58 protein-coding genes (2 of these 58 running past the window's edge) are annotated in these 57,671 nt (G+C 33.3%); 37 read left to right on the top strand and 21 right to left on the bottom strand.

Going from position 1 to position 57,671, the window contains the following annotated elements:
- The 16 genes from AAYQ19_RS01890 to AAYQ19_RS01815 form a co-directional block, all read left to right on the top strand.
- Positions 1 to 390: the 3' portion of a DUF6913 domain-containing protein gene (locus AAYQ19_RS01890; protein WP_343533261.1), read on the top strand. The gene continues 126 nt to the left of window position 1, outside the view; 390 of the gene's 516 nt are visible here — the last part of the coding sequence; its start codon lies beyond the left edge, outside the window; its stop codon occupies positions 388 to 390.
- A 13-nt stretch (positions 391 to 403) separates the two neighbouring features.
- Complete coding sequence (gene dapA / locus AAYQ19_RS01885; RefSeq protein WP_343533259.1) at positions 404 to 1,291, top strand: 4-hydroxy-tetrahydrodipicolinate synthase; 888 nt, start codon at positions 404 to 406, stop codon at positions 1,289 to 1,291.
- 131 nt (positions 1,292 to 1,422) lie between these two features.
- Positions 1,423 to 2,217: an outer membrane protein assembly factor BamD gene (locus tag AAYQ19_RS01880; protein ID WP_343533257.1), complete on the top strand. Its 795-nt coding sequence runs from the start codon at positions 1,423 to 1,425 to the stop codon at positions 2,215 to 2,217.
- Positions 2,218 to 2,226: 9 nt separating this feature from the next.
- Positions 2,227 to 2,544, top strand: coding sequence for a DNA-directed RNA polymerase subunit omega (locus tag AAYQ19_RS01875; RefSeq protein WP_008463064.1), 318 nt, complete (start codon positions 2,227 to 2,229; stop codon positions 2,542 to 2,544).
- Positions 2,545 to 2,553: 9 nt separating this feature from the next.
- Positions 2,554 to 3,765, top strand: a complete 1,212-nt coding sequence (gene coaBC / locus AAYQ19_RS01870) for a bifunctional phosphopantothenoylcysteine decarboxylase/phosphopantothenate--cysteine ligase CoaBC (protein ID WP_343533255.1) — start codon at positions 2,554 to 2,556, stop codon at positions 3,763 to 3,765.
- A 65-nt stretch (positions 3,766 to 3,830) separates the two neighbouring features.
- Positions 3,831 to 4,715: a type IX secretion system protein PorD gene (gene porD, locus AAYQ19_RS01865; protein WP_343533253.1), complete on the top strand. Its 885-nt coding sequence runs from the start codon at positions 3,831 to 3,833 to the stop codon at positions 4,713 to 4,715.
- Positions 4,716 to 4,773: 58 nt separating this feature from the next.
- Complete coding sequence (recN, locus tag AAYQ19_RS01860; RefSeq protein WP_343533251.1) at positions 4,774 to 6,426, top strand: DNA repair protein RecN; 1,653 nt, start codon at positions 4,774 to 4,776, stop codon at positions 6,424 to 6,426.
- A gap of 105 nt (positions 6,427 to 6,531) precedes the next feature.
- A complete protein-coding gene (gene fabV / locus AAYQ19_RS01855) occupies positions 6,532 to 7,722 on the top strand; it encodes an enoyl-ACP reductase FabV (protein ID WP_343533249.1) in 1,191 nt (396 codons plus the stop codon).
- 127 nt (positions 7,723 to 7,849) lie between these two features.
- On the top strand, positions 7,850 to 8,848 hold the full coding sequence (locus AAYQ19_RS01850) for a glycosyltransferase family 2 protein (protein WP_343533247.1): 999 nt from the start codon (positions 7,850 to 7,852) through the stop codon (positions 8,846 to 8,848).
- Between the two features lies 1 nt (position 8,849).
- The gene (gene coaE, locus AAYQ19_RS01845) at positions 8,850 to 9,446 is read left to right on the top strand and encodes a dephospho-CoA kinase (RefSeq protein ID WP_343533245.1); all 597 of its coding nucleotides are present in this window, start codon (positions 8,850 to 8,852) and stop codon (positions 9,444 to 9,446) included.
- Between the two features lie 59 nt (positions 9,447 to 9,505).
- Positions 9,506 to 11,092 (top strand): sensor histidine kinase, encoded by a 1,587-nt coding sequence (locus tag AAYQ19_RS01840; protein ID WP_343533243.1) that lies wholly within the window; start codon positions 9,506 to 9,508, stop codon positions 11,090 to 11,092.
- 3 nt (positions 11,093 to 11,095) lie between these two features.
- Entirely contained in the window at positions 11,096 to 11,812 is a 717-nt protein-coding gene (locus AAYQ19_RS01835; protein WP_144338577.1) for a response regulator transcription factor, read from the top strand.
- Positions 11,813 to 12,313: 501 nt separating this feature from the next.
- Positions 12,314 to 13,060, top strand: coding sequence for a hypothetical protein (locus AAYQ19_RS01830; protein ID WP_343533239.1), 747 nt, complete (start codon positions 12,314 to 12,316; stop codon positions 13,058 to 13,060).
- Positions 13,061 to 13,064: 4 nt separating this feature from the next.
- Entirely contained in the window at positions 13,065 to 14,456 is a 1,392-nt protein-coding gene (locus AAYQ19_RS01825) for an RtcB family protein (RefSeq protein WP_343533237.1), read from the top strand.
- Positions 14,457 to 14,469: 13 nt separating this feature from the next.
- Positions 14,470 to 15,162, top strand: coding sequence for a peptide chain release factor H (gene prfH, locus AAYQ19_RS01820; protein ID WP_343533235.1), 693 nt, complete (start codon positions 14,470 to 14,472; stop codon positions 15,160 to 15,162).
- Positions 15,146 to 15,679 carry a tetratricopeptide repeat protein gene (locus AAYQ19_RS01815; protein ID WP_343533233.1) on the top strand — a complete coding sequence of 178 codons (534 nt, stop codon included), beginning with the start codon at positions 15,146 to 15,148 and terminating at the stop codon, positions 15,677 to 15,679. The genes prfH and AAYQ19_RS01815 overlap by 17 nt, the downstream gene beginning before the upstream one ends.
- Positions 15,680 to 15,891: 212 nt before the next feature.
- Here the strand turns inward: AAYQ19_RS01815 and AAYQ19_RS01810 are convergent, their stop codons facing one another.
- From AAYQ19_RS01810 to AAYQ19_RS01765, 10 genes are all read right to left on the bottom strand, one after another.
- Positions 15,892 to 16,638: an acyl-[acyl-carrier-protein] thioesterase gene (locus tag AAYQ19_RS01810; RefSeq protein ID WP_343533231.1), complete on the bottom strand. Its 747-nt coding sequence runs from the start codon at positions 16,636 to 16,638 to the stop codon at positions 15,892 to 15,894.
- A gap of 43 nt (positions 16,639 to 16,681) precedes the next feature.
- Positions 16,682 to 17,275 carry an outer membrane beta-barrel protein gene (locus AAYQ19_RS01805; RefSeq protein ID WP_343533229.1) on the bottom strand — a complete coding sequence of 198 codons (594 nt, stop codon included), beginning with the start codon at positions 17,273 to 17,275 and terminating at the stop codon, positions 16,682 to 16,684.
- A 2-nt stretch (positions 17,276 to 17,277) separates the two neighbouring features.
- Positions 17,278 to 17,970, bottom strand: a complete 693-nt coding sequence (locus AAYQ19_RS01800) for a hypothetical protein (RefSeq protein WP_343533227.1) — start codon at positions 17,968 to 17,970, stop codon at positions 17,278 to 17,280.
- Positions 17,971 to 18,020: 50 nt separating this feature from the next.
- A complete protein-coding gene (gene miaA, locus AAYQ19_RS01795) occupies positions 18,021 to 18,944 on the bottom strand; it encodes a tRNA (adenosine(37)-N6)-dimethylallyltransferase MiaA (RefSeq protein WP_343533225.1) in 924 nt (307 codons plus the stop codon).
- A 153-nt stretch (positions 18,945 to 19,097) separates the two neighbouring features.
- Positions 19,098 to 19,934, bottom strand: coding sequence for an ion transporter (locus AAYQ19_RS01790; protein WP_343533223.1), 837 nt, complete (start codon positions 19,932 to 19,934; stop codon positions 19,098 to 19,100).
- A 28-nt stretch (positions 19,935 to 19,962) separates the two neighbouring features.
- Positions 19,963 to 21,324: an exonuclease domain-containing protein gene (locus tag AAYQ19_RS01785; protein ID WP_343533222.1), complete on the bottom strand. Its 1,362-nt coding sequence runs from the start codon at positions 21,322 to 21,324 to the stop codon at positions 19,963 to 19,965.
- 51 nt (positions 21,325 to 21,375) lie between these two features.
- Positions 21,376 to 22,029: a YggS family pyridoxal phosphate-dependent enzyme gene (locus AAYQ19_RS01780; RefSeq protein ID WP_343533219.1), complete on the bottom strand. Its 654-nt coding sequence runs from the start codon at positions 22,027 to 22,029 to the stop codon at positions 21,376 to 21,378.
- A gap of 12 nt (positions 22,030 to 22,041) precedes the next feature.
- Complete coding sequence (locus AAYQ19_RS01775) at positions 22,042 to 22,935, bottom strand: 3-hydroxyacyl-CoA dehydrogenase family protein (protein ID WP_343533217.1); 894 nt, start codon at positions 22,933 to 22,935, stop codon at positions 22,042 to 22,044.
- 94 nt (positions 22,936 to 23,029) lie between these two features.
- Positions 23,030 to 23,995 carry a Gfo/Idh/MocA family protein gene (locus AAYQ19_RS01770; RefSeq protein WP_343533215.1) on the bottom strand — a complete coding sequence of 322 codons (966 nt, stop codon included), beginning with the start codon at positions 23,993 to 23,995 and terminating at the stop codon, positions 23,030 to 23,032.
- 122 nt (positions 23,996 to 24,117) lie between these two features.
- Positions 24,118 to 24,642 (bottom strand): RDD family protein, encoded by a 525-nt coding sequence (locus AAYQ19_RS01765; protein ID WP_343533214.1) that lies wholly within the window; start codon positions 24,640 to 24,642, stop codon positions 24,118 to 24,120.
- Positions 24,643 to 25,223: 581 nt separating this feature from the next.
- On the opposite strand from AAYQ19_RS01765, the gene AAYQ19_RS01760 reads away from it, so the two are divergent.
- Positions 25,224 to 25,865: a protein-L-isoaspartate(D-aspartate) O-methyltransferase gene (locus tag AAYQ19_RS01760; RefSeq protein ID WP_343533212.1), complete on the top strand. Its 642-nt coding sequence runs from the start codon at positions 25,224 to 25,226 to the stop codon at positions 25,863 to 25,865.
- A gap of 28 nt (positions 25,866 to 25,893) precedes the next feature.
- On the opposite strand, the gene AAYQ19_RS01755 is transcribed toward AAYQ19_RS01760, so the two are convergent.
- The 3 genes from AAYQ19_RS01755 to smpB form a co-directional block, all read right to left on the bottom strand.
- Positions 25,894 to 26,901: a helix-turn-helix domain-containing protein gene (locus AAYQ19_RS01755; protein WP_343533209.1), complete on the bottom strand. Its 1,008-nt coding sequence runs from the start codon at positions 26,899 to 26,901 to the stop codon at positions 25,894 to 25,896.
- A gap of 85 nt (positions 26,902 to 26,986) precedes the next feature.
- A complete protein-coding gene (locus tag AAYQ19_RS01750; protein ID WP_343533207.1) occupies positions 26,987 to 27,625 on the bottom strand; it encodes a hypothetical protein in 639 nt (212 codons plus the stop codon).
- Positions 27,626 to 27,705: 80 nt separating this feature from the next.
- Positions 27,706 to 28,161 (bottom strand): SsrA-binding protein SmpB, encoded by a 456-nt coding sequence (smpB, locus tag AAYQ19_RS01745; protein WP_026729458.1) that lies wholly within the window; start codon positions 28,159 to 28,161, stop codon positions 27,706 to 27,708.
- Between the two features lie 140 nt (positions 28,162 to 28,301).
- Here smpB and AAYQ19_RS01740 point away from each other — a divergent pair, with 140 nt between their 5' ends.
- Both AAYQ19_RS01740 and AAYQ19_RS01735 read left to right on the top strand, forming a co-directional pair.
- On the top strand, positions 28,302 to 28,940 hold the full coding sequence (locus AAYQ19_RS01740) for a hypothetical protein (RefSeq protein ID WP_343533203.1): 639 nt from the start codon (positions 28,302 to 28,304) through the stop codon (positions 28,938 to 28,940).
- Between the two features lie 104 nt (positions 28,941 to 29,044).
- On the top strand, positions 29,045 to 29,272 hold the full coding sequence (locus AAYQ19_RS01735) for a VF530 family protein (protein ID WP_343533201.1): 228 nt from the start codon (positions 29,045 to 29,047) through the stop codon (positions 29,270 to 29,272).
- Positions 29,273 to 29,277: 5 nt separating this feature from the next.
- Here the strand turns inward: AAYQ19_RS01735 and AAYQ19_RS01730 are convergent, their stop codons facing one another.
- From AAYQ19_RS01730 to AAYQ19_RS01720, 3 genes are all read right to left on the bottom strand, one after another.
- The gene (locus AAYQ19_RS01730) at positions 29,278 to 29,832 is read right to left on the bottom strand and encodes a DUF3575 domain-containing protein (RefSeq protein ID WP_343533199.1); all 555 of its coding nucleotides are present in this window, start codon (positions 29,830 to 29,832) and stop codon (positions 29,278 to 29,280) included.
- Between the two features lie 132 nt (positions 29,833 to 29,964).
- Positions 29,965 to 30,513, bottom strand: a complete 549-nt coding sequence (locus AAYQ19_RS01725) for a GNAT family N-acetyltransferase (RefSeq protein WP_343533197.1) — start codon at positions 30,511 to 30,513, stop codon at positions 29,965 to 29,967.
- Between the two features lie 2 nt (positions 30,514 to 30,515).
- On the bottom strand, positions 30,516 to 31,367 hold the full coding sequence (locus AAYQ19_RS01720; RefSeq protein WP_343533194.1) for an aldose 1-epimerase family protein: 852 nt from the start codon (positions 31,365 to 31,367) through the stop codon (positions 30,516 to 30,518).
- Positions 31,368 to 31,553: 186 nt separating this feature from the next.
- Here AAYQ19_RS01720 and AAYQ19_RS01715 point away from each other — a divergent pair, with 186 nt between their 5' ends.
- On the top strand, positions 31,554 to 33,821 hold the full coding sequence (locus tag AAYQ19_RS01715; RefSeq protein ID WP_343533192.1) for a M1 family metallopeptidase: 2,268 nt from the start codon (positions 31,554 to 31,556) through the stop codon (positions 33,819 to 33,821).
- Here AAYQ19_RS01715 and AAYQ19_RS01710 read toward each other — a convergent pair.
- Positions 33,818 to 34,090: a hypothetical protein gene (locus AAYQ19_RS01710; RefSeq protein WP_343533190.1), complete on the bottom strand. Its 273-nt coding sequence runs from the start codon at positions 34,088 to 34,090 to the stop codon at positions 33,818 to 33,820. The two genes, AAYQ19_RS01715 and AAYQ19_RS01710, sit on opposite strands and share 4 nt — an antisense overlap.
- Positions 34,091 to 34,291: 201 nt before the next feature.
- On the opposite strand from AAYQ19_RS01710, the gene AAYQ19_RS01705 reads away from it, so the two are divergent.
- From AAYQ19_RS01705 to argH, 10 genes are all read left to right on the top strand, one after another.
- Positions 34,292 to 34,939, top strand: coding sequence for a GNAT family N-acetyltransferase (locus AAYQ19_RS01705; protein WP_343533188.1), 648 nt, complete (start codon positions 34,292 to 34,294; stop codon positions 34,937 to 34,939).
- A 55-nt stretch (positions 34,940 to 34,994) separates the two neighbouring features.
- Complete coding sequence (locus AAYQ19_RS01700) at positions 34,995 to 36,188, top strand: argininosuccinate synthase (RefSeq protein WP_343533186.1); 1,194 nt, start codon at positions 34,995 to 34,997, stop codon at positions 36,186 to 36,188.
- Positions 36,181 to 37,158 (top strand): N-acetyl-gamma-glutamyl-phosphate reductase, encoded by a 978-nt coding sequence (gene argC, locus AAYQ19_RS01695; RefSeq protein ID WP_343533184.1) that lies wholly within the window; start codon positions 36,181 to 36,183, stop codon positions 37,156 to 37,158. Before AAYQ19_RS01700 ends, argC begins: the two co-directional genes overlap by 8 nt.
- 83 nt (positions 37,159 to 37,241) lie before the next feature.
- Positions 37,242 to 38,381, top strand: a complete 1,140-nt coding sequence (locus AAYQ19_RS01690; protein WP_343533182.1) for an aspartate aminotransferase family protein — start codon at positions 37,242 to 37,244, stop codon at positions 38,379 to 38,381.
- 100 nt (positions 38,382 to 38,481) lie between these two features.
- The gene (locus AAYQ19_RS01685; RefSeq protein WP_445709684.1) at positions 38,482 to 39,675 is read left to right on the top strand and encodes a glutamate-5-semialdehyde dehydrogenase; all 1,194 of its coding nucleotides are present in this window, start codon (positions 38,482 to 38,484) and stop codon (positions 39,673 to 39,675) included.
- Positions 39,676 to 39,893: 218 nt separating this feature from the next.
- Positions 39,894 to 40,655, top strand: coding sequence for a glutamate 5-kinase (gene proB / locus AAYQ19_RS01680; RefSeq protein ID WP_343533180.1), 762 nt, complete (start codon positions 39,894 to 39,896; stop codon positions 40,653 to 40,655).
- 78 nt (positions 40,656 to 40,733) lie between these two features.
- Positions 40,734 to 41,687 (top strand): N-acetylornithine carbamoyltransferase, encoded by a 954-nt coding sequence (locus tag AAYQ19_RS01675; protein WP_343533179.1) that lies wholly within the window; start codon positions 40,734 to 40,736, stop codon positions 41,685 to 41,687.
- Positions 41,688 to 41,786: 99 nt separating this feature from the next.
- Positions 41,787 to 42,560 carry an acetylglutamate kinase gene (gene argB, locus AAYQ19_RS01670; protein WP_343533178.1) on the top strand — a complete coding sequence of 258 codons (774 nt, stop codon included), beginning with the start codon at positions 41,787 to 41,789 and terminating at the stop codon, positions 42,558 to 42,560.
- 245 nt (positions 42,561 to 42,805) lie between these two features.
- Positions 42,806 to 43,876 (top strand): M20 family metallo-hydrolase, encoded by a 1,071-nt coding sequence (locus AAYQ19_RS01665; protein WP_343533176.1) that lies wholly within the window; start codon positions 42,806 to 42,808, stop codon positions 43,874 to 43,876.
- A gap of 61 nt (positions 43,877 to 43,937) precedes the next feature.
- Positions 43,938 to 45,218 carry an argininosuccinate lyase gene (gene argH / locus AAYQ19_RS01660; RefSeq protein ID WP_207296660.1) on the top strand — a complete coding sequence of 427 codons (1,281 nt, stop codon included), beginning with the start codon at positions 43,938 to 43,940 and terminating at the stop codon, positions 45,216 to 45,218.
- A 67-nt stretch (positions 45,219 to 45,285) separates the two neighbouring features.
- Here the strand turns inward: argH and AAYQ19_RS01655 are convergent, their stop codons facing one another.
- Positions 45,286 to 46,599: a pectate lyase family protein gene (locus AAYQ19_RS01655; protein ID WP_343533170.1), complete on the bottom strand. Its 1,314-nt coding sequence runs from the start codon at positions 46,597 to 46,599 to the stop codon at positions 45,286 to 45,288.
- Positions 46,600 to 46,829: 230 nt separating this feature from the next.
- Here AAYQ19_RS01655 and AAYQ19_RS01650 point away from each other — a divergent pair, with 230 nt between their 5' ends.
- Both AAYQ19_RS01650 and AAYQ19_RS01645 read left to right on the top strand, forming a co-directional pair.
- Positions 46,830 to 47,828, top strand: coding sequence for a DUF2157 domain-containing protein (locus tag AAYQ19_RS01650; protein WP_343533168.1), 999 nt, complete (start codon positions 46,830 to 46,832; stop codon positions 47,826 to 47,828).
- Positions 47,825 to 48,991: a hypothetical protein gene (locus AAYQ19_RS01645; protein WP_343533166.1), complete on the top strand. Its 1,167-nt coding sequence runs from the start codon at positions 47,825 to 47,827 to the stop codon at positions 48,989 to 48,991. Before AAYQ19_RS01650 ends, AAYQ19_RS01645 begins: the two co-directional genes overlap by 4 nt.
- A 113-nt stretch (positions 48,992 to 49,104) precedes the next feature.
- On the opposite strand, the gene ytxJ is transcribed toward AAYQ19_RS01645, so the two are convergent.
- Positions 49,105 to 49,494 (bottom strand): bacillithiol system redox-active protein YtxJ, encoded by a 390-nt coding sequence (gene ytxJ / locus AAYQ19_RS01640; RefSeq protein WP_343533164.1) that lies wholly within the window; start codon positions 49,492 to 49,494, stop codon positions 49,105 to 49,107.
- Between the two features lie 204 nt (positions 49,495 to 49,698).
- On the opposite strand from ytxJ, the gene clpB reads away from it, so the two are divergent.
- The 5 genes from clpB to AAYQ19_RS01615 all read left to right on the top strand — a co-directional run bounded on the left by clpB (position 49,699) and on the right by AAYQ19_RS01615 (position 56,043).
- On the top strand, positions 49,699 to 52,296 hold the full coding sequence (gene clpB, locus AAYQ19_RS01635) for an ATP-dependent chaperone ClpB (RefSeq protein WP_343533163.1): 2,598 nt from the start codon (positions 49,699 to 49,701) through the stop codon (positions 52,294 to 52,296).
- Between the two features lie 356 nt (positions 52,297 to 52,652).
- Complete coding sequence (locus tag AAYQ19_RS01630; protein WP_343533162.1) at positions 52,653 to 53,537, top strand: DUF808 domain-containing protein; 885 nt, start codon at positions 52,653 to 52,655, stop codon at positions 53,535 to 53,537.
- Between the two features lie 330 nt (positions 53,538 to 53,867).
- A complete protein-coding gene (locus AAYQ19_RS01625) occupies positions 53,868 to 54,281 on the top strand; it encodes a hypothetical protein (protein WP_343533161.1) in 414 nt (137 codons plus the stop codon).
- Between the two features lie 317 nt (positions 54,282 to 54,598).
- On the top strand, positions 54,599 to 55,072 hold the full coding sequence (locus AAYQ19_RS01620; protein ID WP_343533160.1) for a DUF6169 family protein: 474 nt from the start codon (positions 54,599 to 54,601) through the stop codon (positions 55,070 to 55,072).
- A gap of 80 nt (positions 55,073 to 55,152) precedes the next feature.
- Positions 55,153 to 56,043 (top strand): carbon-nitrogen hydrolase, encoded by an 891-nt coding sequence (locus AAYQ19_RS01615; RefSeq protein WP_026729496.1) that lies wholly within the window; start codon positions 55,153 to 55,155, stop codon positions 56,041 to 56,043.
- Between the two features lie 73 nt (positions 56,044 to 56,116).
- Here AAYQ19_RS01615 and AAYQ19_RS01610 read toward each other — a convergent pair whose 3' ends face one another.
- Together AAYQ19_RS01610 and AAYQ19_RS01605 are read right to left on the bottom strand one after the other, a co-directional pair.
- Positions 56,117 to 57,382: an OmpA family protein gene (locus AAYQ19_RS01610; RefSeq protein WP_343533157.1), complete on the bottom strand. Its 1,266-nt coding sequence runs from the start codon at positions 57,380 to 57,382 to the stop codon at positions 56,117 to 56,119.
- A gap of 203 nt (positions 57,383 to 57,585) precedes the next feature.
- Positions 57,586 to 57,671: the final stretch of a choice-of-anchor I family protein gene (locus AAYQ19_RS01605; protein ID WP_343533155.1), read on the bottom strand. It continues 1,429 nt past the right edge of the window; the window shows 86 of its 1,515 coding nt (coding positions 1,430-1,515); the start codon falls outside the window, past its right edge — the gene reads right to left on this strand; the stop codon is at positions 57,586 to 57,588.

The raw sequence follows: 57,671 nt of genomic DNA, 5'->3' as shown, positions 1-57,671 counted from the left end.
AAGTTTGACAAATCGGAAGAATTGATAAATGAGCTAGTTCAGAACGGAATTGCTGTCAAAAACATAAAAGTTGTCGTTTATAAAGATAAATTTGAGAAGAAAAAAACGTATTCGAAACCTACTTTTGGTGAAAAACAAATCAATTGGAGGGGAGAATTTTCAGAATCTTTTTTAATTGAATTTATAGAAACAAAATTTGATCTCTTGATTAGTTATTACGAAATTGAAAAAACGATTTTGATGATGATGACCAGCAGATCAAAAGCAAAATTTAAAATCGGATTTTCATCGGTGGATCAAAAATTAAATCGATGGATGATAAATACAGGAATTGAAAATTACAAAGTGTTTGTTTCCGAGTTGTTTAGGTATTTAAAAAGTATAAAATAAATTTAATCAAAATATGCAATCATTAATAGGAACTGGTGTTGCGCTTGTAACTCCATTTAAAAAAGACTTTTCAGTTGATATCGAAGCTTTGCAGCGTATCGTTAATTTTTCGATTGACGGAGGAGTTGAATATCTTGTAGTTATGGGTACAACAGCAGAAAATGCTACTTTGACTCAAGACGAAAAGGAGTTGGTTATCAATACAGTAATCGACGTAAATAAAGGGAGATTACCTCTAGTTCTGGGAGTAGGAGGAAACAATACAATGCAGATTGTTGAAGAATTGAAAACAAGAGATTTTTCAGCTTTTGAAGCTATTCTTTCTGTCTCACCTTATTATAATAAACCAACTCAAGAAGGAATTTATCAGCATTTTAAAGCAATTGCTGAAGCTTCGCCAATTCCTGTAATCCTATATAATGTGCCAGGAAGAACTTCAAGCAATATGTTGCCTTCAACTGTGGTGCGCTTGGCAAACGATTTTAAAAATGTTGTTGCAATAAAAGAAGCTGCTGGAGATATGGCTCAAGCCATGCAGATTATTAAAAATGCTCCTAAAGATTTCTTAGTGATTTCAGGAGATGATATGTTGGCGCTTCCAATTGTTTTAGCTGGTGGAGCAGGAGTAATTTCGGTAATTGGACAAGGTTTTCCTAAAGAATTCTCAGAAATGATTCGTTTAGGACTGAATAAAAAAGCTGTCGACGCGTTTAAAACACATTATTTTTTGTCAGACAGTATTGATATGATTTTCGAACAAGGAAATCCTGCAGGAATCAAACAAATCTTCCAAGCTCTTGGAATTGCTGACAATACGGTGCGTTTGCCTTTAGTTCCAGTTGATGAATCATTGGCGACAAGATTGAATAATTTTGTAAAAAGCAGTATTAAAGCAGAGTAAGTCTGACGGTATTTTATTATACAAAAAAAATATTTTGCAGTAGCTAAATTAATAACTAAATTTGCCACCGGAACTTCGGTGCGATTTTGCTTTGGCACAATGTCTAAGAAATCATAATATAAAGTAAGAAAATGAAAAAAATCGTATCTCTATTAATTGTTGTTGCTCTTTTTTGTTCATGTAGTGATTACCAAAAGGTATTAAAAAATGAGGATGTTGCGGCAAAATTTGAAATGGCGACAAAAATGTATGATGCGGGCAAATATTCAAAAGCGATTCGTCTTTTTGAACAATTAGCACCTTCGTATAGAGGAAAACCTCAGGCTGAAAAATTGTTTTATATGTTTTCACAATCTTACTATAAAACACATCAGTATTATTTAGCTGGATATCAATTTGAAAGCTTTGTTTCAGGTTATCCACGAAGTGAAAAAGTACAAGAAGCGGCATTTTTGGGTGCATACAGTTATTCAAAATTAGCTCCGGTTTATAGTTTAGATCAGGCAGATACGGTAAAAGCTTTGGAAAAATTACAAGCTTTTATTGATAATTATCCTAATTCTGAATACATTGCTCAGGCTAATGAAGCTGTGAAGATTTTAAATGGAAAATTAGAGAAAAAAGCATACGAAAACGCTAAAGGATACAATACGATTTCTGATTATAAATCAGCTTTAGTGGCATTTGATAATTTTATTGCTGATTTTCCTGGAACATCTCTTAAAGAAGATGCTTTGTTCTACAAATACGATTCAGCATATCAATTGGCGATAAACAGTATTCCTCAAAAAATGGAAGAGCGTTTAAATGTTGCAAAAGTGGCGTATAATAACTTGATTAAGTTTAAAAGCGATACAAAATATAAAAAACAGGCAGACGAAATGTATGCCCGAGTGGAAACAGATTTACAAAAATTTATTAAATAAAATAAAGTCATGGATTTAAAAAAGACGAATGCTCCTGTAAACACAATAACTTACAATAAAACAGTTATTGAAGAGCCAACAGGAAATGTGTATGAAGCAATTACCATTATGGCTAAAAGAGCAAATCAGATTAATTCTGAAATCAAAAAAGAATTAACTGAGAAATTAGAAGAGTTTGCGACTTACAATGACAGTCTTGAAGAAGTTTTTGAAAATAAAGAGCAAATTGAAGTTTCTAAATTTTACGAAAAATTACCAAAACCACACGCTTTAGCTGTTCAAGAATGGTTAGACGGTAAAACTTACCACAGAAGTTCAAACAAATAATATAGTATAATGTCAGTTTTAAACGGGAAAAAAATTCTGCTAGGAGTTTCTGGTGGAATTGCAGCCTATAAAACAGCCTCATTAGTACGACTTTTTATAAAAGCAGGTGCACATGTCCAAGTGATCATGACACCTGCTTCTAAGGATTTTGTAACTCCATTAACGTTATCTACGTTATCAAAAAATCCTGTACACTCAAGTTTCTTTAATGAAGATGATCAAGACGCGGTCTGGAACAACCATGTTGATTTGGCGCTTTGGGCTGATTTCATGTTGATTGCTCCGGCGACAGCTAACACGTTGTCTAAAATGGCAACAGGAAATTGTGATAATCTTTTAATTGCTACTTATTTATCGGCTAAATGTCCTGTTTATTTTGCTCCGGCAATGGATCTGGATATGTATAAACACCCTTCGACTTTATCTAGTTTTGCTGCTTTAAAGCAATTCGGGAATATTATGATTCCTGCCGAAAGTGGCGAATTAGCTAGTGGATTGTCTGGAGAAGGCCGAATGGCTGAACCTGAGAACATTATAACTTTTCTTGAAGCCGATTTAGAAAGCAAACTTCCATTAGTAGGAAAAAAAATACTAATAACTGCTGGTCCCACATACGAAGCGATAGACCCTGTACGTTTTATAGGAAATCATTCATCTGGAAAGATGGGTTTTGATATCGCAAATGAAGCAGCAAAATTAGGTGCACAAGTAATTCTAATTGCTGGTCCAACTCATTTTAAGGCAAAAAACAGTTCGATTGAGGTTGTAAATGTAGTTTCAGCACAAGACATGTATGATGCTTGTCATTTGCATTATAATGATGTAGATGTGGCAATCGCGGCGGCGGCGGTGGCAGATTACAGGCCGAAAGTTGTGGCTACGCAGAAAATCAAAAAAGAAGCTGAAGAATTTTCAATTGAACTTGAAAAAACAAAAGATATTTTAGCATCGTTGGGGGCTATAAAAAAAGACCAGTTTTTAATTGGATTTGCTTTAGAGACTCAAAATGAAATTGAAAATGCTAAGCTGAAAATTCAGAAAAAAAACTTAGATTTGATTGTTCTTAATTCCTTGCAGGATGAAGGTGCAGGTTTTAAAAAAGAAACCAATAAAGTTACTTTTATTGATAAAAATTTTAAAATCGAACCAATGGAATTAAAATCAAAAGAGTCTGTTGCTGTTGATATTTTAAGCAAAGTGATTTTGCATTTTTCGAAATAATAACTTTTTTAAAGTTTAAAATAGAGTATCAACATCAATTTTACATCAACACAAATCTTTTCTTTATGAATAAAGCAGTTACATTTTTAATGTTTTTATTTTTTGGCTTTACTCAGGCGCAACAATTAAACTGTATTGTTACTATTAATACAGAAAGATTGCCAAATCCCAATCAGCAAGTTTTTAAAACGCTTCAGGCTTCATTGTCTGAATTTGTAAATAAAACAGATTGGACTGGGTCAGTTTTAAAGCACAATGAACGAATTAACTGCTCAATGTACATTACATTGTCTTCAAACAGTTCTGACCAGTTTTCAGGAACAATTCAAGTGCAATCATCACGATTGATATTCAATTCAACATATTCTTCTCCTGTCTTAAATTATAATGATAAAGATTTTAATTTCAAGTACACAGAGTATGAACCTTTGCTGTTTAATCCAACCACTTTTGAATCAAATCTAGTTTCTGTTATTTCGTTTTATTGTTATATGATTTTAGGAATGGATGCCGATACGTTTCAAGTAGGGGCTGGAAATCAATATCTTCAAATGGCGCAGAATATTGCAAATGTTGCACAGCAAGGCGGTTCAAAAGGATGGAGCCAGGCAGACGGTATTCAAAATCGTTACTATTTGATTACAGATATGATTTCGCCAATGTATAGTGATCTTCGCCAAGTAACTTATATGTATCATACAGGTCTGGATAAAATGAGTGACGATTTGAAAGGTTCTAAGGAAAGAATTAAAGCGGCATTGCTGTTGATAGGGAAATTTAATACGGTCAAGCCTAATGCTTTTTTAACGCGAGTCTTTTTTGATGCAAAATCAGATGAGATAACTTCGATTTTTTCTGGCGGTCCAAGTGTTTCTGTTTCAGACTTAACTGATGTGCTGAATAAAGTTTCGCCATTGAATAGTACAAAATGGGCGCAAATTAAGTTCTAGTTGATTTTTTAGTCTTATTTTTACGTTCGCCATTAACTAATATCCTCAAATTTATTTTATGATTACTTCGCTGTCGATTAAAAATTATGCTTTGATTGAAAAACTTTCTATTGATTTTTCAAAAGGATTTTCAATAATTACAGGTGAAACTGGAGCTGGTAAATCGATTATTTTAGGCGCTTTAGGATTAGTTTTAGGGAAAAGAGCCGATTTGACTTCTCTAAAAAATAAAGAAGAAAAATGCGTGATCGAAGCGCAGTTTGAAATTGGAAAATATAACTTAAAAGAGTTTTTTGAAGCAAATGATTTGGATTATGAGGATGAAACCATTATCCGAAGAGAAATTTTGCCTTCAGGAAAATCACGTGCTTTTATAAACGACAGTCCAGTAAATCTGCAGGAATTGCAGGATTTAAGTTTGTTTTTGATTGATATTCATTCGCAGCAACAAACTCAGGAATTGTCTGATGAAAGCGTTCAGTTTAAGATAATTGATGCTATTGCAAATAATGGAGAAGTTATTTTAGGCTATCAAAAGTTATTAAAGACATATAAATCAGATAAGTCGAAACTTAATGCTTTGCTGAAAAAACAGAGCGATTCAGGAAAAGAACAAGAATACAATACATTTTTATTGAATGAATTGGTTTCGGCAAAATTAAAATCGGGAGAACAAGAAGAGCTTGAGTCTGATTTTGAAAAACTGAATAATATTGAAACGATAAAAGAATCGTTAGATAAATCTTTGACAATTGCCAATGAAGAGCAATTTGGGGTTTTGCATAGTTTAAATGAAGTGAAAACGGCGCTTCAAAAAATTGCTCCTTTTTCTGCAGAATATCAAGCTTTGTCTGAAAGAATTGTTAGTTTGACAATTGAATTTGATGATGTTTCGAAAGAACTTCAAAATTGTTCAGAAAAACTGCTGAATGATCCTGCACAATTGGAAATGATCAGCCAAAAATTACAACTGATTTATAATCTTCAAAAGAAACACCAGGTTTCTACAGTTGACGAATTGATCCAAATTGAAGCTGAATTGAGTAATACAGTTTTAGAATTAGGAAATATTGAAGAAGAAATCGCTTCATTGAACAAAGTTATTGATCAGAAAATAATTGAATTGGATGCATTTTCTGCATCTATTCATCAAAATCGTTTGAATGCAATTCCTGTTTTATCTAATAAACTAATAACGATTTTAGAAACTTTGGGAATGCCAAATGTGCGTTTCAATATCGAACTTTTACCATCTGAAACCTATTTTTCAAATGGAAAAGACGAATTGCAATTTTTGTTTTCGGCAAATAAAGGAACCGACTTTGGGTTGCTTAAAAAAGTAGCGTCAGGTGGAGAAATGTCTCGTATTATGTTGGCTGTAAAAGCTATTTTGGCGCAATATTCAAAACTTCCAACTTTGATTTTTGATGAAATCGACACCGGTGTTTCTGGTGAAATTGCCATAAGAATGGGCGAAATCATGAAAGAAATGAGTACAGCAATGCAAATTTTTGCTATTACACATTTACCGCAGATTGCGGCAAAAGGAGATTCGCACTTTAAAGTTTTCAAATCAACAATTGATGACGATACGCAATCAGAATTAAAGCTTTTGTCTCAGGACGAAAGAGTTATCGAAATCGCTCAAATGTTATCTGGAGCCGTGGTCTCTGATTCGGCTTTAAATCATGCTAAAGCCTTGTTGAACTAAAGAAATACTTTATATTTGTCATCTAAAAACGAATTAAACAAAGCTAAATAAGTTAATTAATCGTCTGAATTGAGGATTGCTATATTAACGAATAAACAAGAAAATATGATTATAGAACCTAGAATGAGAGGCTTTATTTGCTTGACAGCCCACCCAAGGGGAGCCGAGCAAAATGTTAAAAATCAAATAGAATATGTAAAATCAAAAGGAGCAATTGCTGGTGCTAAAAAAGTATTGGTTATTGGAGCTTCAACAGGTTTTGGATTGGCTTCAAGAATTACAAGTGCTTTTGGATCTGATGCATCAACAATTGGAGTGTTTTTTGAAAAACCACCAGTTGAAGGAAAAACAGCTTCTCCAGGATGGTATAATTCTGCTGCTTTTGAAACAGAAGCTCATAAAGCGGGTCTATATGCAAAAAGCATCAACGGAGATGCGTTTTCAAATGAAATTAAAAGAGAAACTCTTGATTTGATCAAAGCCGATTTAGGTCAAGTAGATCTTGTAATTTACAGCTTGGCTTCTCCAGTGCGCACAAATCCTAATACAGGCGTAACGCATCGTTCGGTTTTGAAACCAATCGGGCAAACTTTTACCAATAAAACAGTTGATTTCCATACAGGAAAAGTTTCTGAGGTTTCAATCGCACCAGCAAATGAAGAAGATATTGAGAACACAGTCGCTGTTATGGGCGGTGAAGACTGGGCAATGTGGATTGACGCTTTAAAAGCTGAAAATTTATTAGCTGAAGGCGCTGTTACAGTTGCTTATTCATATATCGGGCCTGGATTGACGGAAGCAGTTTACCGTAAAGGTACAATTGGCCGTGCAAAAGATCACTTAGAAGCTACAGCGTTTACTATTTCTGATAGTTTGCAGTCTATTGGTGGAAAAGCTTATGTTTCGGTAAACAAAGCATTGGTAACTCAAGCAAGTTCTGCAATTCCAGTAATTCCGTTGTATATTTCTCTTCTTTACAAAATCATGAAAGAAGAAGGAATCCACGAAGGTTGTATCGAGCAAATTCAACGTTTATTCCAAGACAGATTATACAATGGTTCTGAAGTTCCTGTTGATGAAAAAGGAAGAATCAGAATTGATGATTGGGAAATGAGAGATGATGTTCAAGATAAAGTGGCTAAACTTTGGCTAGAAGCGACAACTGAAAGCTTGCCAGAAATTGGAGATTTAGCTGGATACAGAAATGATTTCTTAAACTTATTCGGATTTGAATTTGCTGGAGTTGATTATCAAGCTGAGGCAAACGAAATGGTTGATATTGAAAGTATCAAATAAGAATATTGAAAAATATAAAATGAAAAACCATCAACCAAAAGTTGATGGTTTTTTTATGAATATAGTCTATCTTTGTTAAAATTTTGAATTATAAAAAAATTGCCATTCTAATACCGCATATCCTGTTATGATTTTTTCTTTAATTATACCCGTGTATAATCGTCCAGATGAAGTTGATGAACTTTTAGAAAGTCTTGCAAAATCTGATTATAATGAACCTTTTGAAATTGTGCTTGTTGAAGACGGCTCTTCGATTCCGTGCAAGGATGTAGTGATGACGTATGAAGGAAAACTGAATATTTCCTATTATTTTAAAGAAAATTCAGGGCCGGGAGATTCAAGAAATTTTGGAATGCAGAAAGCTAGAGGCGACTATTTCATCATTTTTGATTCCGATTGTATTATTCCGCCAAATTATTTGACGGAGGTTAGAAAAGCATTAAACGAAAAATATGTAGATTGTTTTGGGGGTCCAGATAAGGCTTTGGACAGCTTTTCGAGCATTCAGAAAGCGATTAATTTTGCCATGACATCATTTTTGACAACTGGCGGTATTCGTGGCGGTTCTGAAAAAATCAGCAAATTTCAGCCAAGAAGCTTCAATATGGGAATTTCAAAAAAAGCATTTCTGGTATCAAAAGGTTTTGGCAATATTCATCCAGGAGAAGATCCTGATTTGTCAATTCGTTTATGGAATTTAGGTTTTGAAACCAGATTGTTTTCAGAAGCATACGTATATCACAAACGCCGAATTGATTGGGAGAAGTTTTCTATTCAGGTTCATAAATTCGGAATCGCTAGGCCAATATTAAATAGCTGGTACCCAGAGCATAATAAATTGACTTTTTTCTTTCCGACATTCTTCTTATTCGGATTATTATTAGCTTTTTTATTGTTAATTTTCAATATTGATATTTTATTACAATTATATTTCGTATATTTCGTTATTATTTTTCTTACAGCAAGCATTCAGAATAAAAGCATCAAAATTGGATATCTTTCTGTAATAGCAGTTTGGAAACAATTTTATGGCTACGGGACAGGATTTTTGGAATCATTTGTAAAAGTCATTCTCTTGAAAAAGAAGCCACAAGAAGCCTTTCCGAAAATGTTTTTTAAATTATAAAATGACAAAAGTTATTGGCTTGACAGGCGGAATAGGAAGTGGCAAAACAACTATTGCTAACTATTTCAATGAAATGGGAGTTCCTGTTTATATTGCCGATGATGGTGCAAGGGCAGTAATGCAGTCTGAAGATGTCATCGAAAAAGTTAAAGCGACATTTGGAGCATCTCTTTTTGAAAACAATGTTTTAAACAGAGCAAAACTTGCAGATGTTGTATTTAATAATTCAGAAAAGCTCGCACAGCTTAATGCTATAGTTCATCCTGCAGTAAAAAAGGATTTTGAGGCATGGCTTTTGCGGTATAAAAATGAAGAATATGTAATTTATGAGGCTGCAATATTATTTGAAAGTGGCCGATATAAGGATTGTGATTTTATAATTACGGTTACCGCCCCCGAAGAAGTAAGAATTGAAAGAGTCTTAAAACGAGATAATACCACACGAGAACAAGTTTTAAGCAGAATGCAAATGCAATGGAAAGATGAAGATCGCATTTCCAAGAGTAATTTTGTTATTAATAACGTAAATCTTAAAATTGCTAGAGAAGAAGTTGTTAAAATTCTTAAAATTTTAAATATAAAACAAAATCAGTCTTAAATGTTAATATTTGGTTAATGTATTATTTAGTATATTGTTAAAATATTAATTTTGTTTCGATGAATAAATTATTTTTTAGAATACTTGTTTTGCTTATGAGTTTGTCCTTAATAGGGATAATTCTGGTTCAGGTATTTTGGTTCAATTCTTCGTTCAAAAACAATGACGAACAATTCAAATACCACGTTACTCAAGTAATTGGAAATGTAGCTGATAAACTTGAACAGCAAGAAGAATACAGCTTTTATGACAAATATAACCGCATAAAAGACAGTACGGGTAAAATTCCTAAAAAAGAAGATTTACTGGAGGTTTTATACGTTCAGAGAAATACAAAAACAAATAAAACGATTGTATATTCAAATACGCTGACTTCTGAAGATTATGATATAAGCGGTTCGCTTTTCAATAAAAAATTCAGTAGCGAAAGATTTAAGAACTTCAGTTCTAAACGTGTAACTGAAGTTTACAACAACAATAATGGTATTGATAATAATTCTTTAGGACAGACTATCATTCCTGATTTAAAAATTGAAAAATCGGGCAGTTTAGATATCTTAAATAAAGTGCAGCAACAAATTCAGTACAAAGATATCGCTTCACTGACTCCTATTGAAGGCAGAATTACAAAAGACAAACTTTATAAACTCTTAAAAAAGGAATTAGAAGAATATGGTGTTAAGACCAAATTTGAGTTTGGTGTTCTTAGCAGCGGTTTGCCTACAAAAGTAAAATCTGATGGTTTTCATTATGATAAGGATTTAAGTTATCATGTGCCTATTTATACTGATAATGAAGGGAATAGTAAATATGAATTGTTTTTGACATTTCCATATAAAAAGAGATTTCTGCTTTCAGAATTATTGAGCATTACAATATTGTCTATTGTTTTTACGCTTATTATCATTATCGCATATACAAGTGCATTAAATCAATTGTTGCGTCAAAAACATATATCTGAAATCAAAACAGATTTTATAAATAATATGACGCACGAGTTTAAGACTCCAATTGCGACAATAAATTTAGCACTTGATGCTATTAGAAGCCCGAAAGTTATTGAAGATAAAGAAAAAGTATATCGATATCTTCAAATGATTAGGGATGAAAATAAAAGAATGCATGCCCAGGTTGAAAATGTTCTTCGAATTTCTAAATTGGAAAAAAGAGAGTTAGATATTACGAAAGAACCGACAATAGTTACCGATATTATCGACGATGCTATTGAACACGTAAATCTGATTTTAGAAGATAGACAAGGTACAGTTGTAAAACATTACAATGCAGCAAGAACAACTTGTTTGATAAATGAAGTGCACTTTACAAACGTATTGGTTAATATTTTAGAAAATGCTATTAAATATTCTCCAGATACTCCAGAGATCGAAATCTTTACTGAAAATGTAAAAGATATGATTCTGATAAAAGTAAAAGATCATGGTTTGGGAATGAGTAAGATAGCTCAAAAACGAGTATTTGAAAAGTTTTACAGAGAGCATACAGGAGATCTGCACAATGTTAAAGGCCACGGTTTGGGATTGGCATATGTAAAAAGAATTGTTGAAGACCACAACGGTCAAGTATATGTTGAAAGCGAAAAAGGAAAAGGTAGCACCTTTATAATAAAAATACCATTAATAAATTAAAATATGGAAAATAGTAACAAAAGAATACTTTTAGTAGAAGATGACCTAAATTTTGGGGCAGTTCTTAAAGATTATCTAATGTTAAATGACTTTGAAGTTACTTTAGCTAAAAACGGTATGGAAGGTTTCGAAAAATTCAAGAAAGATGTATATGATCTATGCATTCTTGATGTCATGATGCCTTATAAAGATGGTTATACTTTAGCCAAAGAAATTAGAGAAAAAAACAGCGAAGTGCCAATTATTTTCTTGACAGCAAAATCAATGAAAGAGGATGTGTTGAAAGGATACAAAGCTGGTGCAGACGATTATTTGAATAAACCTTTTGATTCAGAGGTTTTATTAATGAAAATAAAAGCTATTATCCAGAGAAAATCTGCGGATAATAAAGCAGAACAAGTACAATTTGAATTCAATATTGGTAAATTCCATTTAAATTCAAAACTTAGATTCTTGACTTTCCAAGATGAAGAGCCGATCAAATTGTCTCCAAAAGAAAATGAATTGCTTAAAATGTTGATTCTTCACGAAAATGACTTAATGCCGAGAGAATTAGCTTTGACAAAAATTTGGAGAGATGACAACTATTTTACTTCAAGAAGTATGGATGTTTACATCGCTAAACTTAGAAAATATCTAAAAGCTGATGAGGATGTTGAAATCTTAAACATTCACGGAGAAGGATTCAGATTAGTTGTAAAAAGCAAAGTGACTGAATAATAAATTCATCTAAATAATATAAAGCTCTGAGAAATCAGGGCTTTTTTTTATGCAATAAACTGAAATATTCTGGGGTGTTCTTGTTTGAAGTTAATTATTTGATTTTTAAAATCTTAGTATTGTTTTTTGGGATTTATAAAAGCTCAATAAATTTTATTCTGAAGAATTTTCTTTAAAATAATTTGGAAAATCAAAAAACAATTATGAATATTTGCACACGAAAAAATTAATAACCCTTTAAAACGAAGAAAAAATGTTTGTATTTACATTGACATCTCAAAGCTTTACACCAAATGGATTTGGTGAAGCAATTCTTCGTGGCTTATTTCAATCTTAGAAATACTTTTTAGATATATAAAAAAGCCCGAAGACAATAAGTTTCGGGCTTTTTTTATTCTAGACACTTCAAAATTTTCCCGAAAATCGATTTTTAGAATTTATCCTTCAGGATAAAAGGTTAAGCCTTCTTGGCTGTTAATTTAATGCACGATAATTTTTTTTATGGAAAATTATACGGTAGATGAGTATGTTTTATATACTCGTTTAAAAAGTAAAAAAAGAAAGAAAAGATTAGTAAAAGAAGATTTTCAAAAACAATTAATTCAACTGAATAAGCTTGAAAAAAAACTTTGGAAGCAGCGTAATAATTTGCCTTGGATCCTGCTTGATGAACCTTATCAAAAAGGATGGCAGCGTCATTTTAAATTAAGGGACGATGTTGTAAGATCAAGTGAAGCAGAGTTTTACAAAACGCTGTTGGAAAAGATAAATACTTGGCAATTTTCTTCGGATAAAACCTTTAAAAAAAGGAAAAGTAAAAAGAGAAAAAATGCTTCTTCTGTGCAAATTCAAATGCTGAAAGAATTTACTGAAAGTGAATGGAACAGTCCGAAATTAGAATTATCAGAAAGAGAAAAAGTACATTTTAGCAAGCAAGAACGTTGGAGTAAAGTTTTTGAGAGATATAGAATTCATTATGTGTTTAACGAGCCTTGGCGCTTTGTACTTCAGGTAAAACCTTACATGATTACGCACAAACGAATGTTAGATTCTGATTTAGAAAGCGAAATTCAGCTTATTTTAAATTATACTTCAAACTATAATCTTAGTGGAAAAATAAACAGATTAGTAAAGGGGCGGCCTTATAATTGGGGTTATTTTCAAAATGAAAACCCAAGAGAGGTGAGCCCAATAAAAAATAAAAGTCTACATCTGTTGTATCAGCAATATGTAGATGAAATGATATAAAATCATGGGAAATAAATTATCTGGAAAGGACCTGATTAAATTGGGTTTTCCAAAGAACAATTCAATAAACATTGCCTTAGGGCAAATAAATAGATATAGAAAAAGAGAAAAAAAGGAATCTATTCTAACAGAAGCAAAAGACGTATTGCTAAATCCTGAAAAATACGAAGGAAACGGAACGTGGGGAAAAGTAGCGGAAGGTTTGATCAAACCAGTTCAAGTGAGAATGCATCAGCTTAAATCAACGAGAGCGCCTTTTTCAATTTTTGGTGAAAATGAAATCGATCAGCACGCAAAATTTCAATTGTACGATTCGCTAAAATTGCCAATTTCAGTGGCGGGAGCTTTAATGCCTGATGCTCATTCGGGTTACGGACTGCCAATTGGCGGAGTTTTAGCAACTGATAATGGGGTTATTCCGTATGGAGTAGGAGTTGATATTGGTTGTAGAATGAGTCTTTCGATTTTTGATTTGCCAGCTTCCCATTTTAAAGGAAGGGAACATCAATTAGAAGCGATTTTAAGAGATAATACCAAGTTTGGAATGAATGAGGTGCAATCTTCAAGAGTGGATCACGAGGTTTTTCATAAAAGCGAATTTCAAGATATTCCATTGTTAAAGAATCTTTTACCAAAAGCTTACAAGCAATTAGGAAGTTCAGGCGGAGGAAATCATTTTGTAGAATTTGGAATCGCAAAAATTGATAATCCTGAGAACGAATGGAAACTAGAAAAGGGAGAATATTTTGCTGTTTTGTCGCACAGCGGTTCACGCGGATTAGGGGCTAACATTGCAAAACATTACACCTATTTGGCAACAAAACAATGTCCGTTGCCAAAAAACGTACAGCATTTAGCCTGGTTAGATTTGAATACACATGATGGCCAAGAATATTGGTTGGCAATGAATTTGGCTGGAGAATATGCAAAAGCGTGTCATGATGATATTCACAGAAGAATTGCCAAAGCAATCGGAAAAAGAATCGTGGTAACAATTGAAAACCATCACAATTTTGCTTGGAAAGAAATGGTAAACGGTCAGGAATGTATTGTACATAGAAAGGGAGCAACACCAGCAGGCGAAGGTCAGCTTGGAATTATTCCGGGTTCGATGACCGCGCCCGGTTTTATTGTGAAAGGAAAAGGAAATACAGAGAGTTTGAACTCAGCTTCTCATGGTGCAGGACGTTTGTTTTCGAGGGCAAAATGTAAAAGCAGTTTTACCCAAAGTCAGATCAACAAAGAGTTGAAAAAACACGGTGTGACTTTGATTGGTGGAAATATTGATGAAGCTCCAATGGCTTATAAAGACATTGAAAAAGTAATGGCAAACCAAACGGAGCTAGTTGAAGTTCTTGGGACTTTTACGCCTAAGATTGTTAGAATGGACCGTTAAAAAGAAATTTATAATGGAAAGAATAATTCAGATAACAGCGGGTCGCGGACCTGCAGAATGCACTTGGGTTGTTGCCCAAGTGCTTAAAAAAGTGCTGGAAGAAGCACAGGAACAAAGATTGGAAATCGTTTTATTGCAAAGAGAAGCAGGAATTGAAAACGGAACTGTAGAAACGGCATCGATTGCTGTAAAAGGAAAAAATGCAGATCAGTTTGTGAATTCTTGGATTGGAACAATTCAATGGATTGGCCAAAGTCAGTATCGGAAAATGCATAAACGAAAAAATTGGTTTATCGGAATTTTTGAAATCGAACAACAAAAAAGCAGTTTGTTTTCAGAAAATGATATTCAATATCAAGCCATGCGAAGTTCTGGAGCAGGAGGACAGCACGTTAACAAAGTGAGTTCTGCGATTCGGGCGACTCATATTCCTACAGGAATTGCAGTTGTGGCAATGGACAGCCGTTCGCAACATCAGAATAAAAAACTGGCAACAGAAAGATTAATTAAAAAACTAGAAGACGAGAAATTGCTTCAGCTTAAAAGTCACGTAGGAAAACAATGGGAAAATCAGCTGAATGTACAGCGTGGAAATCCCATCAGAGTTTTTACAGGAAGTGATTTTAAAAAGAATAAAGTTGAGAAAAGTTATAAAGGAACTCGTCAGAAATTAAAGAACGATTTACGAAATGAAAACAATAGATAAATACCTTTTTCAAGCATTAGACAATTATCCTTTTTGGCTTGAAGGAACTATAGAATCTTTAGATTATGCTTTTTCTTATGATTCAAAAAATACAATGGTTTTATGCTTGTATGGAAGAATTCAGGCGGAACAATTAATGAATTACGAAGAAGCCAAATCTTATTTTCAGGAAGCTTTATCCATTAATATTCACGCTCTTGAAGTTTATCCGCACTATTTGCAGACTTTGATTGTTAATGAAGATTATGAGGAAGCTCAAAAATTAATTGACTTTGCTTTGACTATAAAAGGAATTAATAAATCTGATATTTACACCAAGAAAGCTATTCTTTTAGAAGTTCAGCATAAATTTAAAGAAGCTTTGAAAGAAATTAAGCAAGCAAAATTATATTCGATTCAGCATGATTATGATTCTGGAATTAACGATGTTGAAAAACGAATCAAAGATAAAGTTGCTTTGTTAAAAAAGAAGAAGCCTAAAAAGGATAAAAAAGATTCTAAAAAGAAATCGAAGTGATTTTGATTAAAATAAAAACGATGTTATTCATTTTGAATTAACATCGTTTTTTGTATCTGAATATATGCATTCCTACGGGACAATTTTATAGGGTTGTCTATTTTTTTTTCTACCAATATTTAGCTTTTAATCATGAAAATTATCTCGTAGAGATTGTATGTCGGTAGAAATATGTCAGGAAATATAAATGTCCCATAGGGACTATATATAAATTATTTCCAATGTAGTTCCAAAGCAAAACAATTTTTATCACCTTTTGTAATACTAAATGTTGTTGCTGAATGGTCTTCATTGTCATTTTCGTGAATCACTACTTGATCGTTTAGCGAAAGTTCTTTTAAGAAATTCATTTCAAAGCTTTTCACTTCTTGTTTTAGGATTCTTTTTGCATCAACATGATCTAGGCACCATTCTAAATATTTTACATTATTAGCATGATTTACAATATCCAAATCGGATAAATAAACTGTTTTTTCAAAAACTGATTCTTTTTCTGGATTGATATTTATTCGTGAGAAACCTTCAATTGTTGCTTTATTTTCTGGGAAAAGTTCGAAATGTTCAAAAGGCAGTGCTAAAGGTTCTGGACGGCGTGCCTTGGTGTTGAAAACGGCCCAATACGTTTCGCTTCCGACAATCTTTTTTCCGTTTACATACATTTCAAGCGCACGAACTGAACGTGAATTTTCAAGACTATTAATCCAAGTTTTTACGGTTACAACATCTTGCCATTTTGGTAATGCAGTTATTTCTACACGCATACGACTTAAAACCCACGCTTGGTCAAATTCCTGCATATCAGTAAAGCTTATGCCGCCAACTTCTGAATGAGCAGCGGCGGTAAGCTGTAAAAGATTGCATAAATCGGTATATTTCAAGTAGCCATTTGGCGTACATTGCGTAAAATTAATTTCCCAGTCTTTGCTTAAAACTGACGTGAAATTTGGTGAAATTGGCATGAGATGGTATTCTTTTAGTATTGTATTTTAAACAAATACAAAATTAATGAATTTTTATTCCAAAATTAAATTGAAACATCTCTGCATTGTCAAAAAATGACACATATTCAGGTGCGGTATTGATATTCAAATTTGATTTTAAATAGCAAAACCCTGTAAAGACAGAAAATCTTTTGGCTAGTTGATAATCAACGTTTAATCCAAATCTAAGGTTGTCTCCCGTTTGTTTACCAAAACTTCTATCCTCAGATTTAAATTTGAGATCAGTGCCTCCATAACCAAAATAAGGCTCGAAATTGAGTTTGTCTAGTATCTTAATTTCATATGAAATATCTCCATAATAGGTATGATATTCGGAGAATTTAATATTTCCAGCCAAGGATACATCAGTTGTAGAATAAGGCATAAAATCATAGCCAACTCCTAGTTTAAAATTTTGAATCCTTAAAAAACTAAAATTTGCCCCAATTCCTACGTGATCGTTACTGGCCTTCGCTAAAAAATTATCGCCAAAAGTCGAAGGAATAATAAGATTTACCCGAATGTCATGATTAAATTTTACTAAACTTTTATTTTCGGTTTCTTGTCCAAATGAAAATTGAAGAAAGAGTAAAAAGAAAAGAATTTTGATCTTCATAATTAATAAGTTATAGCATGGATTACTTTATCGGAATTAATTGCAATATTGGCTTCATGGTTAGTTGTAACCACTTTTGTAGGATCTGAGTAATCAGCGATTGTATAACTTAAAGTTATATTTTGATTTTTAATGACGCTAAACTGAGTTTGAAGATTTTGTTGATTTTCGTTTTTATAATTTAAATCAATATAATCCTCTGCCGCAATTCCGTCAACATGAAGTGCCGTAATTTGTTTATTTGTTGATGTTTTGTTTAGGATGATCTGAAGCTCTGTAATTTCCTCATTCTTGAATAAAGTTACTTTATTGAGGTCTAATTTATAATTGGTGAAATTTTTCCTTAAAGCATCTATTCTTTTATTTTGAAATCCAGTAGTGTTGTTAAGAGTAGAATACTCATCATCAAAATTATAACCATTTAGTTCTGTAGTTATTGTAATATCATCACCTTTAGGCGCAGGAAAAATCATGCGGAATTTCCCTTCGGAATCGGTTTTGGTGAAACTTATTAAATCACTTGGAGTATAAGTTCCGTCAGAATAATTGGTTATTTCAATTCTTTTGTTAGGAATTGGATTGCCATTTCGACTAACCAGTTGCCCTTCAACTACGAGTCTTGTTCCTCCATCGTATTGAATTTCACAAGAATAGCAAATTAAAATAGTAAAAAAGAAAAGTAGTAATTTTGTCATTTAAATATATTTAAAGTGAATCTAAATATATTTAAAATTTTGTAAGAAAATTATATTTTCAACTTTAAATTTATGTAATCAAATATTTTTTGTCTGTCTGTGTTGTAATCAAACCATTTTGTATTTTCATTTCTTCTGAACCAGGTGAGTTGTCTTTTTGAAAATCTACGAGTATTTTTTTTGATTTCTTCAATAGCAAATGGCAAAGTGAATTCTCCGTCAAAATAACTGAATAATTCTCTATAACCCACAGTTTGCAAGGCATTTAATTCTTTGTTAGGATAAAGTGTTTCTGCTTCTTTTAGCAATCCCATATCCATCATGATGTCTACGCGCAGGTTGATTCTGTTGTATATGACTTCTCTATCGGCATCTAGACCGATTAAAATAGGAGTGAAGTTTCGATTGTTTTTCTTCAGATTCAAAAATGAAGAATATGGTTTTTGCGATCCAATGCAAACTTCTACAAAACGCATCATTCGTTGTGGGTTTTGCAAAGTCTGAGGATTTTCGATTGCTATTTTTTGGTAATAATCTGGATCTAGATTTTTTAATTGTTCCTGAAGATATTCGATTCCGAGTTTTTCGTAATTTGAATTTACTTCAGTTCGAACTTCTGGAGCTATTTCTGGAAATTCATCAAAGCCTTTTAAAACAGCGTCAACATATAAACCTGATCCGCCAATTAAAATGGCAAAATCATTGGTTTTATATAGATCTTCTAGTTTTGAAAGTGCTTCTTTTTCGTAATCGCCAACAGTATAGTTTTCAAAAATGGATTTGTTTTGAATGAAATGATGTTGTGCAGCATTTAATTCTTCCTGACTTGGAACGGCAGTTCCGATTGTCATTTCTTTAAAAAATTGACGACTGTCGCAAGAAATAATCTCGCATTTAAAATGTTGTGCCAAAGCAATGCTTAGGGCTGTTTTTCCGATAGCTGTTGGTCCGACAATGGTAATTAAGTACTTCATATTTTTTAGCCCAGATGGAAATGAAAACCCCGGACTTATATTTGTTTGTTTTTTTTGGAATAAAAGAGCGACCAGCGGAAGCTCCTTTTATGACTTTAAAAAACAACAAAGATAAGGAGGAGTTGCAATGTACAGCTGGATTAGCTTCATAAATTAATTATTGGGTAATGTTTTTCCGCATTGATAGCAATATTTTGCATTATCAAAGTGCAGTTGTGCTTTGCATTGCGAACATGTTCTTTTGTTGCTTACCGAAGAACTTCTGAGACTTGCTTTGGCAAATTCAGCCGTTACGATTCCGGTAGGGACTGCTATGATTCCGTAACCCATAATCATAACGAGTGATGCGAGGAATTGTCCAAGAGGAGTTATTGGTGAAATGTCTCCGTAGCCGACTGTGGTAAGTGTTACAATCGACCAATAAATGCTGACTGGAATACTGGTAAAACCACTTTCTTTGCCTTCTACAACATACATTAATGCACCTATGATTACTGCGCTGATGACGACAAAATAAATGAAAACTAGAATTTTTTCTTTACTGGCCTGCAATGCTTCTTTGAGCTGATACGATTGATGCGAAATTTGCGGAATATGCAGGATTTTGAATAATCTGAAAAAACGCAGTACACGCACAATTGTCAAGACATTTGTTGCTGGAAAAAAGATCGACAAATACATTGGCAAAATAGCCATCAAATCTATTATTCCGTAGAAACTAAAAATATATTTTACGGGTTTTTGGATTGCAATTATTCTCAAAACATATTCTATGGTAAAGAATATGGTGATAATCCATTCGCATACAAGAAGTTGGTGATGGTATTTTTGATTGATTCCTTCTACAGTATCGAGCATCACTAAGAGTACGCTAAGCAATATGAGACCCAGAAGAACCAAATCAAACATTCGTCCCAAAATGGTGTTTGTTCCGTAGAGAATGATTTTGATTTTTTCTCGGAAGAGCTCGTATTTTGATTTTTTTGTCATATCACGAAGATACGTAAACTTTATCGTATTAAAAATGCAGGATTTTTATTGATTTGCTTTTGCGAAGGTAACTTTGGATAATATTTTTCACATCACGATTGTGTTGCATCGGAATCAGGATATTTTTTAGAATATCGATATTTGTGATTTGGTAATTCAAATCATAATAAGCGTATCCTTTGTAGATTCCGTTTTCAATCAAAATGGCGCTTCTTTCGTTTACATTTCTACCGCGGTCAATCAGAATCATGCTTTTGTTTTCAAAACTATTGTCTGAAATGAATTCCTGTACTCTTAAATTGTAAACTTCAGGTGTCACTTCACCAATGCAAGCGCCATCACATTCTTTGATTTTATATTGAAAGCACTCTTTTTTAGTGATATATAAACCAGTTAATTTTTGGCACAAATGATATTTGGCTGTATGTCTAAAAAGTGCATTTTTTCCTTCCTGCAAACTAGAATAAGAAGTTATTTCCTTTTTTCTGCCATCAGCTTTTTCCAATCTTAAATTAAGATATCCGTTTGCATCTTTTTCAGCATAAAGCGCATATTGAAAAATTGTTTTTCGTTGTGCGCGGTTATATCTTGGTCTGTTTACTTTTATTTCTTCACTTTCTTTTAGAAGGGCGATTAACTCGCTTCCGGTTTCGTCATAAGTGATGGTGAAAACTTCGGCTTGAATTTTTTTACTTTTGGTTGTAACTCCTGTAAAATGTTGATTGACTCTCTTTTTGATATTTTGGCTTTTGCCGATGTAAATCAAAGTGCCACCTTCATTATAAATATAATAAACACCAGTTTTGGCTGGCATTTGACTTAAAAGGTCGAGGAATTTTGGTGCAATTCCTTTTTCGATTTCTAGTTTTATAAAATCTTTTACGATTGTTTTTTCTACGTCTTTTTCTAGAAGCATTTTGAACAACTTGGTCGTTGCCATGGCGTCTCCGCTGGCGCGATGTCTGTCTGCCATTGGGATTCCGAGTGCACGCACCAATTTTCCTAAACTATATGAAGGTTGTTCTGGAATTAATTTTTTTGCTAACTCTACTGTACAAAGTGTTTTGGCTTCAAAGTCATAGCCTAAACGACGGAATTCTGTACGTAGGATTCTGTAGTCAAAAGAGGCATTGTGAGCAACTATAACGCAGTCTGAAGTGATTTCGATGATGCGTTTGGCAACTTCATAGAACTTTGGAGCAGATTGCAACATAGCGTTATTGATTCCAGTCAGTTTTACTACAAACGGCTGAATCGGAATTTCAGGATTAACAAGGCTTATGAATTGATCAACTACTTCATGCCCGTCAAATTTGTAGATGGCGATTTCAGTAATTCCCTCTTCATTAAATTGTCCTCCAGTGGTTTCTATGTCTAATATCGCGTACAAATTCAGTAATCAGTGTTCAGTTTTTAGTAATCAATTAAAATCTTTGGTAATTTATCTTCCGCCAAAAATGCTGCTTCCAATTCTTACCATTGTGCTTCCGCATTCTATGGCTAATTGATAATCTCCAGACATTCCCATTGAAATTATTTTCAAATCAACAATCTGCAGTTTTTGGATAGAATCAAAAATAGATTTTAAATGTGTGAATTCTTTCTTTATTTGGTTTTGGTCTTCGGTGAAAGTGGCCATTCCCATTAAACCCAAGATACGAATATTTTTCAATTCCTTAAACTCAATAGAAGTTAAAAGTTCGTTTAGTTCATTTTCGTCCAAACCAAACTTAGATTCTTCTTCTGCAATATAAACTTGGAGAAGACAATCTAAAATTCTGTTGTTTTTTAAAGCTTGTTTATTGATTTCCTGTAATAATTTCAAACTATCAACACCATGAATCAAAGTCACATACGGCGCCATAAATTTGACTTTATTGGACTGAACATGACCAATCATATGCCATTGAATGTCCTTTGGCATTTGTTCCCATTTTTCAGTCATTTCCTGAATTTTGTTTTCTCCAAAAATACGTTGACCTGCTTCATAAGCCTGCATCAAATCTGAAACGGGTTTTGTTTTTGAAACGGCAACGAGAGTTACGTGTTCAGGTAAAGTTGCTTTAATTGTTTTTAAATTCGATTGAATCGACATGATGTTTCTTTTTTATGAAAGAATAAACTGTTTCGAAATTTTCTCTGCTTTTTTGCTTTCGCTATAATCGTAAAAACCTTCTCCAGATTTAACTCCCAGTTTTCCAGCTCTAACCATATTTACTAAAAGTGGGCAAGGAGCATATTTTGGATTTTTGAATCCGTCGTACATTACATTTAAGATTGCAAGACAAACGTCAAGACCAATAAAATCAGCTAATTGAAGTGGTCCCATTGGATGTCCCATTCCTAATTTCATTACGGTGTCAATTTCGTAAACTCCAGCAACTTTGTTATATAACGTTTCAATTGCTTCGTTTAACATTGGCATTAAAATTCGGTTTGCCACAAATCCAGGATAATCGTTTACTTCAACAGGAACTTTACCTAATTTTTCAGATAAACTCATGATGATTTTAGTTACTTCATCGCTTGTATTATATCCACGAATGATTTCAACTAATTTCATAATCGGCACCGGATTCATAAAGTGCATTCCGATAACACGCTCAGGATGTGCTACAACAGCTCCGATTTGTGTAATTGAAATAGAAGAAGTGTTAGTTGCTAAAATGGTATTGTGAGAGCAATATTCGTTTAATTGTTTGAAGATGTTTAGTTTCAACTCTACATTTTCAGTTGCAGCTTCAACTACTAAATCAACACCAACAACGCCGTCTTTTATATCTGTGTACGTAATAATATTTGTAATTGTCTTCGCAACATCTTCTTGCGTAATTGTGCCTTTAGAAAGCATACGCTCTAGATTGGCAGCAATAGTTGCCATTCCTTTGTCTAATGATTTTTCAGAAACATCGATTAATTTTACAGTAAATCCGCTTTGTGCAAAAGTATGCGCAATTCCGTTACCCATTGTTCCTGCTCCAATTACAGCTATTGTTTTCATATTACTTTTAGTATATTATATTTTACGATTTAGCCACGAATTCACAATTTTATCGCGAATTTCGTGGCTAATTATTTTTAAAATTCTCTTTTAATTATTTATTGAAGCAGTCAATAATTTGATACGCTACACGCAATGCATCTGTAGCTTGCTCCAATGTTACAACTGGCGTGGTGTCAGTATTGATTGCATTTGCAAAAGACTCTAGTTCGTCCAAAATAGCATTATTCTGCTCTACATCTGGATTAGTGAAATAGATTTGTTTTTTCACGCCCTCGGCATTCTGAAGAATCATATCAAAATCTCCAGGAACTTCTGGCGCATCTTTCATACGGACGACTTCGCATTTCTTTTCTAAAAAGTCAACCGAGATGTACGCGTCTTTTTGAAAGAAACGTGATTTACGCATGTTTTTTAATGAGATTCTGCTAGCGGTTAAATTGGCTACGCAACCATTTTCAAATTCGATTCTAGCATTAGCAATATCAGGAGTATCACTAATCACAGATACACCACTAGCGTGAATATCTTTTACTTTCGATTTAACAACACTTAAAATCGCATCAATATCATGAATCATTAAATCTAAAACCACAGGAACGTCTGTACCACGCGGATTAAATTCGGCCAAACGATGCGTTTCTATAAACATCGGATTTTCGATCATGTTTTTTGTAGCAATGAACGCTGGATTAAAGCGCTCTACGTGACCAACTTGCCCTTTTACATTGTGTTCTTTGGCTAAAGCAATAATTTCTTCAGCTTCTTCTACAGTATTGGCAATTGGCTTTTCAATAAAAATATGTTTTCCAGATTTGATTGCAACTTTTGCACATTTATAATGTGAAAGTGTTGGAGTAACAATGTCAATCACGTCGACAGCGTGAATGAGTTTTGCAATTGTGCTGAAGTTTTTATAGCCAAACTCTTTTGAGATTCTTTCGGCATTTTCTTGATTTTCGTCGTAAAATCCAACTAATTCGTATTTGTCAGATTGTTGTAATAAGCGTAAATGTATTTTACCAAGATGACCAGCACCTAAAACTCCTACTTTTAACATGAGAATGTATTTTAAACAAAAATATAATTTATTTGTTGAAAGTGAAAATGAATGCCAGAAAGATTTATTGATTCAATTCGCATCTGATAATCTTCCGAAAGACATTTTCATGCTTTTAATTATTAAAAATGATGTCTTGTTGATAAATTAAAAAAATAGATAACTAACATAATAAGAAAGCAAATAGATAATGTTTGTAAGTATTTTTTTTCTGTTTTAGAATCTGTTTTTTTATTTATGACATAAGTGTCTGAGTAATCATCATGTAGATTTTTACCGATTAGAAAAGATAAACTCTCGAAAGGGATAAATCGGAATAATGTTCGTTTTAAGATCATCGAAAAAGTTGGTGGATTTCCTTCTTCATCTGTTACATAGCAAGCCGTTAAGAATTTTCCTGGTGTGCTTTTGAATATGGATTCAAATAGCAGATAGTAGATGAATTTAATTGAATAAAAGAAAGCTATAGGTCCAAATTTTTCTCCAAAAGCTAGTCTCAAGTAATTTAAAAATGAATTTATTTGTGAATTTATTTGTGCGTAAGTAATTAAACCAAAAACTACAGAGATTATGATAATGGTGTCTATCAGTAAATTTAAAAAACGTTTGGAGTTTGATGAATTTTGTAGATCGTCATTATCAGGCATGTTAGTGTTTAGGTATTTTGTTATAAAATAAAATGATATGAAAATGTGTATTATAGTTGTTGTTATTATATAACTGATCTCAAGAATGCTAATTTTAATAGTGATAAATCTAAGGAAGGTTGTTACATTGATGATTGAACTTAGAAAAATTAAACTATAATTAAAGAGCAACAGCTTAGTTTCCTTATATTTTGAAAAATAATAAATAATGCTTCCAGCGAGAAAGGTTAAATAAAAAAATAAGTTTAATAGAGTTAGTGATGTGCTACTAAATGAATGTTCACTCGTTCTTTCTGTAACAATATAAATATCGAATCCTGAATAATGATAGGGACTGAAGCAGGATATGATAAAGTGCAGGAGTGGGGATATGTTTGTTGGGTAAAAGAAAACAAAAAAGAAAGCTAAAAAAATGCCAAAGAGAGAAAAAATTAATGATAAAAGTAAAATGATTTTTTTCATAAAATGATTGTGGTTGTTAGGTTTTTGGTTTTAATCAAAAATAGAAATTAAATCATAAAAAAGTAGTTGACTTTTGATAATTTGTTTTCTTATTTTTGCCAAAATAAAACCTACCCATTTTGAAAGACACTGCCAAACATCAAGGACTTCGTAATCAATTAGTAACTACTTTAGAACAAAAAGGAATTACTGATAGAGCGGTTTTGGATGCGATAAAAAAAATCCCGAGACACCTTTTTTTGAATTCAAGTTTTGAAGATTTCGCTTATCAGGATAAAGCATTTCCAATTGGAGCAGGGCAAACTATTTCGCAACCTTACACGGTGGCATTTCAGTCGCAATTGCTTGAAGTGAAGAAAGATCACAAAGTTTTAGAAATCGGTACGGGTTCTGGTTATCAGACTGCTGTTTTATTTATGCTTGGCGCGAAAGTTTATACAGTAGAAAGACAAAATGAATTATTTAAAGCAACATCAAATCTTTTTCCGAAGTTAAACATTCGCCCGAAGCACGTTACTTTTGGAGATGGATACAAAGGATTGCCAAATTTTGCTCCGTTTGACAGTATTATAGTTACAGCTGGTGCACCATTTATTCCACAACCTTTAATGGCTCAACTGAAAATAGGGGGAAGGCTTGTTATTCCGTTAGGGGAAGATGTTCAGATTATGACTTTGTTAATCAGAAAGAACGAAACTCAATTTGAAAAACATGAGTTTGGAGAGTTTCGATTTGTTCCTTTGTTAGAAGATAAAAATTAATAAAAAAGCCCGTTTTATGCGGGCTTTTTTATTTTACATTCGATTGTATTGCGTTTTTGAGGTTTTCTTTTTCGATTTTAAGCACATAGTTTATAAACACCGATTTGTCATTTTTGATTATATATCCATCTAAAGCAGAAAAATATTCATCGGATTTATTTTTATCAGTTTGAGCTACAGCATAAACATAATTGTTTTGAAATAAAATCCAGTTCATTATTATGTTTGCTACTTGAAGAGTTCCTTTTTCGAATGGATTGATATCGAGAATCTTTAAATATATTTCAGATGCTAAAATTATTGGGTTGAGATTGTTTTTGTGTGTCTCATACCAATTTAAAAGTAAATTCATTTCGCGTGAAACGAGAGGATCATTTTTATATTTTCCTGCATTTTCAAACGGAATTCCTTTGAAAATTAAATTATGGATTGAAAGAAATTCTTTTTCGCTTAAACTTGTTTTCTTTTGACTTAAATCTTTTATATAAGCTGCTATTTCTTGAAAATTAATTGCTTCAAGATGCTCCTGCATACTTTTTCCAGAAATTGTAATTCCATCATTAATGACTGATTTAACTTCTTCTAAAGTGAGGGAATTTTCAAGAGAACTGATGCTTTTGAAAATAAATTCTAATTCTAATGTTTTAGAAATTTGACGTAATTCAAAATGATTAAATGATTGAAGTTGATTTTTCAATGCTTCGATTTCATCTAAAATGGTTTGATTAGAAGATATTATTGCAAAATCAATGTCCTTTTTGTTTTTCTGAATTTCTTGTTCCGCAAGAAGCAAAGCCTTCAACGCAAATTCATCATCGCCAATTTCATAAAGTATTTTTTCTTTAAGCCAGGCAACCATTAAAGTTTCATAATCAATCTCAAGAAGTTGAGATAATTTAGTTACTTGTTCTTTGGTTGGTTTTCTAGTTCCAGATTCAAATTTACTTATTAAAGCCTGATCGATACCAGCAAGCTGTGCTAATTCGCGAGTTTTTAGGCCTTTCTGATCTCTCGCATTTTTTAAAAGCGATTTCATTTTATGAAATTTTTAGTCTTGACAAAATTAGTCATTTTTTTGAAGAAAAGAAAAGCAGTATTTTTTGAATACTGCTTTTGATATTTTATTTTGGAGGAAGCGAACCGTCTTTTCTCATTTCTTTTACAACGGCTTGCATTATGGCATCAACGGTTTGTCCTAAATCAGTAACGTACTGTGATTCTGTTGTTCCTGTCCAAATTAATTTGTTTTGTTTTAATGAAAAAATATTGGTTTCAACCATGTAGGATGTTGTTTCTTGATAGTATCCAGGATCGTAGAAATTTGGTGAATACATTCCGTACCAATTTCCAAAACCATAGCCATACATTCCAGTATACATTCCGTCAAATCCTCCGTAATACATTCCCGTATAAGTCCCAGGGACGTAATTGACTTCTTTTTCTTTGCTGACTAAGCGCATTGTAACAACTCCGTCAAAATTTTCATCTTGCAATATTTTTAATTTTTGCTCTTGCGTTAATTGCGAAGTCGCGTTTAAATATTGATATGAAGTTTTGAATACTGGATTGGTCGATGCAATTCTGTTTTCGGTAATTCTTCTTGAAGCTTCATCTTTGACCAAGGCAACGACTAAAACTTTCTTAAATTGTTCCTGTGTAACGGTTACATCTGGGTCTCTCCAGCTATTTACGATAGAAGTATTGCTGCCACAACCTGAGAGAGACAGCACGGCGGTTAACATAAGTAGATACTTTTTCATATTTTACGGTTATATTGTTTGTAGTAAAAATAACGATAAAATATTATAAACGCATCATTTTGAGAAAATTAAAGAAACAATTAATTATAAGCTTTTTTGATTCTGTCCAAATCGCGTTTTGTATCTTGTTCTTTTAAAGATTCACGTTTGTCGTAATTTTTCTTTCCTTTACAAAGTCCTATTTGAAGTTTCGCTAATCCTTTTTCGTTTGTAAATAACTTTAATGGCACAATAGTAAGTCCTTTTGCTTGAACGCTTTTATGAAGTGTTTTTAATTCTTTTTTGTTAAGAAGTAATTTTCGTTCGCTTCTGGATTTATGATTGAATTGATTCCCAAAAGAATATTCTTCAATATAAGTATTGATTGCGAAGAGCTCCATGCCACTGAATTCGCAAAAACTCTCTGTGATATTGGCTTTGCCTAGACGAATTGATTTGATTTCGGTACCTGCTAAAACAATTCCGGCAGTGTACGTATCGATGATCTCATAATCAAATCGGGCTCTTTTGTTTAGTATGTTAACTGATTTTATCATAAGTGCAAATGTAAAACAAAATTGAAAAATTTTAATGCGATACAAGATAATTAAAGATTTTTTTTAATCTATGACTTTAATCAGTATTGAAGAAAAAACTTACAGCTAAGTTTGTTTCATAATTTAAAAACAAACTCAAAATGAAAAAGATTTTTACACTAGTCAGTATTGCATTTTTTGGATTTGCAGCTCAAGCTCAGGATTCTAATCAAGGCTTAAAAGGTGCGTGGTTCGCAACTTCTCAATTTGGCTATCAACAAACAAAAACTGCTGACGCCAAGAATACAAGTTTATCTGTATTGCCAATTGTTGGAACATTTGTTACGCCTTCTGTTGCAGTTGGGGCAGGAATAGGATATATAAATATAAAAGCTGATTCTGATAAGGGAACTGCGGCGAAAACTGATTTGTTTGTTTTTCAGCCATTAGCTCGAAAATACTGGAATGTTGCTGGTTCATTGTATTTCTTTGGGCAATTAGCAGCGCCAATTATTACAGGTAAAGAAAAACAAAGTGAATTAAAAGTAAATCAAGTTGGTTTAGCTTTATCTGGAGGATTTGATTACTTTGTTACAAAGAATTTCTCAGTAGAGTTCTCTTATGATTTAGCAAACTTTACTTCTACAACTTTAAAGCCGGAGAATGGAGAAAAAACAACTGTTACAAACTTTGGATTGGCTCATGTCGCAAATGTAGATGCATTTTATAATACTGCGTTGGGTGGAAGTAATCCTAATTTGACTTCTCCAATTTCAGTTGGATTTAAATTTGTCTTCTAATTTAATTTTGGATTAAGATACATTCCAATTTAGTAATTTTGTACAAAAAGAAAGACCGTACTTTTTTGAGCACGGTCTTTTTGATATAATTTAGAAAGTATAAAATGGAAAATAAATCAAAAGATCCTTTACACGGAATTACACTTCAAAAAATTGTTGAGACTTTAGTCGACTATTATGGCTTTGATACGCTTGGGGAATTGATTCCTATAAAGTGTTTCAATTCAAATCCGAGTGTGAAATCGTCGCTTACTTTTTTAAGAAAAACAGATTGGGCTCGTAAAAAAGTAGAAGATTTATACGTAAAATCGTTGCCTAAGTTTGAGAAGTAATTGGTTTATAATTTATAAGAAATCATAACGCCACCACGATATGGCAACCATTCACCACTTTTGTTCCAGTTTTCTGCTTTGTCGTATCTTCCAGGTGTCCCGTCATTGTAGTACCCATGGTAAAATCCCTGATGCCATCCTCCTCCAGCAAAAATATCAAGTAAAAATTTATCACTTAGCTTAATGTTATAACCAACAGTAACTCCTAAATGATAACCAAAACCATGCTCATAATAAATATTATTCCAATAATTCCATTTTTGAAGTCTGTAAATATCTGGTCCAGCATTTGCTCCAACATAAAAACCATTATATTTTTCTTTAAAATGATAACGGACCTCAGGTGTTAATGTCGCAAATTTCATTGGATTATGTCCATTAATTGATTCCCAGAAAGAGGCCATGACATCTGCACTAAAAGTAGTTTTTTCCCCAATACTAGTTTCTACGCCAATGTTTGGAATTAAAAACAAGGCTGTAGCACCATTAAATTTAATAAAAGTTTGACTTTGTGATTGAATAGAAAAGAAGATAACGGCTAATAAAAATATTTTTTTCATAAAGATGTTTTTGGACGAAATAAATGTTAAAGTGGCTTATTTCGCGTGCAAATATAGCGTATAAACGCATTTTTGAGATTAATAATATTTGTTTTAACAATTATTATTTTTTTGTCAGAAAATAATAGGATTCTATTTTGTTAATAATGAGTAGATTACCTTGTCTAGGAAACGGCCTTCATAAAACTCCGATTCTTTTAAATGGGCCTCTTTTATGAAACCGCATTTTTGTAATACTTTTTCAGAAGCTTCGTTTTCAGGATCTATTACTGCCTCAATAGAGTGTAAATTTAGATCTTGAAATCCATAAATGATTAATCTGTTTACAGCCTCAGGGATAATTCCTTTGCCGTGAAATTCAGGCAACAACATGTAGCCAATTTCGGCGCGGTAGTTTTCGGGTTGCAAGCGGTAGTAGCCAATAATACCTAAAAGTTTTGGATTGCCTTTTAAAGTAATTCCCCAGTTTACTCCAGTATTTGTTTCGATTTTTTCATCAATCATTGCAATGTGAGCCAGAGCGTCTTCATTGTTTTTCACCAATGGACGCGGAATGTATTTCATGGTTTCTGGATTTGAACGTAATTCAAAAACTTCATTGACATCATCGTTTGTGATTCTTCTTAAAAGCAAACGTTCTGTTTCGATTGTTGGAAAAGGATGAAAGTTGAAATCTAACATTTTTATAAAATTTTAATACTAAACTGGGAATGAAAAGTCTGATCTATTTCTAAAATAATAACACCTTCTTTTTCGAATAAATTTCCTGAATTGCTAGCTGTGTCTGAATAGCCAAACCAAGGTTCGATACAAACAAATGGAGCTTGATTTTTGGTCCAAATTCCTAAACTTGGAAAATCTTCAAAATCAACTTGCACATAGGGTTTTGAGTTTTCAAGTATCGTTAATGAATTTGATTCCAATGTTTTGAAAACTAGAGCGTCATTTTCAAAAAGTTTGTAGTTTAGAGGTACTACACTATTAATGGTCTTTAAAGTTTCAGTTTTATTAGAAATTAAATCATTTTCCAAAAGGTTGAATTTCAATGCTTCTTCTTTTTCAAATTTGAAAGCATAATTTTCAAAATTTTCTGGAAGCGCAATTGCTGGATGAGCACCAATAGAAAATGGTATTTTGGTTTCACCTTTATTAATTACGACATATTCTATTTTTAAAGAAGTGTTTTCTAAGGTGTAAATCAGTTGTAATTCAAATTCAAAAGGATACTTTTTTAAAGTTTCTGCATTTGATTCTAAAGAAAAAACCGCGCTGTTTCCGGTTTTCTCGATCAGTTGAAATTCCATATCCCGTGCAAAACCATGTCTTAACAATTGATATTCTTTATTGTCAATAGTATAGGTATTGTTTTTTAAAGTGCCAACAATCGGGAAAAGGACGGGAGAATGTTTACCCCAGAATTCTGGATTTCCTTCCCAAATAAATTCTTTGCCTTGATTGTTTTTTAATGAAAATAATTCGGCTCCAGCATGTTTTATGGAAGCTGTTAATACTGAATTTGATATTGTTGTATTCAAAATAATAGAATTCTAATGGTTAATTTTTATAGTGTCGTAAAGGTATTTGAATAAATTTTATTTTTTTAAGAAAATCGCTTAATTTATTTAATTGATAAAATTTTGCTAAAATTAAATTTAACCTTGGGTATTTCTCTGTAAATAGTATTTTTTTTCATTAATTTGCTACATAAACAGCTAAAAAATATGAAAAAGCAATCTGCAAAAGCCATTTTAACCGCGGCTTTATTTTTTGGGATTTCCTCTTTGTGGGCGCAGCAAACTACGCAGGCGACGACAACAAATCCAACAAACAATTACAATTATCATGATGCCTTTGCTCCGCATTTTTATACTAAAAACGGAACTTCTACGCGTACTGCAAGTGGTCAGCCAGGTCCAGAATATTGGCAAAATAGAGCCGATTACCAAATTACGGCAAAATTGAATGCTACAACAAATGAAATTGTAGGTACAGATCAAATTACATATACAAATAATAGTCCCGAAAAATTAGGATTTCTATGGCTGAACTTGGATCAAAATTTATTTAAGGATGATTCTAGAGGAAATGCAGTTGTGCCATTGACAGGAAGTCGTAATGGAGCGCAAGGGCAGATTTTTGATGGAGGAAATAAAATTAAATCTGTAAAAGTAGTTTCGTCAGGGAAAAACGCTACAGAAGTTGATGCAAAATATATTATTACAGACACTAGAATGCAGATTTTTCTTCCGCAGGAATTGGCTGCAAAAGGAGGTTCTGTAAAAATCAAAATCGAATTCTCGTTTATTGCTCCTTTCGAAGGATCAGATAGAATGGGAGTTTTGGAAACTAAAAACGGAAAAATCTTCACTATTGCGCAATGGTATCCACGCATGTGTGTGTATGATGATGTACGTGGATGGAATACAGCGCCTTATTTAGGTGCTTCTGAGTTTTATTTGGAATATGGAGATTTTGACGTAAAATTGACTGTTCCAGGAAATCAATATGTTGTAGCTTCTGGGGAATTGATAAATGGTGCAGAAGTTCTTTCTGCTGAACAATTGAAACGATATAAAGATGCTTCAAATAGCGACAAAACCGTTATGATTCGTACTGCTGATGAAGTTGCTGCAACAGTAAATAGTAACGCAGGAACAACCAAAACTTGGCATTATAAAATCAAAAATGCACGCGATTTTTCTTGGGCATCGTCTTCAGCATTTATTTTGGATGGAGCAAAAATTAATTTGCCAAGTGGAAAAAAAGCTTTAGCATTATCTGCTTATCCTGTGGAAAGTAATGGGAATGATGCTTACGGACGTTCAAGCGAATATGTGAAAGGTGCAATCGAGCATTATTCTAAACAATGGTTTGAATATCCTTATCCAGTTGCGACAAACGTGGCAGGAAATGAAGGCGGAATGGAATATCCTGGAATTGTTTTCTGCGGATGGAAGTCTAAGACAGATGATCTTTGGGGAGTTACAGATCACGAATTTGGGCATATTTGGTTTCCAATGATTGTAGGTTCTAATGAAAGGTTGTTTGCATGGATGGATGAAGGATTCAATACTTTTATCAATTCATTGAGTACTGCGGCGTTTAATAATGGCGAATACAAAGAAAAACCAACAGATTTGCATGAGCAAGCAGAACCGTTCACAAGACCTGACTTGGAAACTATTATGAGTTCTCCTGATAACATGAAGGAAGCGAATATTGGGATGTTATGTTATTTTAAACCAAGTGCTGGTTTGGTAATCTTAAGAGAACAGATTTTAGGAAAAGAACGTTTTGACAGAGCTTTTAGAACTTATATTGAGCGTTGGGCTTACAAACACCCACAACCAGATGATTTCTTTAGATCAATGGAAAACGTTGCTGGCGAAGATTTAAGTTGGTTCTGGAGAAGCTGGTATGTAAATAACTGGCGCTTTGACCAAGGTATTAATTCGATTAAATATGTGAAAAATGATCCTGCAAAAGGGGTAATTATTACTGTAGAAAATTTCGAAAAAATGCCAATGCCGATTGTTTTAGATGTTAAAACAAAAAGCGGAAAAGTAACTAGAGTTAATTTGCCTGTAGAAATTTGGCAACGTAATAATGATTGGTCTTTCAAACATAATTCGACTGAAGAGATTGAAAGTATCACTTTGGACCCTGATCATGCATTTCCTGATTACAACGAATCAAATAATGTTTGGACAGCTGGAAAAGGCAAAGTAGAACAAGATGTTGTTTTAGATGGTTATTTAGGGCATTATTCAACTTCCAGAGCGCCTGTCAAAATTGAGTTCACGGAGAAAAATAGTGCTTTGTATGCTGAACTGACAGATTATCCTAAGTTTTCAGTAAAACCAGTTGCTGGAGAAAAAGATACATTTGAATCAAAAAGAGCAGGAGTGAAGTTTAAATTTAATGAAGCTAAAACTGCTGTTGATATGATTTTGAATGATGGAAAATCAATTCCGTTTACTAAGAATTAAAAAATAAGATATTTTAAAGTATTTATAACCCGATAGTTATCTTTAGCTATCGGGTTTTGTTTTTCTGTATATTCACAAAACGTAAAAAAAATGTTAGAATTTTGATTTTTTGTTTTGTAAATTAAAAAAAGATGTACTTTTGCACCGATGAATAAAATAAGTTTACATATAACTTCTTTGTCACGGACAAACTCACCGATTACTTCTCCCGAAGTACGGACGCTATTTATATAGTGTTCACTGAGTTTTATAGCCGTATATTTATTCATATCCATTTTTCATTTTGAAATCACATAATTTGTCCATTGGACAAACATATCCTAAAAGTATTTATTATTTTGTAAATTTTCTTAATCAATGTTTTGATTTTGAGAATGTTGCTTCTTTTATGCTTAATTTTATTGGATTCAATTCTGGATTTCAAGCGAATCAATATGCTTTAATTTTTAACTCTAACTTCAATTATTGAAATGAAAATCTCTATTGTTGTTACCCAGGAAGAACACTTCAAATTCGCACAAGAAATTTGCGATACGATAGAATCATCTGCCTTATTGAGAGGTACGGGGATTGCTAAAAGAACTCCTGAGTATATTCAGAAAAAAATGTCGAATGGTGATGCGATGATTGCTTTGGCTGATGGAAAATTTGCAGGTTTTTGTTATATCGAAAGCTGGCAACACGGCAAATTCGTCGCGCATTCTGGTTTGATTGTGCATCCAGACTACAGAAGTTTAGGTTTGGCTAAAAAAATTAAATCTAAAGTTTTTGAGTATTCTTTGAAGAGATTCCCAGATGCTAAAATATTTGGAATTACAACCGGTTTGGCTGTAATGAAAATCAACTCTGAATTAGGCTATAAACCAGTTCCTTTCTCTGAACTTACCACTGATCCAAGTTTCTGGGCAGGATGTAAAACCTGTACAAACTTCCCGATTTTACAAAGCAAAGAAAACAAAATGTGTCTTTGTACTGGAATGCTGTACGATCCAAAAGAAAAACAAAAAACACCGCCAAGACATCCTTTTAACGAGGCTGTTTTAAGCAGACTTAAAAAAATCAAACAGGCTTTATTCTTAAATAAAATATTGTCATTTGTTTTTTTATTCAAAATTTAATCAAAAAGAAATCTCAAACTGCTACATACGAAAGTATTAGCCTAAATTATAAAAAATGAAAAAAGTAGTATTAGCTTATAGCGGAGGATTAGATACCTCGTATTGTTTGAAATATTTAAAAAATGAAAAAGGATACGAAGTTCACACTGTTCTTGTTGACACAGGAGGATTTTCTGCTGAAGAATTAACAGCTATTGAAAAAAGAGCTTATGAATTAGGAAGTGCGCAACACGCAAACCTGACTATCGTTGACAAATATTACGATAAAGCTATTAAATATTTGATTTTCGGAAACGTATTAAAAAACAATACTTACCCGTTATCAGTAAGTGCAGAACGTGTTTTTCAAGCTATTGAAGCCATTAAATATGCTAAAAAAGTTGGAGCAAGCGCAATCGCACACGGAAGTACAGGTGCAGGAAATGACCAAATTCGTTTTGATTTGATTTTCCAAACGATCGCTCCAGAAATCGAAATCATTACACCAATTAGAGATCTAAAACTTTCTAGACAAGAAGAAGTAGAGTACCTTCAAAAAAATGGAGTAAGCTATTCTTGGGAAAAAGCGCAATATTCTATCAATAAAGGACTTTGGGGAACAAGTGTTGGAGGAAAAGAAACTTTAACTTCAGGACAACCATTACCAAGTGAAGCTTATCCTTCACAATTGCAAAAAGAAGGTGAAGAAAAAGTAATGCTTCACTTTGAACAAGGTGAATTAGTTGGTTTAAACGGAAAAACAGATAAACCTTCAAACAATATTGTAGCGCTTGAAAAATTGGCAAACGCTTACGCAATTGGTAGAGATATTCACGTTGGAGACACCATTATAGGAATTAAAGGAAGAGTTGGTTTTGAAGCTGCAGCTCCGCTAATTATCATCAAAGCACACCATTTATTAGAGAAACATACTCTTGGAAAATGGCAACAATACTGGAAAGAGCAGTTAGGAAACTGGTACGGAATGTTATTCCACGAAGGTCAGTTTTTAGATCCTGTTATGAGAAACATTGAAACGTTCTTGCAAGATACTCAAAAAACAGTAAATGGAACAGTTACAGTTTCATTAAAACCATATCATTTCTCACTTGACGGAATTGAATCTGAAAATGATTTAATGAATACTGGTTTCGGTCAGTATGGCGAAATGAACAATGCTTGGACATCTGAAGATGCAAAAGGATTTATTAAGATTTTAGGAAATGCTCAAAATATTTTCTCATCTGTAAACAAATTAGACCATGATTAATGTCGGAATTATTGGTGGTTCGGGCTACACAGCCGGAGAACTCATCAGAATTTTAATGTATCATCCAAAAGTAAACATCGATTTTGTTTACAGTACAACAAACGCTGGAAAACCTCTTTCTGTAGCGCATCACGATTTGATGGGTGATATTGAAATGAATTTCACAGCTGAAATCAATCCGAATGTGAATGTTGTTTTCTTGTGTTTAGGTCACGGAAAATCGATTTCATTTTTGAAAGAAAATCAGTTTGCAAGTCACACCAAAATCATTGATTTAGGTAATGATTTCAGATTGAATAAAGATGCACATTTCGAAGGAAAAGATTTCATTTACGGATTACCGGAAATCAATAAGGCTGAAATCAAAAAAGCAAATTATATTGCTAATCCAGGTTGTTTTGCGACTGCTATTCAATTAGCTTTATTGCCTTTAGCAGAGCATAATTTATTGAATAATGACGTTCATATTAATGCTACAACTGGAAGTACAGGAGCAGGAGTAAGTCTTTCAGAAACTTCTCATTTCAGCTGGAGAAACAATAATTTCTCGCATTACAAAGCTTTTGAACACCAGCATTTAGGAGAAATTTCAGAAAGTTTGGTTCAGCTACAAGATGATTTTGACAGCGAATTGCTTTTTATTCCGAATAGAGGAGATTTTCCAAGAGGAATTTTTGCAACGCTTTATACGTTATGTGATGACAGTTTGGAGCAATTAGTTGAAAAATACGAAGAATTCTATAAAAATGAACCTTTTGTAACTGTTACAACGACTAACATCAACATGAAACAGGTTGTGCAAACGAACAAATGTATCATTAGTTTATTGAAAAAAGGAAACCGGGTTCTCATAACATCAATTATAGATAACTTAACCAAAGGTGCTTCAGGACAAGCGATTCAAAACATGAATTTAATGTTCGGATTAGAAGAAACCACAGGTTTACATTTGAAACCAAGCGGATTTTAATTTAGTTGATAGTTGTTGGTTTTTAGTTGATTGAACATCGACAAATCCAACAACCATCAACCATCAACAAAAAACTAAAAAAGATGAACTTATTCAACGTTTACCCATTATACGACATTACTCCAGTAAAAGCAATTGATTGCACAATCATAGATGACAAAGGAGTAGAATATTTAGATTTATACAGCGGACACGGTGTGATTTCTATCGGACACACACAGCCGGATTATGTAGCAAAACTTAAAAATCAAATTGATCATTTAGGTTTTTATTCGAATGCGATTCAGAATCCTTTACAGGTTGAATTGGCACAGAAATTAGGAAAACTTTCAGGATTAGAAGATTATGAATTGTTTTTATGCAGTTCTGGAGCTGAAGCAAACGAAAATGCTTTAAAATTAGCTTCTTTCCATAACGGAAAATCAAGAGTTGTGGCTTTTCATAATTCTTTCCACGGAAGAACTTCTGCAGCCGTTGCGGTTACGGACAACAAAAAGATTGTTGCGCCGATAAATGCACAACAAGAAGTAACATTTTTACCTTTAAACCAAATCGAATTGGTTGAAGCGGAATTAGCAAAAGGAGATGTTACGGCTGTGATTATCGAAGGAATTCAAGGAGTTGGAGGTTTAGACCAAGGAACGACTGAATTTTTCCAAGCTTTAGAAAAAGCATGTAAAAAACACGATGTGGTTTTAATCTTAGACGAAGTACAGTCAGGATACGGAAGAAGCGGGAAATTCTTCGCTTTCCAACACCACGGAATCAATGCTGATATTATTTCAGTTGCAAAAGGAATGGGGAATGGTTTCCCTGTTGGAGCAATTTTGATTTCTCCAAAATTCGAAGCAAGTTTCGGATTATTAGGAACTACTTTCGGTGGAAGCCACTTGTCTTGTGCAGCAGGGATTGCAGTTTTAGATGTAATTGAAAAGCTTGATTTACAAAAGAATGTAAATGAAGTTTACGAATATTTCTTAGAAAAAATTAAAGAAGTTGAAGGGATCAAACAAGTAAAAGGAAAAGGCTTAATGCTTGGAGTTGAGTTTGATTTTGATGTAGCGGCTTTGAGAAAGAAATTAATTATTGAAAAACACATTTTTACAGGAAGCGCAAACAATAAAAATCTATTGAGAATTTTACCGCCTTTAACAGTGAAAAAAGCGGATATTGACACTTTTGTAAAAGCTTTAAAAGAAAGTTTAGCAGAATTAAAAAACTAATTCTCACCAAATTAAACCCGACAGGTTTTTAAAACCTGTCGGGTTTAAAACAAAGTTTCTGAAAAGAAACAACCAAAAAACAACCAACTCACTTGAAATTATGAAACCATTATCAATTGAAACACGCAATGCGGTTTTGCGGACTATGGCAAAGCTTGTAGAACAAGAGCGGAATCAGATCATTTTGACCAATCAGGAAGATTTGAGCGATTACGACGGTTCAGATTTAGCGATGGAAGAACGCCTGAAAGTAGATGATAAAAAAGTAGATGAAATGATTTTGTCATTGAATCAGTTAGCTTCGCAGGAAGATCCCATCGGCATTGAGCGTTTTCATTTTACTCATGATAATGGAATTAAAGTGGTGAATAAAACCGCAGCTTTTGGAACCATTTTAATTATTTACGAATCTCGTCCAGATGTTACAATCGAAGCGGGAGGAATTGCTTTTAAATCCGGAAATAAGATTTTATTAAAAGGTGGAAAAGAATCTCTAAAATCGAATCTAAAAATTGTAAGTCTTTGGCATAAAGCTTTAGAAGAAAATGGAGTTTCAAAAGACTGGGTAGAATATCTTAATTATAACAGAACCGAAACTCAGGCATTTTTAGAAAAACCAACTCAAAAAGTAGATTTAATTGTTCCGAGAGGAGGAGAAAAATTAATTGAGTTTGTAAAAGCACATGCGACTTGCCCAGTAATTGTAAGCGGACGCGGTAATAATTTTGTTTACGTTCATGAAGATGCTGATACAGATTTGGCTTTAAAAGTAATTTTAAACGCTAAAACGGCTAAAATTTCGGCTTGTAATGCATTAGATAAAGTTTTGATCAGTTCTAAACTTCCCAATTTTGAAGGTTTTACAGCGATGTTAATCGAAGCTCTAATCGAATCAAAAGTGGAAGTAATTGTCGATAAATCGTTAGAGAATTTCGAGAATACGGAAACCATTCAAAACGAAGATATCTGGTACGAGGAGTTTTTAGATTATAAAATCGTAATCGGAACCATCGATTCTCAGGAAAATGCCATTGATATGATTAATAAATACTGCGGCGGACATTCTGCAGCAATTATTACAAGAGATGACGAAGTTGCGCAACAGTTTATGGAATCTATAGATGCAGCAGCGGTTTACCAAAATGCATCAACTCGATTCACAGACGGCGGACAATTCGGCCTTGGCGGAGAATTAGCGATAAGCACTGATAAACTGCATCAAAGAGGTCCGATTGGGTTGCAGCATTTGGTAACTAATAAATGGTACGTTTACGGAGAGGGACAAATTAGATAATTATATAATGTGTCAATTAGATAATTTTAGATTGTAGATTTCAGATTTTAGATTGTGAATTAGTAATTTTTGAATTTGATATTGTCATTGATATTCAATTGGAATTTTGGGATTTAAATTTTTGGAATTTTTTCAACATGTAGCTTTGCGAACTTAGCGTTTATATTCACAAACAAAATCAAAAAAACCTTGCGCCCTTTGCGGTTAAAAAACAAAACATGGGTAAGAAAAGAATTTTATTAAAAATAGGAAGTAATACTTTAACCAAAGAAACCAATCATATTTCGCGGGGAAAGATTGAAGATCTTGGTGTACAGATTGCGGCTTTAAATGACGAATATGAATTTATCATCGTAAGTTCTGGAGCAATTGCGGCGGCGAAGCAATTTGTTAAGCTGGACAATCAAGATAAAGATGTTTTTGTCAAACAGGCTTTAGCTTCAATCGGACAACCACATTTAATGCGGATTTACAATGAAAATTTTAAGGATTTAGGGTTAAATACCTCGCAGTGTTTACTTTCTTATTCTGATTTTGAAAAAGAGCAGACCAAAAAGAACATTGTAAACACCATTAATGTATTAGTTAAAAACAATTATATTCCGATCATCAATGAAAATGATACTGTGGCGACAGATGAGATTCGGTTTGGAGATAACGATAAATTAGCGGCTTTAACGGCTGTTCTTCTAAATGTTGATATTCTGGTAATTGCAACCAATACAAATGGAATTTATACGAAAGAGACTTTTCAAAATGAAGTTCCTGAAACCATAAAATTGGTAAATGATTTAAAATCGCTCGAAAAAGAAATTGGAGATTCAAAATCATCACACGGAACAGGAGGAATGCAATCCAAAATTGAAGCAGCTGGAATTGCAAAAGCAGCTAATATTGAAACCTGGATCGTCAACGGATTAAATGATAATTTTATTTTAAAAGCATTAAAGAACGAAATTCCATTTACAAAAATAATCTAATGAGTCAATTAGAAAATTAGATAGTGTCACAATTATCTAATTATCAAATTATCACATTTTCTAATTAATAAAAAAGACATGAACTATATCTCAATAAAAGAAATCAACTCATTATCAAAATGGGTAAAACAAGCGATCAAAATCAAAAAGAATCCGCTTAAAAATCAAGATTTAGGGAAGAACAAAACCCTAGGAATGCTATTCTTCAACCCAAGTTTAAGAACGCGTTTGAGTACTCAAAAAGCGGCTATGAACTTAGGAATGAATGTTATGGTAATGAATTTTACCAACGAAGGATGGACCTTGGAATTTGAAGATGGGGCAGTAATGAATTCTGGTGCTTCAGAACATATTAAAGAAGCTGCGGAAGTAGTTTCTCAATATTGTGATATTATTGCAATCCGTGCTTTTGCAGGTTTAGTAGATAAAGAAAAAGATTATGCTGAGACGGTAATTTCTGGATTCAAGAAATATGCTACAGTGCCAATCGTAAACATGGAGAGTGCTATACGTCATCCTTTGCAATCGTTGGCAGATGCAATTACGATGGAAGAATTCAAACCTAGACACAATAAGAAACAAAAAGTGGTGCTTTCGTGGGCGCCGCATCCAAAAGCTTTGCCACAGGCAGTTGCGAATTCGTTCGTAGAAATGATGCAAATGCAAAAAGACATGGATTTTGTAATTACGCATCCAGAAGGATACGAATTGAGCCCAGAAATTACAAAAGACTGTGTAATTGAGTACGACCAAGATAAAGCTTTCGAAAACGCTGATTTTGTTTACGTTAAAAACTGGAGTAATTTCAATGATTACGGAAAAGTAACCAACAGCGATCCAAATTGGACTGTTACAGCCGAAAAAATGGCTTTGACTAACAACGGAAAATTTATGCACTGTCTTCCTGTTCGTCGTAATGTAATTGTTACTGATGAAGTATTAGACGGAGAGAATTCAATCGTAATTGAACAGGCGAATAATAGAACGTATTCAGCACAATTAGTGTTGCAGAAGATTTTGAAGAAAATATAATTTTATAGTTACAAAGGAGCAAAGTAACAAAGGGACAAAGGTTTTATACCTTGAAAAAAAACTTTGTCACTTTGTTACTTTCTATCTGAACCTAAAAATATGCAAGTATCAGTAATAAAAATAGGTGGAAACATCATTGACAATCCGGCAGAATTAGAACAATTTTTAACTGATTTTTCTAAAATTGAAGGATACAAAGTTTTAGTTCACGGTGGTGGAAAATCGGCTACGAAAATGGCGCAGAGTATTGGTTTGGTTCCGCAAATGATTGATGGACGCCGAATTACAGATGCTCCGATGCTAGATGTTGTAGTTATGATTTATGCAGGTCAGATCAACAAACACATTGTGGCACAATTGCAGGCCAAAGACAACAATGCAGTTGGTTTTTCTGGAGCTGATGGAAATTTGATTCAGTCAACTAAAAGAAATCATCCAACAATTGATTACGGATTTGTAGGAGATGTAAAACAAGTCAATACTAAATTACTGGCCACTTTATTAGAAGCTGGAATTGTACCCGTTTTCTGCGCAATTACACACGACAAAAACGGGCAATTATTAAACACAAATGCCGATACGATTGCAAGTGAATTGTCAATTGCATTGTCTGAAGTTTTTGATGTTACGCTGACTTACTGTTTTGAAAAGCAAGGTGTTTTGATGGATTCAGAAGACGATTCGTCTGTAATTACAGAAATCAACGAAGTCTTATACAATAAACTAAAAGAAGAAAAAGTAATTCATTCTGGAATGATTCCAAAATTGGATAACTGTTTTAATAGTTTATCACGAGGTGTGCAGAAAATCAAAATTGGGCATCACAAAATGCTTCAAAATTCTGATGTTTTGCATACAACGATTACATTATAAAAAATGTCGCCACAAATTGACGCAAATTTACTCTGTTAAAAGGGAAAATAATTTTAGCTGAACATTAAAAAGTTATTTTGATTTTAAATCTGGGATAAAAAAATAATGTTTGAAAATCCGTTTAATTAGTGGCGAAAAAATAGAGCGCACAAGGTATTTTAAATAAATTTGCGCAAGTAAAAATGGTCAAAGGAAAGCTCAAAAACTTTGCTGCTTTTCCCTTTGAGCCTTTGAACCTTATTAAAATGAAAAATATAGATACGCTTACCCAGGAAGCAATTGAACTATTAAGAAATCTTATTGAAACCCCTTCATTTTCAAGCGAAGAAGATCAAACGGCTCTTTTAATAGAAAATTGGTTCAATCAGAATGAAATTCCTTTTAAAAGAGAAAACAACAATGTGTGGGCTTTCAACAAATATTTCGACGAAAACAAGCCAACACTTTTATTAAACTCACATCACGATACAGTTAAACCGAATCAAGCGTATACGAACGATCCATTTAAGGCAATCGAAAAAGACGGAAAATTATTTGGTTTAGGAAGTAATGACGCAGGAGGATGTCTAGTTTCGTTATTAGCGACTTTTGTGCACTTTTACGAAAATCAAAATTTATCACATAATATTGTTATCGTTGCTTCGGCAGAAGAAGAAAGCAGCGGAAAAAATGGTTTGAACAGCGTTTTAAAACATTTACCAGAATTAGATTGTGCGATTGTTGGTGAACCGACTTTGATGCAATTAGCGATTGCGGAAAAAGGGCTTTTAGTTTTAGATGTAAAAGTAAAAGGAACAGCAAGCCATGCGGCGCATCAAAACGATGACAATGCTTTATACAAATCAATTCCGGTAATGGAATGGTTTAAAAATTATAAATTCGACAAAATCTCTGATGTTTTAGGTCCTGTAAAAATGACTGTAACGCAGATCAATGCAGGAAAACAACACAATGTTGTGCCATCAGAATGTGATTTGGTTGTAGATATTCGTGTAACAGATTGTTATTCGAATGCTGAAATTCTTGAAGTCGTTAAAGCAAATGTAAACGCCGAAGTGACACCAAGATCAATGCACTTAAATTCGTCATCTATTCCAATCGAGCATGGTTTAGTGCAGGCGGGAATTGCTTTAGGAAGAACAACTTACGGATCTCCAACACTTTCAGATCAATCAGTTTTAAGCTGTCAGTCTTTAAAATTAGGGCCAGGAGAAACATTACGTTCACATTCAGCAGACGAATTTATTTTTGTAAACGAAATTGTAGAAGGAGTCGATTTGTATATTAAAATACTAACTGGATTCTTCAAATTATAATTAAACGAAATTAAACCCGACAGGTTTTAAAACCTGTCGGGTTTGTTAAAAATATTGCCTTATGAAACTTTGGGAAAAAGGAATACCAACAGATAAACAAATCGAACAATTTACAGTAGGAAACGATCGTGAACTAGATTTGGTTTTAGCAAAATATGATGCTTTAGGTTCAATTGCGCACGCCAAAATGTTAGGACAAATTGGTTTGCTGACTTCAGAAGAAACTACTTCTTTAGTTGATGCTTTAAACGAAATTATTGCAGATATCGTAGTAGGTAATTTCGAAATCGAAGACAGTTTTGAAGATGTCCACTCTAAAATCGAATATTTACTAACGGTAAAATTGGGCGATGCTGGAAAGAAAATCCACACCGCACGTTCTCGTAACGATCAGGTTTTAGTAGATGTTCATTTGTATTTGAAAGATGAATTAAAAGCCATAAAAGAACAGGTAAAAACACTTTTTGATTTGTTGATGGAATCGGCAGAGAAACATCAAAATGTATTATTGCCGGGATATACGCATTTGCAAATCGCAATGCCATCTTCATTCGGAATGTGGTTTTCTGCTTATGCTGAAAGCCTGATCGATGATATTACAATGCTGAACGCTGCTTCAAAAATTGTAGATCAAAATCCGTTAGGTTCTGCGGCTGGTTACGGAAGTTCATTCCCAATCAACAGAACTTTCACAACTCAAGAATTAGGTTTTGAAACTTTAAAATATAACGCTGTTGCGGCACAAATGAGCCGTGGAAAAGCAGAAAAAACAGTTGCTTTTGCGATGACAAGCGTTGCAGGAACATTGTCAAAATTTGCAATGGATGTATGTTTGTATATGAGCCAAAACTTCGATTTTATCGGTTTGCCGGCACATCTTACAACAGGTTCAAGCATTATGCCTCACAAGAAAAACCCGGATGTTTTCGAATTAATCAGAGGGAAATGCAATAAGATTCAGGCGCTTCCTTACGAAATTACTTTGATTACTAATAATCTTCCAAGTGGTTACCATCGAGATTTACAGCTTTTAAAAGAAGGTTTGTTTCCAGCGATTCAAAACTTAAAAGCTTGTTTAGATATTGCGATTTTCTCAATAAAAGATATTACGGTAAAAGATCATATTTTAGAAGATAAGAAATACGATTATTTGTTTACAGTAGATACTTTAAACGAAATGGTGGTTGCAGGAATGCCGTTTAGAGATGCATACAAAGCTGTTGCTGAACAATTGGAAGCAGGAACTTATAAATCTCCAAAAGAAACAAAACACACGCATGAAGGCAGTATCAACAATCTATGCCTAGATGCTATCAAAGATAAAATGAAAGCAGCTTTTTAAGATGTAAAAAGTAAGCTGTAAAAAGTAAAAAGGTCATTGATTTGTTTCAATGACCTTTTTGTTTGATTTAGATTTTAATCACTTTAAAAGTTTTAAGCTTATTTTCTAATTGAACTTTGCAGATGTAAACACCTTTGGAAAGATTTCCGACATTCAATTCCATTCTTTCGTCTGTAGAAACGTTTTTGGATTGCGAATACACTTTTGCTCCGCTCGAAGAAAATAAGTTGACAGAAGCCAAACCATTATCATTTCCTGAGAATTCAATATTTAAAAAGCGGTTGATTTTAGTTGGATAAAATTTTAGTTCTAGATCATTTTTATTTTCTTTAACTCCAAGGCCATTACAGCTTGAAGAAATTTTTCCTTCAGCAGAAACCTGTAAAGTCGCTCCAGCTCCACATGAAGCATTTGTAATGTAGCCTGCAACATCATTTACTGATAACGTATTGTATGTGTATGAAGGCTTAGAAACGGCATCACCAAAATCTGTCCCGGGCTTTAAGCAGTTAGAGAATGTGATTCCCACTGTTCCTCCATCTGTACTGATATAACTTTTGAATGCAGTGCCAATTTTTGCAAAATCAGTGCCTTCAACATAACAAGACGTATTGTTGTTTCCACCACCTAAACCAATTGCTAATGAACTTGAAACTGACGTATTGTAGTAGCAATTCAATATATGTAATTCTGCATTTCGCGCTCTTGGCATTCTTTCTTTACAACCTTCTGCCCAATAACAATTTTTGAAAGTAATGCTATAATGACCGTCAGAAGGTGCATCGCTTTTAGAGGAGCCAACTAAATCTGAAAAACGATGGTCATCAGCTCCACCAGAACCTCCAGCTTTTGGAGCTTTTAAATAAGTAAATTTAGTCCATGAAATGGTAACATTATCAGCAGCGCCTTTGTTGTCAAAATTGCCATCCATTCCGTCTTGAAATTCGCAATGATCTACCCAAAGATTTGTAGCCTCAGATGTTAGGTTGTCATGCCCGTCAACATCATAAGCGCCAGGACCTTCAAAAATTAAATTTCTAATAATGATATTATCAGAGCCGGGTTTTAAACTCAGAATTCCTGAACCAGCGGCAGTTTGATCTGTACTCACTAGTCGAGCTCCCGGAAGTCCAATTATTGTTTTGTTGGTAACAAGCAAACTTGTATAAGTACAATTTATAGTTCCCGAAACTAAAATTACTTGCGGAGTGGTTAGTTTTAGTTTTGCGGTTAAATCAGCATAGGTGCTTACTGTTACAGGCGTGGCATTTCCTCCGCCAGTTGCTCCAGCTCCAAATCCTTCAGGAGCAGACATTACATACTGTTGTGCTGAAAGAGATAAGCTCAAGAAAAAAAGGAGCGAAAACAAATTCTTTTTCATGTTTTTATTTGGTTTAAGTGGTTTAAGTGGTTTTGATGCCGATACAATGTAATCGATTACACGAATGTAAGTAATTAATTTTAAAGTCGGTTGTGTTTAAGGAAAAATTGCATTTTTTGTTTAGAATGCATTTTTTGAATTCGATTCATTAAGGCCGAAATTATTTACAAAATTCTGTTTTTTTAAGGTAAAAAGTCTATTTTTGATTTGAATTGTTTTAAATAAAAAATATGAACAAATTTGACGAACAGGCAACTAAAGCGCTTTTGGATAAAAACTTAATTACTGAAAATCAATCCCAAGAAATTATTGCTTATAGAAGTCTGAATATTTTTTCCTTAAATGCAGAGCTAAAGTTGTTTTTGTATTTATCTGTTTTACTTTTTACTTCGGGAATCGGAGTTTTAATTTACAAAAACATTGATAGTATTGGTCATATTGCCATTCTTTCAATTTTATTAATTGTTATCGCAGTGTGTTTTTATTACTGTTTTAAAAATTCAAAAGGTTTTCAAAAAACAGAAACTGTATTTGAAAATCCAGTTTTAGAATATCTGGTTTTGGCAGGTAATATTTTGACTTGCATTTTTATTGGATACCTTCAATTTCAATATAAAACTTTTGGCGAGCATTATGGATTAGCTACTTTGATCCCGACTTTAGTCAGTTTCTTTTGTGCTTATTATTTTGATAATCGTAGCGTTTTGACTATTGCGATTACTGGTTTGGCTGCCTATATTGGTATTTCAGTAACGCCACAGGATTTAGTTAGCAATAATGATTTTTATGCGAATCAAAATTTGAGTTATTCTGCCATTATTCTAGGTGGTCTACTGATTGTATGGACAATTTACAGCCAGAGAGTCTCGTTAAAAACGCATTTTGCCTTGATTTTTCTCACTTTTGCATTGCATATTATTAGTATAGCTTCTATTGTCAATATGATTGATGATGATGTTCTTGTTTGGATGGCTTTTACTCTTATTTTAGCTGGTTTTACCTATTATTTTTATAGAGTTAGTTATGAGCAAAAAGCAATTTCGCTGTATGTGTTTATGATTATTTATGCCTATATAGGAATCAATATCCTTTTGTTTAGAATCTTTGAAAATGTTGATTTTTCAGATATTTGGGAATTGTTTGTTTTCTTGCTTCCTGCTTATTTTGTGGGTTCAATCGTAATGTTTGTTAAGTTGATTAAAAACTTTCATAAAGAAATAGTAGAATGATAGTATACGATAAAAAAGTATTGGAAAACGAAGCTTTGGTAGATGAGGCCAACACTTTATATAAAGGTGGTTTTATAAATAAAGATCAAAAAAAAATCATCGAAAAAGAATTACCTGTTTTTAAAAACCACAGTAATGTTTTGGTCCAAATTGGTTTCTTTTTGTTGGGAAGCTTGCTGTATGGCTCGATTTGCGGTATGGTTTCTCTATTTGGAATACATTCGGAGGATATTTACTTCCAAATTTGTTTTTACATTTTTGCTGCTATTGGTTTTGGAGGATCGGAATTACTCGGAAGGCAACATTATCACGGACATGGTTTGGATGATGCCTTTGTCTTAGGAACAATTTTGAATGTAGGATGTGCAATCGGAATTACAACAGAGGGTTACGAAATCATCGTTGCGCTTTTTGTTTCAATTGTTGCTTTATTTATGTTTTTAAGATATTTACATGTTCTCTCAATGCTTGTGTTTTGTATATCAACAACTGCTTTTCTATTTTTTGGAATGTTTGAATTTGGCGAAATTGGAAAAGCTATTTTGCCTTTTACAGCAATGTTATTTGCAGGAGCTTTTTATTTTTTAACCAAAAAAATGATCAACAATTTAAAGGAGCGATATTACTACAACGGGCTTTTGTTAGCGAATGCTTTTTGCTTGGTTTTATTTTACCTTTCATGTAATTATTTGATCGTAAGAGAGCTTTCTGCGGAACTTTTAGGAACAGAAGTGCAACCAGGAACCGATATTCCGTTTGCATTTTTCTTCTACGGATTTACTTTTGTAGTTCCAGTAGTTTACTTGGTTCAGGCGATAAAAACAAAAGATAGAATAATGCTTTGGATTAGCTTTTTAGCCATTGCATTTTCAATTTATACGATTCGATTTTATTATTCCGTTTTGCCGATAGAAGTTGCGCTTACGCTTGGCGGAATAGTTTTATTTGGAATAGCTTATTTTTCAATCAAAAAATTAAAAGAAAAAGAAAGAGGTTTGACTTTCAAGCCAGACAGAATTAATCATTCAGATGCATTTTTAAATGCTGAGGCCTTAGTGGTTGCATCAGCTTTTGGAATGAAACCAGAAGTAAAGCCACAAGCTTCTCCAATGGAATTTGGAGATGGAGGTTTTAGTGGAGGAGGTTCTGGAGGAAGTTTTTAAGTTTAATTATGAATTATGAGTTATGAGTTATGAATTGTGGCTCATTGAAATTAAATTTCATTGTAGTTTAAGCTGAGTAATCAACTCATAACTCCTAATTCATAATTTATAACTTAAACCTTGCTTTTCAACGCTTCAGCATCAATATCGCTGTGCGAAACATCATAAACCGCTTTTCCATTTTTGATTAAAATCAATTGCGGTGATTCGTGGTAAACATCAAACTTGCTTGCAATTTCATTTGAAACATCTCTGTGTGCTATTAAATCTAAGAAATAGGCATCAACTTCACCTTCAAGATCATATTCTCTTTCAAATTGTTTTAAAGCCATTCGACTTATGCTGCATCTTGTGCTATGTTTGAAAATTACAACTGGTTTTTCATTAGAAATAGCTTCGATTTCCATTAATTGAAGCTTATCTGTTAATTCCGTCCAGTTTACTTTACTTTTTGGGGCTTCTGAGTTCTCTGAACTTCCGAAGATTGAATTAAAAAAACTCATATTTGGCGCTTTTTATGACTTTTTGACGTGCTAAAACGATAAAAAATCGGATTTAACAGTCATTTTGTCTGTTTTTTTACTATGGAATATAATTTGTCTATTCGAATACAAAGTTAAATCATTTGAGTTAAAAATCTAACTCGATAAATCGTAACTTTAATCTTATAAATTTTGAACAAATAAAATCAATCAAATCAAAAAAATATGAACATAAATAAATTTACAATTAAATCACAAGAAGCCATTCAGTTGTCGCAACAAATTGCACAGCGAAATGGCCAGCAGCAAATTGAAAATGAACACATTTTCAAAGCTATTTTTGAAGTTGACGAAAACGTCGCGCCATTTATTTTGAAAAAATTAAACGTAAATGTGCCATTGTTTTTGCAAATTTTAGACAGTACAATTCAGAGTTTTCCAAAAGTTTCTGGAGGCGAAATCATGCTTTCAAGAGACGCCAATAAAGCTTTGAACGAAGCTGAAATTATTGCACAAAAAATGAACGACGAATATGTTTCGATCGAGCATTTAATTCTAGCCATTTTTGATTCTAAAAGCCGTGTTTCTCAGATTTTAAAAGATCAGGGAGTTACAGGAAAAGGTCTTAAAGCAGCAATTGAAGAATTAAGAAAAGGCGAAAGAGTGACTTCGGCTTCAGCTGAAGAAACATATAATTCGTTGAATAAATATGCTAAAAACCTAAACGAATTAGCACGTACAGGAAAACTGGATCCCGTTATTGGTCGTGATGAAGAAATTCGTCGTGTATTGCAGATTTTGACTCGTAGAACCAAAAACAACCCAATGCTTATTGGTGAACCTGGAGTTGGTAAAACGGCAATTGCAGAAGGTTTAGCACATAGAATTGTGGACGGAGACGTTCCAGAAAACCTGAAAGAAAAAATCGTTTTCTCATTAGATATGGGAGCTTTGATTGCAGGAGCGAAATACAAAGGAGAATTCGAAGAACGTTTGAAATCGGTTGTAAAAGAAGTTACAGCTGCAGAAGGTGATATTGTTTTGTTTATTGACGAGATTCATACGCTTGTTGGCGCGGGTGGAGGTGAAGGCGCAATGGATGCCGCAAACATCTTGAAGCCAGCTTTGGCTCGTGGAGAATTGAGAGCAATTGGAGCGACAACTTTGGATGAATATCAAAAATATTTTGAAAAAGATAAAGCGCTTGAAAGACGTTTTCAAAAGGTTTTAATTGATGAACCAGATACAGAAAGTGCGGTTTCGATTCTTCGTGGAATCAAAGAAAAGTATGAAACACACCATAAAGTTCAAATTAAAGACGAAGCAATTATTGCTGCAGTTGAACTTTCGCAAAGATATATTACGAACCGTTTCTTGCCAGATAAAGCGATTGACTTAATGGACGAGGCAGCTTCTAAATTGCGTATGGAAATCAATTCAAAACCAGAAGAATTAGATGTTTTGGATCGTAAAATCATGCAGTTGGAAATCGAAATTGAAGCTATTAAGCGTGAGAAAGAAGAAAGCAAGCTGAAAATTTTAGGTATGGAATTGGCCAACTTGAAAGAAGAACGCAACGAAATCTATGCTAAATGGAAACAAGAAAAAGATATCGTTGACGGAATTCAAGCGGTAAAGCATGAAATCGAAGACTTTAAATACGAAGCAGAACGTGCAGAACGTGAAGGTGATTACGGAAAAGTAGCCGAGATCCGTTACGGAAAAATAAAAGAGGCTCAGGAACGCCAAGAAACTTTACAAAAACAATTGCAGGAATTCCAATCTGGAAATTCTTTAATTAAAGAAGAAGTTACTAGAGAAGACATTGCAGAAGTTGTAGCTAAATGGACTGGAATTCCAGTTACTAAAATGCTTCAGACAGAAAGAGAAAAATTATTGCATTTAGAGGATGAATTGCACAAACGTGTAGTAGGTCAAGAAGAAGCAATAGAAGCGGTAAGTGACGCCGTTCGTAGAAGCCGTGCCGGTTTACAGGATATGAAAAAACCTGTTGGTACTTTCTTATTCTTAGGGACAACCGGAGTTGGTAAAACGGAATTAGCAAAAGCTTTAGCTGAATATCTTTTTGATGATGAAAATGCTATGACACGTATCGATATGAGTGAATACCAAGAACGTCATAGTGTGAGCCGTTTAGTTGGTGCGCCTCCAGGATATGTAGGTTATGATGAAGGTGGACAATTAACAGAAGCGGTTCGTAGAAAACCATATTCTGTTATTTTGTTAGACGAAATCGAAAAAGCGCATCCAGACACTTTCAATATTTTGTTGCAGGTTCTTGATGAAGGACGTCTAACGGATAACAAAGGACGTTTGGCTGATTTCAAAAACACGATTATCATCATGACTTCTAATATGGGAAGCCAGATTATTCAGGAGAAATTCGAAAACCTAAAAGGCGGTGTTGAAGCAGCGACAGAAGCAGCTAAAAACGAAGTTTTAGGATTATTGAAACAAACTGTTCGTCCTGAGTTTATCAATCGTATCGATGAGATTGTAATGTTTACACCGCTTACAGTTGATAATATTTCAAGAATCGTAGGTTTACAATTGAAAGGCGTGACCAAAATGCTGGCGCAACAAGGCATTACAATGGATGCAACTCCAGAAGCAATTGCTTACTTGTCTGACAAAGGATTTGATCCTCAATTTGGAGCAAGACCAGTAAAACGTGTGGTTCAGAGAGAAGTTTTAAATCAATTGTCGAAAGAAATTTTGGCAGGAAATATAACGACAGACAGCATTATTTTGTTAGATGCTTTCGATGGCAAGTTGGTTTTTAGAAACCAGACAGCTAATTAATTTTTTTATGTTACTTTAAAAAGCATCAGTTTTTCAGCTGGTGCTTTTTTTTTGCCCAAAATTATGAAACTTTTCGTCCAATTCTTATAACAAGATATTTGTAAAAAAGAATCAATTTTAAACAAGTAAAAATCAGCAAATTATTAATTAAAATTTGAAATTATGAATAATATCGTTAGAGGTTTAATTGCAGGATATGGAGCTAAAAAATTAGGGTGTGGCTGTTTCAGCACAGTGCTTATTTTTTTAATTATTTGGGGAATACTAGGGCAATGCAGTTAGAATTAAATCCCATATTCGGCTAAGAAATTAGTATAAAAGTGTTAGATTCGCACAACTAAAAAAATAATTAAAAAATGGGTTCAGGTTTTTTCGCTTTATTGGATGATATCGCAGCAATTATGGATGATGTAGCAGTAATGAGTAAAGTTGCCGCAAAAAAAACTGCAGGAATCCTGGGAGATGATTTAGCGGTAAATGCCGAAAAAGCTTCAGGATTTGCTTCATCAAGAGAGCTTCCGGTTTTATGGGCAATCAGTAAAGGATCGCTTTTGAATAAAATCATTATTCTTCCAGTTGCATTTTTATTGAGTGCCTTTTTTCCAATTGCTATTATGATAATTTTGGTTTTGGGAGGATTGTTTTTGGCTTATGAAGGAGCAGAAAAAATCTACGAATTCTTTTTTCCTCATGCACACGAAGAATCTGAAGGAATAACGGAAGAAGAATTTACAGAAGAAGAGATTTTATTGATCGAAAAAGACAAAGTAAAATCGGCAATTGTGACTGATTTTATTTTATCAGTAGAAATCGTAATTATTGCTCTGGGTACTGTAATCGGAAAACCATTAATATCGCAAATTGTTACCGTTTCTATAATCGCAGTAATAGCAACTATTGGAGTTTACGGAATTGTAGCGTTAATTGTTCGTATGGATGAAGTTGGTTTCAAAATGATTCAGCACAGTAAAAAAGAAAAAAGTCTTTTAAAAAGTATTGGAAATATTTTAGTTCAAGCACTTCCAAAAGTGATTAAAGCCCTAACAGTAATTGGGACGATTGCGTTGATTTTAGTTGCAGGCGGATTATTTGTTCATAATATTGAATTTTTTCATCATCTTTTGCCTAACTTTCCTTCAATCATAAAAGAGTTTGCAATAGGGCTAATCATTGGTTTTATAGTTTTGGCAATTGTAAATCTTTTCAAAAAGATATTCAAAAAGAAAGAACCAGCAGTTTAATTCCTGCTTTTAAATAATAGAAACACTAGTCGAGAGGCTGGTGTTTTTTTTTGGAGCAGAAATATCATTTTCAGTTCAAGTTTAGTCCCGCTATCCGCTATATCTTTTGTGGTGAACCTCACCACAAAAGGATGCCGCTTCTATCGGGGCTAGACGAGAATTTTTTATTTTCAAAAGGAAAAATATGCTTTTTTTGAAAAAAAAATCAAAAAATAAGTTTTTGATTTTCAAATGCTTGAAAGGGGAATGAAACTATTTAACATTTTGTATAAGCAACCTTTGCAACGATGCTACATCTTCATAGTAATTAACAATTAATTATTATTTTATATGAAAAGGTTTAGATTAAAATCAGTTTTAGTAGTATTATTTTTATCAACTGCATTAATTTCTTGCAGCAACGACGATGATAAAGCAGAAAGCGCTGTAAAAACAAAAACAGCTTTTGTAACCAAAATTGAAGGTCCAGCAACAGGAAAAGTAAACGACGAATTGAGCTATGATGTAACTTATTTAGTAGATAACGCTTGCGGAGAATTTGATAAAATTTCTGAAACAAAAATTGGTGATGTAAGCGGTTTACAAGTTGTAGCAAAATATCCATCAGAAGGAGTTTGCACACAACAAGTACCAGATCCTAAAAAGACAGTTTACAAATTCAAAGCAACTGCAAAAGGAACAATCGAAATCAAATTCAAAAAATCAGAAACTGAATTCTTGACTCAAAAAGTCGTAATCGAATAACAACTTTCTTAGTTGATATTTTTTTAGGTCGAAAGCCATTTTGCAAAAGTTTAATTTTAAGCTGATGTGAAATGGTTTTTTAGTTGTTTGAAATGTAAGAATTAGTGTTGGCGTATTTATGCCATTTTATTGAAATATAAGTTTTTTAATTATTTTTTCTTACATTTGTAGTCAATTCGAAAACAATTATGGAAAAGACAATAATCATAAAACCAAACTCTAAGACAATTGAAGTTTTAAAGAAAATGGTAGATTTGAAAGAAGAACATCGCAAAGAAGTTTTGGCGAAAGTAAAGAAAAAATAAAGTTATTTTTTAATGTATCAATATATTTCAGAAGAGGGTTTAGACCCTCTTTTTTATTTTATAACAAAATATGATTTAAAGTATTTTGTCAGTTTTAGAAAAGTAGATTTTGAGAATAAATACTTTGAGAATCTTTATTTTGTTGATTTTTATGAATCTAATAATCAAAAGTTTTACAACGATCCTAATATTGAAATTACGATAATTAAGATTATAAATGATTTTTTCACAATAACTCCCGATATAATAATCAGCTATGTTTGTGACATTGTAGATTTCAGACAAGATTTTAGAAAAAGATTATTTGACAAATGGTATTTGAATTCTAAAAGTGATGAATTATACAAAATTAATTTTCAGTACGAAACTCAAGAAGCAAGTTTGAACTACCATTTGGGTTTTATTTTTGATAACAAGTTTTATAATGAAGATGAATTAATTGAGAATGTTAGTTTGCAGTTAGAAAAATTTACAAATTTAAAATGATCTTAATTTAATATGGTACATAATTGCATACTTTGCCATTCCTTCAAAATTTACTATTTTTGCACTCTAAATTTTATGTCATGCCGAAAAGAAAATATAAAATATCGGTTATTCAGTTAAATCTGAATGATGTTGCCGAAAACAATTTAAAAAAATGTATCAGCTGGGTAAGAGATGCTGCAAGCCAAGGAGCAGAAGTGATCTTGCTTCCTGAATTATATAGCAGTCATTATTTCTGCCAAAGTGAGGATGTTGATAATTTTGCCTTAGCAGAACCGCTTTACAGCACTTCATTTATTGCTTTCAGTGAATTGGCAAAAGAATTAGGAGTAGTTATCATTGTTCCTTTCTTCGAAAAAAGAATGGCTGGAATCTACCACAACAGTGCTTATATCATCGATACTGATGGTACAGAGGCTGGTTTGTATCGTAAAATGCACATTCCGGATGATCCACATTTCTATGAAAAATTCTATTTTACTCCAGGGGATTTAGGTTTTCAAGCAATTGAAACTAAAAAAGGAACTGTTGGAACTTTAATTTGTTGGGATCAATGGTATCCAGAAGCAGCTCGTATTACGGCGCTTAAAGGAGCAGAAGTTTTATTTTATCCAACAGCAATTGGATGGCATCCTAAAGAAAAAGAGCAATACGGTGAAAACCAATATGGCGCTTGGATGAATGTAATGAAAGGCCACGCTGTAGCAAATGGTGTTTTCGTTGCAGCTGCGAATAGAATTGGTCTTGAAAAATATATCGAAGGAACTGAAGGAATCCAATTCTGGGGAGCTTCTTTCATTGCTGGGCCACAGGGTGAAATCTTAGCTCAAGCTTCACATGATAAAGAGGAAATCTTAATTGCTGAGGTTGATTTAGATTTGCAAGAAAATGTTCGTCAAAACTGGCCATTCTTCAGAGATAGAAGAATTGACGCTTTTGGAGATATTACAAAAAGAGCAATTGATAAATAATTAGATTTATCTCAATATAAAAAAGGCGGTTTCAATACTTTTGAAACCGCCTTTTTAACTATATAGCTAAGATTTATTTCACTTGGAAAGTAACTCTTCTCACGATTTGACGCGCTTCTTTAGAGTTTTTGTTAACCGAAGTATCTTCTCCGTTAGCAATTACATTCAATCTTGAAGCATCAATTCCAGCATTTATTGCTACTTTTTTCACAGCTTCAGCTCTTTTTCTTGATAATTCAGTATTGTAGCTTGAGCTTCCAATTTCGTCAGCATAACCTATAATATCTGCTGATTTTCCTGGATTGTTTTTCAGATATTTCACTAAGAAATCAACACCAGACAATGAAGCGTTTGTAGGTTTAGACGAATTGAAATCGAAATAAACATTTACATAACCTCCGTTGATTAATTCCTCAACAGTATTGTTTGTAGCCGCACTGCTGCCACTGCCTTTCTTTTCATAAGTTTTGTCCAAATAGCTTTCTAACTCATCTGGCACACCATTTTGATTGGTATCAATAGATTGTCCTTTAGTATTCACAGCAACTCCAGCGATAGAATTTGGTTCTAAATCATACAAATCTGCAACGCCATCTTTATCAGTGTCTAATAATCCTGTTTCAATTAAATCCACTCTTTTTTCTAAGTCAGTAATTCTATCTTCTTCACCAACCCAGTCAGCGTGTTTTTCGTTTTTACCTAAGTAGAAAGTTAAACCGACAGAGGCATTTAATAAAACTCCGTCAAAAGCACCAGTTGAGGTAGTTCCCATTCCGTCAAAATTCCAGTTTTGTTTTCCATTAACAATTCCGGTAAGGTCTCCAGTCAAAGCCACTCTGTTGCTAAGTTTTACTTGTCCGGTTAAACCTAAAATTCCGTGTCCCATATAATCTTGACCTCCCGGACCAGTTTCGGTGCTAATTTGCGAAACCCCGAAACCTCCATGTGCTAATACGCCAATAGTATTTGTCCAAGTTTCAAAATTTAAAGCACGACCGATGTTTACAACACCTTGGATACTTGCTCTAACATATCTGCTTTCAAAATCTGGGGTGTCATCACGTTCTGTGAATTGATCGTATCCAACATCTAATTTTACCCCAAATTTCGGGCTAAACATATATCTCACTCCTAAATCGGCGTGAAACGGATTTAAAGTTGCTGTGGAATAACCAGGAGTCATTGTTCTCGTTGGTTTGTTGACTCCGCCATTTAATTCTAAAGACCATTTGTTGTATAATTGCTGATCAGAAGTTGGAGTAGTAGTGGTCGACATATCTTGAGCGCTTGCAGCAAACGCAAATATTAGAAAGGACAGAGAAGTTAATTTCTTTTTCATGATATTCAATTTTAGATTGGTTGTTATTATTAAACTCATGACAAAATTATAGGGTGGGTTTTAGAATGTGTTCTATTTGCTCTTACATAATTCCCACGTTTTGGCTTTTTATTATGTAAAATCGTTAATGAAATCAAAAATGTACGCATAAAAAAAGGACAAAATTTATATTTTGTCCTTTTCTTCCTTTTTTAAAATAAGATTTATTTCAAGTCTGGCTGATATATTTTAACACTTCCATCGCCTTCGCTGCTTACTACTAGCAAACTTCTTTTAGTAGGGCTTTTTG

The sequence above is a fragment of the Flavobacterium mesophilum genome, from assembly GCF_039581405.1.
GTDB lineage: Bacteria > Bacteroidota > Bacteroidia > Flavobacteriales > Flavobacteriaceae > Flavobacterium.
This window is presented reverse-complemented; position numbering and strand designations above follow the sequence as displayed.

What these genes read in the sequence shown, in the direction of transcription:
- dapA (WP_343533259.1), top strand. Translation starts at nt 404, where the DNA reads ATGCAATCATTAATAGGAACTGGTGTTGCGCTTGTAACTCCATTTAAA.
- AAYQ19_RS01880 (WP_343533257.1), top strand. Translation starts at nt 1,423, where the DNA reads ATGAAAAAAATCGTATCTCTATTAATTGTTGTTGCTCTTTTTTGTTCA.
- AAYQ19_RS01875 (WP_008463064.1), top strand. Translation starts at nt 2,227, where the DNA reads ATGGATTTAAAAAAGACGAATGCTCCTGTAAACACAATAACTTACAAT.
- coaBC (WP_343533255.1), top strand. Translation starts at nt 2,554, where the DNA reads ATGTCAGTTTTAAACGGGAAAAAAATTCTGCTAGGAGTTTCTGGTGGA.
- porD (WP_343533253.1), top strand. Translation starts at nt 3,831, where the DNA reads ATGAATAAAGCAGTTACATTTTTAATGTTTTTATTTTTTGGCTTTACT.
- recN (WP_343533251.1), top strand. Translation starts at nt 4,774, where the DNA reads ATGATTACTTCGCTGTCGATTAAAAATTATGCTTTGATTGAAAAACTT.
- fabV (WP_343533249.1), top strand. Translation starts at nt 6,532, where the DNA reads ATGATTATAGAACCTAGAATGAGAGGCTTTATTTGCTTGACAGCCCAC.
- AAYQ19_RS01850 (WP_343533247.1), top strand. Translation starts at nt 7,850, where the DNA reads ATGATTTTTTCTTTAATTATACCCGTGTATAATCGTCCAGATGAAGTT.
- coaE (WP_343533245.1), top strand. Translation starts at nt 8,850, where the DNA reads ATGACAAAAGTTATTGGCTTGACAGGCGGAATAGGAAGTGGCAAAACA.
- AAYQ19_RS01840 (WP_343533243.1), top strand. Translation starts at nt 9,506, where the DNA reads ATGAATAAATTATTTTTTAGAATACTTGTTTTGCTTATGAGTTTGTCC.
- AAYQ19_RS01835 (WP_144338577.1), top strand. Translation starts at nt 11,096, where the DNA reads ATGGAAAATAGTAACAAAAGAATACTTTTAGTAGAAGATGACCTAAAT.
- AAYQ19_RS01830 (WP_343533239.1), top strand. Translation starts at nt 12,314, where the DNA reads ATGGAAAATTATACGGTAGATGAGTATGTTTTATATACTCGTTTAAAA.
- AAYQ19_RS01825 (WP_343533237.1), top strand. Translation starts at nt 13,065, where the DNA reads ATGGGAAATAAATTATCTGGAAAGGACCTGATTAAATTGGGTTTTCCA.
- prfH (WP_343533235.1), top strand. Translation starts at nt 14,470, where the DNA reads ATGGAAAGAATAATTCAGATAACAGCGGGTCGCGGACCTGCAGAATGC.
- AAYQ19_RS01815 (WP_343533233.1), top strand. Translation starts at nt 15,146, where the DNA reads ATGAAAACAATAGATAAATACCTTTTTCAAGCATTAGACAATTATCCT.
- AAYQ19_RS01810 (WP_343533231.1), bottom strand. Translation starts at nt 16,638, where the DNA reads ATGCCAATTTCACCAAATTTCACGTCAGTTTTAAGCAAAGACTGGGAA.
- AAYQ19_RS01805 (WP_343533229.1), bottom strand. Translation starts at nt 17,275, where the DNA reads ATGAAGATCAAAATTCTTTTCTTTTTACTCTTTCTTCAATTTTCATTT.
- AAYQ19_RS01800 (WP_343533227.1), bottom strand. Translation starts at nt 17,970, where the DNA reads ATGACAAAATTACTACTTTTCTTTTTTACTATTTTAATTTGCTATTCT.
- miaA (WP_343533225.1), bottom strand. Translation starts at nt 18,944, where the DNA reads ATGAAGTACTTAATTACCATTGTCGGACCAACAGCTATCGGAAAAACA.
- AAYQ19_RS01790 (WP_343533223.1), bottom strand. Translation starts at nt 19,934, where the DNA reads ATGACAAAAAAATCAAAATACGAGCTCTTCCGAGAAAAAATCAAAATC.
- AAYQ19_RS01780 (WP_343533219.1), bottom strand. Translation starts at nt 22,029, where the DNA reads ATGTCGATTCAATCGAATTTAAAAACAATTAAAGCAACTTTACCTGAA.
- AAYQ19_RS01775 (WP_343533217.1), bottom strand. Translation starts at nt 22,935, where the DNA reads ATGAAAACAATAGCTGTAATTGGAGCAGGAACAATGGGTAACGGAATT.
- AAYQ19_RS01770 (WP_343533215.1), bottom strand. Translation starts at nt 23,995, where the DNA reads ATGTTAAAAGTAGGAGTTTTAGGTGCTGGTCATCTTGGTAAAATACAT.
- AAYQ19_RS01765 (WP_343533214.1), bottom strand. Translation starts at nt 24,642, where the DNA reads ATGCCTGATAATGACGATCTACAAAATTCATCAAACTCCAAACGTTTT.
- AAYQ19_RS01755 (WP_343533209.1), bottom strand. Translation starts at nt 26,901, where the DNA reads ATGAAATCGCTTTTAAAAAATGCGAGAGATCAGAAAGGCCTAAAAACT.
- AAYQ19_RS01750 (WP_343533207.1), bottom strand. Translation starts at nt 27,625, where the DNA reads ATGAAAAAGTATCTACTTATGTTAACCGCCGTGCTGTCTCTCTCAGGT.
- smpB (WP_026729458.1), bottom strand. Translation starts at nt 28,161, where the DNA reads ATGATAAAATCAGTTAACATACTAAACAAAAGAGCCCGATTTGATTAT.
- AAYQ19_RS01740 (WP_343533203.1), top strand. Translation starts at nt 28,302, where the DNA reads ATGAAAAAGATTTTTACACTAGTCAGTATTGCATTTTTTGGATTTGCA.
- AAYQ19_RS01735 (WP_343533201.1), top strand. Translation starts at nt 29,045, where the DNA reads ATGGAAAATAAATCAAAAGATCCTTTACACGGAATTACACTTCAAAAA.
- AAYQ19_RS01730 (WP_343533199.1), bottom strand. Translation starts at nt 29,832, where the DNA reads ATGAAAAAAATATTTTTATTAGCCGTTATCTTCTTTTCTATTCAATCA.
- AAYQ19_RS01725 (WP_343533197.1), bottom strand. Translation starts at nt 30,513, where the DNA reads ATGTTAGATTTCAACTTTCATCCTTTTCCAACAATCGAAACAGAACGT.
- AAYQ19_RS01715 (WP_343533192.1), top strand. Translation starts at nt 31,554, where the DNA reads ATGAAAAAGCAATCTGCAAAAGCCATTTTAACCGCGGCTTTATTTTTT.
- AAYQ19_RS01710 (WP_343533190.1), bottom strand. Translation starts at nt 34,090, where the DNA reads ATGAATAAATATACGGCTATAAAACTCAGTGAACACTATATAAATAGC.
- AAYQ19_RS01705 (WP_343533188.1), top strand. Translation starts at nt 34,292, where the DNA reads ATGAAAATCTCTATTGTTGTTACCCAGGAAGAACACTTCAAATTCGCA.
- AAYQ19_RS01700 (WP_343533186.1), top strand. Translation starts at nt 34,995, where the DNA reads ATGAAAAAAGTAGTATTAGCTTATAGCGGAGGATTAGATACCTCGTAT.
- argC (WP_343533184.1), top strand. Translation starts at nt 36,181, where the DNA reads ATGATTAATGTCGGAATTATTGGTGGTTCGGGCTACACAGCCGGAGAA.
- AAYQ19_RS01690 (WP_343533182.1), top strand. Translation starts at nt 37,242, where the DNA reads ATGAACTTATTCAACGTTTACCCATTATACGACATTACTCCAGTAAAA.
- AAYQ19_RS01685 (WP_445709684.1), top strand. Translation starts at nt 38,482, where the DNA reads ATGAAACCATTATCAATTGAAACACGCAATGCGGTTTTGCGGACTATG.
- proB (WP_343533180.1), top strand. Translation starts at nt 39,894, where the DNA reads ATGGGTAAGAAAAGAATTTTATTAAAAATAGGAAGTAATACTTTAACC.
- AAYQ19_RS01675 (WP_343533179.1), top strand. Translation starts at nt 40,734, where the DNA reads ATGAACTATATCTCAATAAAAGAAATCAACTCATTATCAAAATGGGTA.
- argB (WP_343533178.1), top strand. Translation starts at nt 41,787, where the DNA reads ATGCAAGTATCAGTAATAAAAATAGGTGGAAACATCATTGACAATCCG.
- AAYQ19_RS01665 (WP_343533176.1), top strand. Translation starts at nt 42,806, where the DNA reads ATGAAAAATATAGATACGCTTACCCAGGAAGCAATTGAACTATTAAGA.
- argH (WP_207296660.1), top strand. Translation starts at nt 43,938, where the DNA reads ATGAAACTTTGGGAAAAAGGAATACCAACAGATAAACAAATCGAACAA.
- AAYQ19_RS01655 (WP_343533170.1), bottom strand. Translation starts at nt 46,599, where the DNA reads ATGAAAAAGAATTTGTTTTCGCTCCTTTTTTTCTTGAGCTTATCTCTT.
- AAYQ19_RS01650 (WP_343533168.1), top strand. Translation starts at nt 46,830, where the DNA reads ATGAACAAATTTGACGAACAGGCAACTAAAGCGCTTTTGGATAAAAAC.
- AAYQ19_RS01645 (WP_343533166.1), top strand. Translation starts at nt 47,825, where the DNA reads ATGATAGTATACGATAAAAAAGTATTGGAAAACGAAGCTTTGGTAGAT.
- ytxJ (WP_343533164.1), bottom strand. Translation starts at nt 49,494, where the DNA reads ATGAGTTTTTTTAATTCAATCTTCGGAAGTTCAGAGAACTCAGAAGCC.
- clpB (WP_343533163.1), top strand. Translation starts at nt 49,699, where the DNA reads ATGAACATAAATAAATTTACAATTAAATCACAAGAAGCCATTCAGTTG.
- AAYQ19_RS01630 (WP_343533162.1), top strand. Translation starts at nt 52,653, where the DNA reads ATGGGTTCAGGTTTTTTCGCTTTATTGGATGATATCGCAGCAATTATG.
- AAYQ19_RS01625 (WP_343533161.1), top strand. Translation starts at nt 53,868, where the DNA reads ATGAAAAGGTTTAGATTAAAATCAGTTTTAGTAGTATTATTTTTATCA.
- AAYQ19_RS01620 (WP_343533160.1), top strand. Translation starts at nt 54,599, where the DNA reads ATGTATCAATATATTTCAGAAGAGGGTTTAGACCCTCTTTTTTATTTT.
- AAYQ19_RS01615 (WP_026729496.1), top strand. Translation starts at nt 55,153, where the DNA reads ATGCCGAAAAGAAAATATAAAATATCGGTTATTCAGTTAAATCTGAAT.
- AAYQ19_RS01610 (WP_343533157.1), bottom strand. Translation starts at nt 57,382, where the DNA reads ATGAAAAAGAAATTAACTTCTCTGTCCTTTCTAATATTTGCGTTTGCT.